At 66.7% G+C, this 42,307-nt stretch carries 37 protein-coding genes; 27 read left to right on the top strand and 10 right to left on the bottom strand.

Annotation, left to right across the window (positions count from 1 at the left end):
- Window positions 1–87: 87 nt before the first annotated feature.
- A complete protein-coding gene (locus ACTIL2_RS07810) occupies window positions 88–987 on the bottom strand; it encodes a dioxygenase family protein (RefSeq protein ID WP_442336890.1) in 900 nt (299 codons plus the stop codon).
- A 40-nt stretch (window positions 988–1,027) separates the two neighbouring features.
- Window positions 1,028–2,113 carry a maleylacetate reductase gene (locus ACTIL2_RS07805; RefSeq protein WP_442336889.1) on the bottom strand — a complete coding sequence of 362 codons (1,086 nt, stop codon included), beginning with the start codon at window positions 2,111–2,113 and terminating at the stop codon, window positions 1,028–1,030.
- 239 nt (window positions 2,114–2,352) lie between these two features.
- Here ACTIL2_RS07805 and ACTIL2_RS07800 point away from each other — a divergent pair, with 239 nt between their 5' ends.
- From ACTIL2_RS07800 to ACTIL2_RS07770, 7 genes are all read left to right on the top strand, one after another.
- Window positions 2,353–3,831 (top strand): IclR family transcriptional regulator, encoded by a 1,479-nt coding sequence (locus ACTIL2_RS07800; protein ID WP_442336888.1) that lies wholly within the window; start codon window positions 2,353–2,355, stop codon window positions 3,829–3,831.
- A gap of 218 nt (window positions 3,832–4,049) precedes the next feature.
- Entirely contained in the window at window positions 4,050–5,123 is a 1,074-nt protein-coding gene (locus ACTIL2_RS07795) for a Gfo/Idh/MocA family protein (RefSeq protein ID WP_442336887.1), read from the top strand.
- Between the two features lie 52 nt (window positions 5,124–5,175).
- Window positions 5,176–6,033, top strand: coding sequence for a sugar phosphate isomerase/epimerase family protein (locus tag ACTIL2_RS07790; protein WP_442336886.1), 858 nt, complete (start codon window positions 5,176–5,178; stop codon window positions 6,031–6,033).
- A gap of 56 nt (window positions 6,034–6,089) precedes the next feature.
- Window positions 6,090–7,112 carry an inositol 2-dehydrogenase gene (iolG, locus tag ACTIL2_RS07785; RefSeq protein WP_442336885.1) on the top strand — a complete coding sequence of 341 codons (1,023 nt, stop codon included), beginning with the start codon at window positions 6,090–6,092 and terminating at the stop codon, window positions 7,110–7,112.
- A 31-nt stretch (window positions 7,113–7,143) separates the two neighbouring features.
- Entirely contained in the window at window positions 7,144–8,241 is a 1,098-nt protein-coding gene (locus tag ACTIL2_RS07780; protein WP_442336884.1) for a Gfo/Idh/MocA family protein, read from the top strand.
- Window positions 8,238–8,954, top strand: coding sequence for an SDR family oxidoreductase (locus ACTIL2_RS07775; RefSeq protein ID WP_442336883.1), 717 nt, complete (start codon window positions 8,238–8,240; stop codon window positions 8,952–8,954). The genes ACTIL2_RS07780 and ACTIL2_RS07775 overlap by 4 nt, the downstream gene beginning before the upstream one ends.
- Before the next feature lie 94 nt (window positions 8,955–9,048).
- Window positions 9,049–9,381, top strand: coding sequence for a Gfo/Idh/MocA family protein (locus tag ACTIL2_RS07770; RefSeq protein ID WP_442336882.1), 333 nt, complete (start codon window positions 9,049–9,051; stop codon window positions 9,379–9,381).
- Between the two features lie 34 nt (window positions 9,382–9,415).
- On the opposite strand, the gene ACTIL2_RS07765 is transcribed toward ACTIL2_RS07770, so the two are convergent.
- On the bottom strand, window positions 9,416–10,687 hold the full coding sequence (locus ACTIL2_RS07765) for an acetyl-CoA C-acetyltransferase (RefSeq protein ID WP_442336881.1): 1,272 nt from the start codon (window positions 10,685–10,687) through the stop codon (window positions 9,416–9,418).
- Between the two features lie 15 nt (window positions 10,688–10,702).
- Entirely contained in the window at window positions 10,703–11,503 is an 801-nt protein-coding gene (locus tag ACTIL2_RS07760; protein ID WP_442336880.1) for an IclR family transcriptional regulator domain-containing protein, read from the bottom strand.
- A 73-nt stretch (window positions 11,504–11,576) separates the two neighbouring features.
- Here ACTIL2_RS07760 and ACTIL2_RS07755 point away from each other — a divergent pair, with 73 nt between their 5' ends.
- Together ACTIL2_RS07755 and ACTIL2_RS07750 are read left to right on the top strand one after the other, a co-directional pair.
- On the top strand, window positions 11,577–12,362 hold the full coding sequence (locus ACTIL2_RS07755) for a CoA transferase subunit A (protein WP_442336879.1): 786 nt from the start codon (window positions 11,577–11,579) through the stop codon (window positions 12,360–12,362).
- Between the two features lie 2 nt (window positions 12,363–12,364).
- Window positions 12,365–13,012, top strand: coding sequence for a 3-oxoacid CoA-transferase subunit B (locus ACTIL2_RS07750; protein WP_442336892.1), 648 nt, complete (start codon window positions 12,365–12,367; stop codon window positions 13,010–13,012).
- A gap of 256 nt (window positions 13,013–13,268) precedes the next feature.
- On the opposite strand, the gene purU is transcribed toward ACTIL2_RS07750, so the two are convergent.
- Together purU and ACTIL2_RS07740 are read right to left on the bottom strand one after the other, a co-directional pair.
- A complete protein-coding gene (gene purU, locus ACTIL2_RS07745) occupies window positions 13,269–14,144 on the bottom strand; it encodes a formyltetrahydrofolate deformylase (protein WP_442336878.1) in 876 nt (291 codons plus the stop codon).
- Between the two features lie 84 nt (window positions 14,145–14,228).
- On the bottom strand, window positions 14,229–15,101 hold the full coding sequence (locus tag ACTIL2_RS07740) for an alpha/beta fold hydrolase (RefSeq protein WP_442336877.1): 873 nt from the start codon (window positions 15,099–15,101) through the stop codon (window positions 14,229–14,231).
- Between the two features lie 168 nt (window positions 15,102–15,269).
- On the opposite strand from ACTIL2_RS07740, the gene clpX reads away from it, so the two are divergent.
- Window positions 15,270–16,553, top strand: a complete 1,284-nt coding sequence (clpX, locus tag ACTIL2_RS07735) for an ATP-dependent Clp protease ATP-binding subunit ClpX (RefSeq protein ID WP_442336876.1) — start codon at window positions 15,270–15,272, stop codon at window positions 16,551–16,553.
- Window positions 16,554–16,596: 43 nt separating this feature from the next.
- On the opposite strand, the gene ACTIL2_RS07730 is transcribed toward clpX, so the two are convergent.
- Complete coding sequence (locus tag ACTIL2_RS07730) at window positions 16,597–17,796, bottom strand: TetR family transcriptional regulator (protein WP_442336875.1); 1,200 nt, start codon at window positions 17,794–17,796, stop codon at window positions 16,597–16,599.
- A 331-nt stretch (window positions 17,797–18,127) separates the two neighbouring features.
- Here ACTIL2_RS07730 and ACTIL2_RS07725 point away from each other — a divergent pair, with 331 nt between their 5' ends.
- Window positions 18,128–19,132 carry a malate dehydrogenase gene (locus ACTIL2_RS07725; protein WP_442336874.1) on the top strand — a complete coding sequence of 335 codons (1,005 nt, stop codon included), beginning with the start codon at window positions 18,128–18,130 and terminating at the stop codon, window positions 19,130–19,132.
- 136 nt (window positions 19,133–19,268) lie between these two features.
- The gene (locus ACTIL2_RS07720; RefSeq protein ID WP_442336873.1) at window positions 19,269–20,339 is read left to right on the top strand and encodes an alpha/beta hydrolase; all 1,071 of its coding nucleotides are present in this window, start codon (window positions 19,269–19,271) and stop codon (window positions 20,337–20,339) included.
- Between the two features lie 29 nt (window positions 20,340–20,368).
- Here ACTIL2_RS07720 and ACTIL2_RS07715 read toward each other — a convergent pair whose 3' ends face one another.
- Window positions 20,369–22,321 (bottom strand): solute carrier family 23 protein, encoded by a 1,953-nt coding sequence (locus tag ACTIL2_RS07715; RefSeq protein ID WP_442336872.1) that lies wholly within the window; start codon window positions 22,319–22,321, stop codon window positions 20,369–20,371.
- Between the two features lie 847 nt (window positions 22,322–23,168).
- On the opposite strand from ACTIL2_RS07715, the gene ACTIL2_RS07710 reads away from it, so the two are divergent.
- From ACTIL2_RS07710 to ACTIL2_RS07690, 5 genes are all read left to right on the top strand, one after another.
- Window positions 23,169–23,516: a hypothetical protein gene (locus tag ACTIL2_RS07710; protein ID WP_442336871.1), complete on the top strand. Its 348-nt coding sequence runs from the start codon at window positions 23,169–23,171 to the stop codon at window positions 23,514–23,516.
- An 89-nt stretch (window positions 23,517–23,605) separates the two neighbouring features.
- The gene (locus tag ACTIL2_RS07705) at window positions 23,606–26,329 is read left to right on the top strand and encodes a valine--tRNA ligase (RefSeq protein WP_442336891.1); all 2,724 of its coding nucleotides are present in this window, start codon (window positions 23,606–23,608) and stop codon (window positions 26,327–26,329) included.
- On the top strand, window positions 26,330–27,892 hold the full coding sequence (folC, locus tag ACTIL2_RS07700; RefSeq protein ID WP_442336870.1) for a bifunctional tetrahydrofolate synthase/dihydrofolate synthase: 1,563 nt from the start codon (window positions 26,330–26,332) through the stop codon (window positions 27,890–27,892).
- The gene (locus ACTIL2_RS07695) at window positions 27,889–28,452 is read left to right on the top strand and encodes a TIGR00730 family Rossman fold protein (protein ID WP_442336869.1); all 564 of its coding nucleotides are present in this window, start codon (window positions 27,889–27,891) and stop codon (window positions 28,450–28,452) included. The genes folC and ACTIL2_RS07695 overlap by 4 nt, the downstream gene beginning before the upstream one ends.
- A complete protein-coding gene (locus tag ACTIL2_RS07690; RefSeq protein WP_442336868.1) occupies window positions 28,449–28,880 on the top strand; it encodes a DUF4233 domain-containing protein in 432 nt (143 codons plus the stop codon). The genes ACTIL2_RS07695 and ACTIL2_RS07690 overlap by 4 nt, the downstream gene beginning before the upstream one ends.
- Window positions 28,881–28,884: 4 nt before the next feature.
- Here ACTIL2_RS07690 and ACTIL2_RS07685 read toward each other — a convergent pair whose 3' ends face one another.
- Window positions 28,885–29,265 (bottom strand): GNAT family N-acetyltransferase, encoded by a 381-nt coding sequence (locus tag ACTIL2_RS07685; protein ID WP_442336867.1) that lies wholly within the window; start codon window positions 29,263–29,265, stop codon window positions 28,885–28,887.
- Between the two features lie 98 nt (window positions 29,266–29,363).
- On the opposite strand from ACTIL2_RS07685, the gene ACTIL2_RS07680 reads away from it, so the two are divergent.
- Together ACTIL2_RS07680 and ndk are read left to right on the top strand one after the other, a co-directional pair.
- Window positions 29,364–30,041, top strand: a complete 678-nt coding sequence (locus ACTIL2_RS07680) for a YoaK family protein (RefSeq protein WP_442336866.1) — start codon at window positions 29,364–29,366, stop codon at window positions 30,039–30,041.
- Between the two features lie 34 nt (window positions 30,042–30,075).
- Window positions 30,076–30,486, top strand: coding sequence for a nucleoside-diphosphate kinase (ndk, locus tag ACTIL2_RS07675; protein ID WP_442336865.1), 411 nt, complete (start codon window positions 30,076–30,078; stop codon window positions 30,484–30,486).
- Here ndk and ACTIL2_RS07670 read toward each other — a convergent pair.
- Window positions 30,476–31,273, bottom strand: coding sequence for a hypothetical protein (locus tag ACTIL2_RS07670; RefSeq protein ID WP_442336864.1), 798 nt, complete (start codon window positions 31,271–31,273; stop codon window positions 30,476–30,478). The genes ndk and ACTIL2_RS07670 overlap by 11 nt on opposite strands.
- A gap of 319 nt (window positions 31,274–31,592) precedes the next feature.
- On the opposite strand from ACTIL2_RS07670, the gene ACTIL2_RS07665 reads away from it, so the two are divergent.
- The 8 genes from ACTIL2_RS07665 to ACTIL2_RS07630 all read left to right on the top strand — a co-directional run bounded on the left by ACTIL2_RS07665 (window position 31,593) and on the right by ACTIL2_RS07630 (window position 42,250).
- Window positions 31,593–34,979 (top strand): translation initiation factor IF-2 N-terminal domain-containing protein, encoded by a 3,387-nt coding sequence (locus ACTIL2_RS07665; RefSeq protein ID WP_442336863.1) that lies wholly within the window; start codon window positions 31,593–31,595, stop codon window positions 34,977–34,979.
- Window positions 34,980–35,145: 166 nt separating this feature from the next.
- Window positions 35,146–35,730, top strand: coding sequence for an NADPH-dependent FMN reductase (locus ACTIL2_RS07660; protein WP_442336862.1), 585 nt, complete (start codon window positions 35,146–35,148; stop codon window positions 35,728–35,730).
- Window positions 35,731–36,042: 312 nt separating this feature from the next.
- Window positions 36,043–36,345 (top strand): 50S ribosomal protein L21, encoded by a 303-nt coding sequence (gene rplU / locus ACTIL2_RS07655; RefSeq protein WP_442336861.1) that lies wholly within the window; start codon window positions 36,043–36,045, stop codon window positions 36,343–36,345.
- Window positions 36,346–36,406: 61 nt separating this feature from the next.
- Window positions 36,407–36,673 carry a 50S ribosomal protein L27 gene (gene rpmA, locus ACTIL2_RS07650; protein ID WP_442336860.1) on the top strand — a complete coding sequence of 89 codons (267 nt, stop codon included), beginning with the start codon at window positions 36,407–36,409 and terminating at the stop codon, window positions 36,671–36,673.
- A 137-nt stretch (window positions 36,674–36,810) separates the two neighbouring features.
- Window positions 36,811–37,776 carry an ABC transporter substrate-binding protein gene (locus ACTIL2_RS07645; RefSeq protein WP_442336859.1) on the top strand — a complete coding sequence of 322 codons (966 nt, stop codon included), beginning with the start codon at window positions 36,811–36,813 and terminating at the stop codon, window positions 37,774–37,776.
- A 73-nt stretch (window positions 37,777–37,849) separates the two neighbouring features.
- Entirely contained in the window at window positions 37,850–39,355 is a 1,506-nt protein-coding gene (obgE, locus tag ACTIL2_RS07640; protein WP_442336858.1) for a GTPase ObgE, read from the top strand.
- Window positions 39,356–39,491: 136 nt separating this feature from the next.
- Entirely contained in the window at window positions 39,492–40,808 is a 1,317-nt protein-coding gene (gene proB, locus ACTIL2_RS07635) for a glutamate 5-kinase (protein ID WP_442336857.1), read from the top strand.
- 77 nt (window positions 40,809–40,885) lie between these two features.
- Entirely contained in the window at window positions 40,886–42,250 is a 1,365-nt protein-coding gene (locus ACTIL2_RS07630; RefSeq protein ID WP_442336856.1) for a glutamate-5-semialdehyde dehydrogenase, read from the top strand.
- Window positions 42,251–42,307 lie beyond the last annotated feature (57 nt).

Genomic DNA, 42,307 nt, shown 5'->3' with positions numbered 1-42,307 from the left:
TTAGAATCTGAAAAGATGACAATTTGTGAAAGAAACAACAACACGACACACCCCCACAGTGGGGGTGCACCGGGTTACGGGTCAGGCCTAGGAGTCCTCCGGGGCCAGCACGATGTCGAACCGTGCACGGGACCAGGTCTGGTCCCCGATGTCACGTCCGTCCGGGGTGGGGGTGTCTGTGGACTGTTCCTCGAAGTTCTTGATGAGGGACTTCTTGACCCCGAACACGGTGTCGCACTTCAGGAGGTCGTCGCCTTCGACGAAAATGTGCGTCACCAGGCGTCGGAGGTGCGGCGCCGTAACCATGAAGTGCAGGTGCGCCGCCCGCATCGGAGACCTGCCGGTGGCCTCGAGCAGCTTGCCGACAGGGCCGTCATGGGGGATCGGGTACGGGGTTGGGGTGAGACCCCAGAACCGGTAGTCCCCGTTCTCGTCGCTGTAGAGGTGGGCACGGCCACTGATGCGCTCATCTGTGTACTGGACGTCATAGAAGCCGTCCTCGTCCGCTTCCCACACCTCGATCCTGGCGTGGGGGACGGGATTTCCGTTGGTGTCCCTGACCGACCCCTCGACCCAGCATGGCTGGCCGACGGCCGGCCCCGCGATGTCGCCACCATTGGGGATCTCGGGGGAGTCCTCGACGAAGAACGGGCCGAACACGGTGGCCTCCGAGGCGTTCTCGTAGGCCTCGTTGTCGATGTTGATGGTCTGCATGGATGCGCCCAGGACATCGGAGAGGAGGATGAACTCCTGGCGGCGGTCATCCGTTATGTGTCCGACTGCGGTGAGGAACTCTATGGCGGCACCCCATTCCTCCTCGGTGAGACGTACGTCCCTCTGGAAGGCGTGGAGGTGGGACACCAGTGACTGCATGACCTCACGGAGGCGGGGGTTCTCGCATTCGTCGAAGGAACGGAGGACATTGCTGGTGAGCTTGTCCTCGACGGCCTTCTGTGCTTCGGTGACGGTCATTTCCTTCTGATCCATCGTGTTCTCCTTGGTGCTCACAGGTGGTCTCGTCTGTCTGTCAGTTGCTCGGTACCGGGTTCTCGGAAGGGGTCTCTCCAGCCCATGCGCGGATGAGCAGTCCCCGGACGTCCTCGTACGTCACGTTGCGTGGATTGCCGTAGGGCCTGCTGGTGACCTCCTCGGCAATGCGGTCCACGTCCTTCTGCTCCATTCCCAGCTCGGACAGTGACCTCGGGGCGCCGAGGTCGCCGGCGAGGTCCCACAGGGCGCGGGCAGGGTCGTCGGCTCCACCGAGGGCCCGGCCGAGCGCGCTGACCGTGTCCGGTACGGCCGGTTGGTTGAAGGCGAGGGCGTGGGGGAGGATCACGGTGTGAGTCGGTGCGTGGGGGAGATTGAGGCTTCCTCCCAGCGCATGACAGAGTTTGTGGTGCAGTGACATGGTGGTTGCACCGAGGCAGGCCCCGCACAGCCAGGAGCCGTACAGGGCTTCACTCCGGGCGTCGGTGTCTCCGGGGGAATCGACGATGGAAGGGAGCGCGGAGGTCAGCGCGCGAACCCCTTCCTCGGCCATCAGGGAGATGATGGGCGAGGCATCGGGGGCGTAGAGCGCCTCGACTGCGTGGGAGATCGCGTTTATCCCGCTGGTCACGGACATCGTCACCGGGAGGGTCGTCGAGAATTGCGGGTCGTAGACCACGCTTCGTGGAAGAACGACCGGGTCGCGACCAGTCTCCTTGCGGCCGTCGGTGGTCAAACCCCATACCGGGGTCATCTCGGAGCCGGCGTACGTTGTGGGGATTGCCACGATGGGGAGCCCGTGCTTGAGGGCGATGGCCTTGCCGAGCCCGATCGCCGAACCGCCACCGACGGTGACGCAGCCGTCGGCACCGAGTTTCTCCGCATTGTCGCTGGCCTCCTGTGCGACCTCGCTGGGCACGTGCATGACGGCGGAAGCCAGGACGCCCACGCATTTGTCGCCCAGGGCGTCGGCGACCTTCTGTCCGGTGTGCTCCTGCTCAGGGGAGCACAGGACGACCACCTTCCGGAGCCCGATCTGTTCGAGTTCCTCGGGGAGCGCGCTGAGGGCGTCCGTTCCGAACCGAACCCTCATGGGTAGTGCTTCGTAGAGGAAGTTGCGTGGCATGTGGTTGGCTCCTTCGTTGTACGCCGGGGGTGGAGATTCCTTGTTGGCAGTGTTCCCATTCATCGGACACTGTGTCCACAAGGTACTATGTGTTTGTACCGCAATGTGTTCTGCATTACAAGCCGCTTCCAGGCGGATGGGGCTCACATAGAGGCACAACAGGCTGATCTTCCCGACTGGGGAAGGCAGAGTTGCACTGTGCAGTACTGAGATGACGAGGAAAGAAGGTGAGGCAGTCGATGGGCACGATTCAGCTGCTCAACAAAGCCACCCTGCTGATCGACTATCTGGCTCGGGCGGGGGCGGGTACCCCCGCGGAGATTGCGAAGGAGATAGGTGAGCCCCGTCCGTCGGTGTACCGGTTGACCGCTGCTCTCTCGGACGCCGGGTACGTCCGGTCCGCCAGTGACGGGCAGTTGGAGCTTGGCCCTGTCCTCCTCCGCCTGGGCGATGCGGCCATCTCCGCGGTGGTCGACCGGCAGGCACTTCGCGCGGTACTGCAGAGGGTGGGTGAGCAACTCGGTATGGGGGCGTTCTTCGGTGTGCTCCGTGGTGACCAGGTCATCTGTCTCGACCAGGTAGATGGAACGGATGTGGACCTTCTCTACCTCGTTCCGGGCAAGCCCCTTCCGTCGTCCGGCGGCGCCGCCTCCGATGTCCTGCTGGAGAACGGCCATATGAGCGGTGACGGGTACTCCTATGATGACGGGCGTCTCGGCGTGGGCGTGGCCACCATGGCGGTTCCGGTCGTCACCGGGGACGGGGATGTCGTCGGAACGGTCGCGGTCGCGGGGCTCAGCGGAAATGTCGCGGCGCGTCGGGAGACATCACAGGAGGTGCTGGAGTCCGCGGCAAGGGAGATCTCCAGGATCGTTCCGGGTGATCTCCCTGCCAGGGAGCATGGATCCCGGGACGGTGGCAGTCCCGTGGTCGAACGGAGTTCCTCGGTGGTTGCGAAGGCGAGTGCACTCATGCAGCGGTTGGCGTCCCGTGGCACCGCGACGTCGGCACAGTTGTCTTCCGACCTCGGGGAACCGGTGAGCTCGGTGTACCGGATGCTCGGAACACTGATCGAGGTTGGCTGGGTCGAGCACGCGGGTGCCCGGGGTGGATTCCGGGTCGGTCTCACGATGCTCTCCCTGGCAGAGAAGCTCCTGCGCAGGCTGGATATCCGGAGGGTCGCCGCCCCCATCATGTCCGATATCCATGCAGCAACCGGGGAAACGACCTTCCTGTGTATCCGGCACGGCGGCCGTGCAGTGTGCATTGAACGACTCGACGGCATACGGGTCAACAGCCGGGTGCTCCAACTGGGTAAATCCCTTCCCCTCCACATGGGTGCCGCGCCCCGGGCGCTGCTGGCATTCGGTGGAAAACGGGGCTGGGAGGATTACGCAGCCGGCATTGACGGCAGTGGCGAGTCCTGGCAGGGCGTCGGCTCGCGCGCCGAACTGTTCTCCAGCCTGGAGGATGCCTGTGCCAAAGGGTACGTACTCAGTGATAACGATGTCACCTCCGGTATCGCGGCAGTCGGGGTCCCTGTCTTCGACCATCGAGGGGATGTTGTTGCGTCCCTGTCTGTCAGTGGCCTGCGGGAGGGGATCATGGCGGAAGGGGGTCATGGCGATTCGGACAACGATGAAGGTTCGGTCGTCAGTCTGGTGAGGGAGGGGGGACGTCGGTTGTCGGGGGCCCTGGGGGCACTCGTTGCCCCCTGACCGGGACTCGGGTGCGCAGGTCATATTCAGGTCACCCCGGGTAACTTTGTCGTGTCGGGGATCATAATTTGACCATGAAAGTGTTCCATGTCATTATTGGACATACTGTCCGGTAGGTAAAAATCTGCAGCAGGACACCCGAACTTCTTCACTGTCACCGGATGGCAGCCGTCACTTTTTCAACGCGGGTCCTCGCCCGCAGAACAGGAGCCAGAAGCGTGGAACCGATTGTTGTTGGACTCCTGGGGATCACCCATCCCCACGCCTCCGCACGTGTGCGGGCCCTTCGTGAGATCGAGGGAGTCGAGGTGGTCGCCGCGGCGGACACCGACCCCCGGCTCTCGTACTTCACCGAGAAGTACGACGTCGAACCCCGCACCATCGATGAGATCCTGAACGATGACCGGATTAACGCGGTCATGGTCCACTCGAAGAGCAAGGACATGGTCCCGCATGCCCTGAAGGCGCTTCAGGCGGGAAAATCCGTCGTCGTCGAGAAGCCCGGCGGTGGGACCGTGGAGGACCTGGAGCAGCTGGCGAAGGCTGAGGCGGAGACCGATCCTGCGCAGATCGTCCAGGTCGGGTACAACGTCCGTCTCGCGGAATCAGTCACCCGCACCAAGGAGCTCGTTGAGTCCGGCGTGATCGGCGAGGTCGTCAATGTGTCTGCCCGGGGTGCGGCCCTGGTTGGTGAGCATGTCACCGAACACCTGAACCAGCCTGCAGACATGGGGGGAGTCCTGTGGATCCTCGGTTGCCACATGCTCGATTCCCTCGTCTCCGTGTTCGGTGCGCCGGAATCCGTCAACGCACGGGTCCACAAGCATCCGGCACTGTCGGATGACAAGAGCCGGGAGGATTCAGCCGCGGTCCTGCTGAACTACCCCAACGTGTCCGCGACCTTCAGCTTCGATGGCCACGACAACCTCGAGTGGTTCGAGAGTTCAAGGATCTGGGTCTACGGAACGCACGGGATGATTGAGGCCGGGATTCTTCCGCAGCGCCTCGACGTTTACGTGGATGAAGACCGTCACGGATACTCCGCAGGCTGGACCAGGTGGACCCAGAGTCACTTCACGAAGCCCTTCGCGCGTACCGAGGTCAACAAGTTCTCCGAACTCCCCGAACTCGAGAACATCAGTAACTTCCATGCCGAGATGCGGGGATGGGTCGAGAGCATGCGGAACGGTGCGCCGAACGTCGCCCCGGTGTCGGACGCGCTGACGGTCGCCAGAATCGTGGACGCATGCTACCGCTCCGAGAAGGACCGCGGCGCCGGAATCGACATCTGACCAACTCGCCCCTGAAGGGGCAGGAGAACCTAGTGACACAAGGAGTTACAACGTGACAACAGACCCCCAGCTTCTCGCGACCTGCTGGATCAGCGCGGGCGATGCAGCCCCCGCCCGGGGTGACGAGCGCAGCCCCGTCCCGATCGAGGACCGTATCTCGCTGATCGCCGACACCGGCTGGAGCGGCATCGGCCTGCTGCACGCCGATCTTGTTGCAGCCAGGGACACCATTGGCTACCCGGCGCTGTCCAGGCTGATCCGTGACGCCGGCATCGACACGGTTGAAGTCGAGTTCCTCGAGGGCTGGTGGACGACCGGCCAGGAAAGGGTCGAGGCGGAAGCGAAGAAGGAGGTCCTCTTCGAGGCAGCCAAGGCGCTTGATGCGCGGCACATCAAGGTCGGTGCGGGTTTCAGGGAAGGATCGATTCCGCTCGACACCATGGCCAGGGCGTACTCCGACCTCGCTGTCGAAGCTGAGGGGGAGGGGCTCCGTCTCGCGCTGGAGGCCACCCCCTTCTCCTACCTCGAGAACACGCAGAACGCGATCGAGGTGGTGAGCCGTGCAGACAGCCCGTCGGCCGGCCTGCTCGTCGATATCTTCCACACGGCCAAGAACGGCATCCCCAACGACGAAGTGTGGCGGATGGTGCCGATGGAACGGGTTGCCGCCGTCGAGATCGACGATGGTTTCTTCGAGACCAAGGGCGGTTACTTCCTCGACGGAATCAACAACCGGGCCTACCCGGGTGAGGCGGAGTTCGATACCCGCACGTTCGTCGAGGGTGCCCTCAAGGCCGGATGGGACGGGCCGTGGGGCGTGGAGGTCATCTCCGAGGCCCACCGTCAGCTCCCCGTTCGCGAAGGCCTGGAGAAGGCCCGCGACACTGCCCTGAACTGCTTCCCTAAGTAACACCATCTGCTCTGTCTTCCCTCAACCCCTTCGTTTCGCTGAAAGGACACTGTCCCATGTCCCAAGAACGTCCCCTGCGCCTCGCCCTCTTCGGATCCGGCAGGATCGGCCAGGTCCATGCAACCAACATCGCCGCGAATCCCGGGCTGGAACTCGCGGTCATCGCCGACCCCTTTCCCGAGGGGGCACGGCGGCTTGCGGAGGGAACCGGTGCTGACGTCGTCACCGATCCCGATGAGGTCTTCGCACGCGATGACATCGACGGCATCATCATCGGCTCACCCACCAATACACATGTCGATCTGATCAGGAAGGGCGTTGACCGCGGTCTGGCCGTCCTGTGCGAGAAGCCGATCGACCTGGACATCGACACCGTGCTCGAGTGCAGGAAGGCGATAGCGGGTCGGGATGCATCGGTCATGCTCGGTTTCAACCGACGCTTCGACCCCTCCTTCGCGGCAGTCAACAAGCGGGTGACCGACGGGGAAGTGGGGCAGCTGGAGCAGCTGTCGATCATCAGCAGGGACCCGGCTCCCGCCCCCAGGGGATACATCGAGACCTCGGGCGGGATCTTCCGTGACATGACGATCCATGACCTGGACATGGCACGCTTCTTCGTCCCCGAGATCGTGGAGGTTACCGCGACCGCCTCCAATGTCTTCAGCGACGACATCGCCGAACTCGAGGACCACGACTCGGCAGTCGTGACGCTAAAGGGAAGGCGCGGCGAGATCATCACGATCACGAATTCACGGCATTGCACCTACGGATACGACCAGCGTCTCGAGGCGTTCGGCTCCGAGGCGATGCTGGCCGCCACGAACCTCACACCCACCACGGTGAAGAAGTACACCAGCACCGAAACGGAACAGTCCGACCCCTACATGAACTTCTTCCTCGAACGGTACATGGAGGCCTACGCCGCTGAGCTCGAGGAGTTCGCGACGTCCATCCGCACGGGACGTCCGTGTTCTCCGGGTTTCGATGACGGGGTCATGGCACTCGTTCTGGCCAATGCCGCCGTCGAGTCCGTGGCTACGGGCAGGGCCGTCGCAGTGGACGCCGACATGGTGTCCTGAACAATCCACCACACACAAGGAGGCACACACCATGAAGAAACTCACTCTGGGCCTGGTCGGGGTAGGACGCATCGGAAAGATGCACGCCACCAATCTTCTCGCTGTCAGGGACACAGTCGCTGACCGGGGAATTGAGCTCGACATCGTCCTGTCGGACGCCGTCGCTGACGCGGCACACGCCGTCGCCGGTGAACTGGGGGTGCGTGCCGCGGATTCCGTCGATGCCATGATCGCCGGCGGGATCGATGGCCTGATGATCGCCACGAGTACAGCGACACATCCCGACCTGATCCGTAAGGGGCTCGCGGCCGGGCTGCCGATGTTCTGCGAGAAGCCGGTCTCGTCCAGTGTCCCCGACGCGCTCCCGATCCTCCGGGAGATCGAGGAAGCGAACGGCACGGTCCAGATCGGTCACCAGCGCCGGTTCGATGCAGGCTACAACGAGGCGAAGCGCCGCCTGCAGAGCGGTGAACTCGGTTGGATTCACGGGCTGACGGCCATTTCCGGTGATGCATTTCCGCCGCCGGTGTCCTACTGCGCGACCTCAGGTGGGCTCTTCCGGGATGTCTCGGTCCATGACTTCGACATCATCCGCTGGCTGACCGGCCAGGACGTGGTGGAGGTGTACGCCCGTGGAAGCAACAACGGGGACCCGGAGATCGGCAATGTCGGCGATGTCGACACGTCGGTGGCCGTCCTGACACTCGCGGACGGCACCCTGGCCACTGTGCACGGGACCCGGTACAACGGTGCGGGGCATGACATCCGGCTCGACGTCATGGGGTCCGCAGCGTCGGCGATCGTTGGCCTGGACCAGAAGTCGGCGCTCTCCTCAGCTGAGCAGGGTGTGGATTTCCCCTCCGGAGAGCCGCACCCGACGTTCGCCGAGCGGTTCCTGGATGCGTACACCGCGGAGTTCGTGGCGTTCGTGGAACTGGTTCTGGGGGAGCGGGAGAACCCCTGCACGCCGTTCGACGCGGTTGCTGCCGCCGTGGTGTCGGATGCCGCCCAGCTTTCCCTGGTGACCGGTGAGCGGGTCCAGGTGCCCCCGCTGAGGGCGATCATCGATGGAGAGGTAGCTCCTCTCGAGGTCGTGGAACTGCAGCCGAAGGTGGCGGAGGCCCAATGACGTCGTTGAAGGGACAACGCGTCCTGGTGGTCGGCGGTGCGCGTGACATCGGGCTCGCCGTCGCCAGGGCGGCGGAAGACGCCGGTGCTACGGCGATCATCGGCGCCCGGGATTCAGCCAAGGCTGCCGGGGCGGCAGAGAGCCTGAATGCCGCCGAGTCCGTGTACATCGACATCACAGACGAAGCCAGCATCAAGGAGGCACTGACGCAGGCGGCGCCGGTGGACCACATTGTGGTCACCACCTCGGCGCATCACAATGTCTCCGTCCAGGAACTCGACCACACCAGTACGCAGGCGGCGTTCGAGGCGAAGATCATCGGCCCGCTGATGCTCGCCAAGCACGCGGCAGGAGTTCTCCCGCCGACAGGATCGATCATCCTGTTCTCCGGTTTCGCCGCCTGGAGTCCGGACACCGGGTACTCCATCATGGCCATCACCAACGGCGCGGTGAGCTTCGCTGTCACCCATCTGGCCAAGGAACTCTCACCTGTCCGCGTCAATGCCATATCCCCGGGTGTCATTGATTCCGGGAGCTGGGACTCCATGGGTGACGAGGCGAAACATGATTTCCTGCAGGGTGCGGCCGAGGCGACGTTCGTTGGGCGTTCGGGGACGAACAGCGACATCGCCGAGGGTGCGGTATGGCTGATGGGGGCAGGATTCGTCAGCGGTGAAACCATCCACATCGAGGGCGGGGCACGTCACGCATGACCCACTCGTGTGAAGGGCGTGCGCCGATCAGGATGGCAATCCTGGGCGCCGACCCTGACTTCACCATGACGGGCGCGATCAGGGAGGCGGCATTGTGTACGACCTCGGGACCCATTTGGTTTACCAGGCGGTACAGTTGTTCGGCCCCGTGTCCAGGGTGTACGCGGAGGTCGACCACCGGCTGTCCTCCACCAGTTCCGACGACGACGCTTTCCTTGCTCTACTGCACGAGAACGGTGTCCGGTCCCATCTCTGGATGAGCTCGGTAGACCTGGCCCCGCCCCGGCTCCGCGGTTCCACGTCACAGGAACTGCCGCTGGGTACACAAGCTGGCTACTGCGCTGCGGGAAACCGCCCCGTCCCCGTCGAACCCGCATCGGCGGTGGAGGTACTGGGTATCCTGGAGAAGGCATTCGACGGGAACTGAATTCCGGCTGCTGTCTCAGTGGCTGCGCGACCAGCTACTCGCTTTCGACTACGGCGGCGAGTCCCTGTCCGCCTCCGATGCACATGGTGGCCAGGCCGCGCAGGCGATGGGGATCACCGTCACCACTGGCTCGGCGTCGCAGCTCGTGGCACAGTGTCACCAGCATCCTGGCGCCGGTCGCGCCGACCGGATGGCCCAGTGAGATCCCGGAGCCATGCGGGTTGAGCCGGGGGTCATCGGGCTGCAGGCCCCACTCGTCCAGAACCGACAGGGCCTGGGCGGCGAATGCCTCGTTGAGTTCAATGACGTCGAGGTCGTCCAGGGTAATTCCAAGGCGGTCCATCACTCTGGCGGTGGCGGGGACCGGCCCGATTCCCATGGTTTCCGGCGGCACGCCGGCGACGGCCCATCCGGCCACCCGGGCAAGCGGTTCCAATCCGAGTTCCAAGGCCTTCGCGCGGGTGGTGACGATCATCGCCGCGGCCCCATCATTCTGCCCTGAGGCGTTCCCGGCGGTGACGGTGGCGTCCTCGTCCTGACGGCCCATGACCGGGCGGAGACTCGCGAGCTTCTCGTTCGTTGTTCCGGGCCGAGGGTGTTCATCGCGGTCGACGATGGTGTCCGGATCACGGCGGCGTCGGCCTGGGACGGTCACCGGGACGATCTCCTCATCGAAGGTTCCGTTCTCGATGGCGGCGACAGCGCGCGCATGGGACTGGACGGCCAACGCGTCCTGTGCCTCGCGGGTGACACCGTACTCACGCCGTAGATTCTCTGCGGTCTCGATCATCCCTCCGGGGATCGGATGGAGGCGTCCCCCCGCGGAACTGCGTCCTTCGGCCAGGCGGTCGTGGAGGACGAGATCGCCGCCTTTGACTCCCCAGCGGATCGATCCGTCGACCGAGTAGCCGGTACGGCTCATTGACTCTGCGCCGCCAGCGATGATGAGGTCAGCTGCACCGGTGGCCACGTGGGCGGCCGCGGTGACGATGGCCTGCAGCCCTGAGCCGCAGCGGCGGTCGAGCTGCATGCCGGGAACGGAGTCTCCGAGGCCAGCGTCAAGGGCGACGACCCTGCCGAGAGCGGGTGCGGCACCGTCGGGGGATGCCTGGCCGAGAATCACGTCGTCGATGTGTGCCGCAGTGAGCCCGGTTCGTTCGACGATCTCCGAGACCACAGTCGTCGCCAGCTGCTGGACGGGGACGTCGGTGAATGCGCCGCCGTACGCACCGACGGGTGTCCGCAGCGGGGAGCACAGGACGACGTCTGCCGGGTCAGCGGGGATGGCGGGTGAATTCTGGGACATTGTTTTCCTTTGCTGTCAGGCGTGGTGTGCTGCGAGATCGCCACTGATGGAGCGTGCGGTGGCGAGTAGCTCGGGCAGGATGTTGTTGTGCAGGTCGTTGAGGTCGTGGGCCTCGGTGCGGGTGGACACGTTCACCGCGGAGACCACGTGACCGTCCGGTCCGTGGACGGGGACGGCGACCGATCGCAGTCCCACCTCGAGTTCCTGGTCCACCAGGGCCCAACCCTTTTCACCGACGACCTCGAGTTCGCGGCGCAGTTCCGTTACCGAGGTGCAGGTCCGCGGAGTTACATCATTGAGATTCACCGACGTGAGGTAGTTGTCCAACGCCGCGGCGTCCAGGTCGGCGAGCAGGACGCGCCCCATGGAGGTGGCGTACGCGGGGAATCGTGTGCCGATCGTGATTGTCACCGCCATGATCCGGCGGACCGGTACCCGGCTGACGTAGACGATGTCGCCGCCGTCGAGGACCGACATCGAGCTCGACTCGCCGACCCGGTTCGACAGATCCTCGAGGCGGGGCTGGGCGATGTCGGGGAGTGTCAGCGACGACAGGTAGCTGTGGCCCAGTTCGAGGACCTGTGACGTCAGCCAGAACTCGGAGCCGTCACTGTTTGCGTAGTCGAGAGAGACAAGGGTGTGCAGGAAGCGGCGGGCGGTGGCGCGGGCCAGTCCGGTCCGTTCAGCGACCTGGGCGAGGGTGAGGCGGGGATGGTCCTGGTCGAAACTGCGGATGACCGAGAGTCCGCGTGCGAACGACTGGACCTGTCCCGTTTCGTGGTCCTTTTCATGTGCGGCGGACTGCGGCTGGGACACCGGTCAACTCCTGTCTGTGGTTCGCATAGTGAACAATTGTCCATTGAGTGAACGCCAGTGTACAGTCTTCCCTATGCTCGACAAAACTTTCAGTACTGCAGACGAGGCGGTGTCGGACCTCATGGACGGGGCATCGGTCGCCGTCGGTGGATTTGGACTGGTGGGAATCCCATCTATCCTGATCACCGCCATCCGCCGCCGCGGCGTCCGCGGCCTGACGATCATTTCCAACAACTGTGGAACCGATGGCTTCGGTCTCGGCACGTTGCTGGAGGATGGACTGGTCGCCAGGACAATCGGTTCCTACATCGGCTCGAATCGCATTTACGCCCGTCAGTACCTCAGTGGTGAACTCTCGGTGGAGTTCACCCCACAGGGCACATTGGCAGAACGGATGCGTGCCGGGGGTTCCGGGATTCCCGCGTTCTACACGAAAGCCGGAGTCGGCACGGAGCTGGCCACCGGTGGCCTGCCGGTTCGGTACAACCCCGACGGCTCCGTGGCCGAGTACTCGGAGCCGAAGGAGACGCGACAGTTCGGTGAGGAGGATTTCATCCTCGAGCACGCCCTCCGGGCGGACATCGGACTGGTCCACGCGCACAAGGGCGACAGGCAGGGCAACCTGGTGTTCCGGGAGACCGCCCAGAACTTCAATCCGGAAGCGGCCAAGTGCGCCGACCTCGCGGTGGCGCAGGTCGAGTACCTGGTTGATCATCTCGACCCGGATGAGGTTCATCTTCCGGGCATCTACGTCGACCGTGTGGTGCCGGTCGGGCCGCAGGAAACCGGAATCGAGAACAGGACGGTTCGGCCGTCAGGGAACCGTGGAAACAAGCACACCGGAAACCAGGAGGCATGACTATGGCGTGGAACCGTGAACAAATGGCAGCCAGGGTCGCCCGGGAACTCAGGGACGGTCAATACGTCAACCTCGGGATCGGAATGCCGACGTTGGTTCCCGGCTATCTTGACGAGGGTGTCGATGTTGTCCTGCACTCGGAGAACGGGGTTCTCGGCGTCGGCCCCTACCCCAGCGAGGATGAGGTCGATCCGGAACTGATCAACGCAGGGAAGGAGACCATCACCGTCAACGACGGGGCGTCGTTCTTCAGCTCGTTGGAGTCATTCGGGATGATCCGGTCCAGGTCGGTGGACGTTGCCGTACTCGGCGCCATGGAGATCTCGCGTTTCGGCGACCTGGCGAACTGGATGGTTCCCGGGAAACTCGTCCGGGGGATGGGAGGCGCGATGGATCTGGTCCATGGAGCACAGAAGGTCATCGTGATGACCGACCATGTCACCAAGAAGGGCGAGCCGAAGATTGTCGAGCAGTGTTCACTGCCGCTGACCGGAGCGAAGTGCGTGGACATGATCGTGTCGTCGCACGGGGTGTTCCAGGTTGATGCGGAGGAGGGGTTGACATTGGTGGAGTGTGCGGACGGAGTGACCGTGGCGGAGTTGCGTGAACTCACCGCGGCGCCGTTCAACGTTGCCGCCTCCGCACAGTGACAAACCGGCCCTGGGGAGGCGGGTCATCACAATCCGATGTGCCCCGACAGGGGATCGTTGGCCGTATCTGGCTCATGCGGGGGCAGCGAATGTTAGCCAGGGAAGTAGTTCTCGTCAGTGAGGGGCCCGGCCATGATCCCCACACTGTTGCTTTCCACGAGCGCCCTGTGTCCAGGATTGTTCTACGCCCGTGCACACTTCGACGCTCATCAGGGCCGCGAGCGTGCACGGGCGTAGAACTATTTCGGCCGGACCCCTAGAAAACGATCGTGTGGTTCCCGGTCTGGATCACCTTGTCCTGGGCGTGCCAGAGCACAGCCCGGGACAGGACGGACCGTTCGACTTCTGCACCCAGCCGCTGCAGGTCGGGGACGTGGTCCCTGTGGCTCACGCGCACCACGTCCTGCTCGATGATGGGCCCTTCATCCAGGTTCTCGGTCACGTAGTGGGCGGTGGCCCCGACGAGTTTCACCCCGCGCTCCTTCGCCTTGCGGTAGGGGGCGGCGCCGATGAACGCCGGCAGGAAGGAGTGGTGGATGTTGATCACGGGGACGCCGATCTGCTCCAGGAAGTCGCTGGAGATGATCTGCATGTAGCGGGCCAGGACGATGAAGTCCACGTTGCCCTTCAGCAGGCGCAGGATCGCCGCCTCGGATTCTCCCTTGTCCGGCCCGGCCTGCGAGGGGACGTGGAAGAACGGTACCCCGAACGAGCGGACGTCCTCGATGGTCTCGGTGTGGTTGGAGATCACCATCGGGATGGTGACGGGCAGGTCACCACGGCGCTGGCGCCACAGCAGGTCCAGGAGGCAGTGGTCGTCCTTGGACGCCAGCACCGCCATCCGCTTGGGTTGTGAGCGGTCGGACAGTGACCACGCCATGTCGTAGGGTTCGAGGGTCTCGGCGAGGTCGGCCCTGATGTCGTCCATGACGGTGACCAGGTTCTGGCGGTGGAACACGATGCGCTGGAAGAACCCGCCGTCCTCCGGATCGGAGGAGTGTTGGTCAAGGGAGATGATGTTGCCCTTGTTCCGGGTGATCAGCGCGGCGATGACGGAGACCAGACCGGGCTGGTCAGGTCCGTGGACCACCAGGCAGGCGTGGTCGGTCAGGGATGTGATGGACGGGGGCAAAGGGTTCTTCCTGGTCGTTCGGTCGGGTATGTGTCAGTGACAGCTGCTTCGGTGGCAGTGTACCCCGGCGGCCCCGCCGTACTTCTACAGCCCGATGTGCCCCGCCAGGAGATCGGCGACCGCATCGGGCTGCTGCACGGGCAGCAGATGTGCGCCTGGGTCCACGACCTCGTGCCGGACCACGCCGTCCGAGACGCCGTTGGACGCAACAGCCTCCGACATGGCCTTCAGTGTCTCCGGGGGACAGGTGGGGTCGGTCGCTCCGGCGACGGTCAACGTGGGTGCCGTGACCCCGGCAAGGTAACCGGTGCCGTCGAAGGTGGACAGCACCTCGCAGCACTGTGCGTAGCCCTCCGGGGCGGTCCGGGCGATCATGTCCACAATCGCCGCACCCGTGGCCGGATGGTCGGCCAGGTAACCGGGTGTCAGCCACCGCTGGACCGTCCCCTCCGCGAGTTCCTGCAGGGTGGTGCGTCCGTTCGCCCGGACACCGGTCGCCTTCGCCGTCCAGTCCTCCGGGGAGCCGAAGGATGGGCCGGTGCACATCAGTGTCAGGGAGCGGACGCGGTCGCGGGTCGCGGGTGAGCCGGCGATATGTTGCGCCACCGCCCCGCCGATGGACAGTCCCACCAGGTCGACCTGCTCCGGGCCCGAGTCGTCCAGCCCCAGCCTGTCGAGGGTCTCGGTCACGTCAGCGGCGAGGTCGGCGACGGTGGCCGGCGTCCTGTCGGTGCCGACCGGACCGTCCTGCCCGCCCGGCACGGTGGATGCGCCGTGACCCCGGTGGTCGATGGCGATGACGTGTGCGGGTGAGCGTCCCGATTCGCCGTGTCCGGCGACGCTGAGCCTGTCCTGCACGGCGGCCCACATGTCCACGCTGGAGCCCAGGGCCCCCAGCAGAACCACCGTGTGGCCGAGACCGCGCCGTCCTGTGATGCGTGTGTGGAGGAGTGTCATGGCACTACTCTACGGGGATCGGTGGTGACGGACAGCGCCTGAGCCGGTCGGTGACGGTCCGTGCGGACCGGTCCGTGTCGGCACTGCGTCATCACATCGCGCGGGGGTATGATGGGCCGAACGCGTTGCCGCTAGTGTCACCGAGTTCCACAGGAGAGTACGCCCAAGATGCCATCGATGCAGGAAAGCGCCGAACTGCTCAAGTGTTCGTTCTGCGGAAAGAGCCAGAAGCAGGTCCGGAAGCTCATCGCCGGACCGGGCGTCTACATCTGCGACGAGTGCATCGAGCTGTGCAACGAGATCATCGACGAGGAGCTCGCCGCTGGCCCGTCCACGTCGGAGTCCAGTGATCTGCCGCATCCCGCGGAGATCACCCGCTTCCTCGACGAGTACGTGATCGGGCAGGACGACGCGAAACGCACCCTCGCCGTCGCCGTCTACAACCACTACAAGCGCACCCGGTCGGAGTCCGACAATGCCACCGCGCGTCGCACGGATGACGAGGTCGAACTGACCAAGTCGAACATCCTGATGCTCGGGCCGACGGGTTCCGGCAAGACCTACCTGGCGCAGTCCCTGGCGCGCATGCTGGATGTGCCCTTCGCCATCGCGGACGCCACCAGCCTGACCGAAGCGGGCTACGTCGGCGAGGACGTCGAGAACATCCTGCTCAAGTTGTTGCAGTCCGCCGACTTCGACGTGGCGAAGGCGCAGCAGGGCATCATCTACGTCGACGAGGTCGACAAGATCTCCCGCAAGTCGGAGAACCCGTCGATCACCCGCGACGTCTCCGGCGAGGGTGTGCAGCAGGCGCTGCTGAAGATCCTGGAGGGTACGGTCGCCGCCGTGCCGCCGCAGGGGGGACGCAAGCACCCGAACCAGGAGTTCATCCAGTTCGACACGAAGAACGTCCTGTTCATCGTCTCCGGCGCCTTCGCCGGGCTGGAGAAGGTCATCTCCGAGCGCCGTGGACGCAAGGGCGTGGGCTTCGGCTCCGAGGTCCGCGGCAAATCGGACGAGGACCCGGATCCGTTCCGTTTCGTCGAACCGGAGGACATGGTCAAGTTCGGCCTGATCCCCGAGCTCATCGGACGCCTGCCCGTGATCACCCACGTCGGCCACCTCGACGAGGAGGCCCTGGTGCAGATCCTCACCGAGCCGAAGAACTCCCTGGTCCGCCAGTACCAGCGGTTGTTCGAGATGGACGGGGTGCAGCTCACCTTCGAGGATGAGGCACTGCGCGGCATCGCGGGCAAGGCACTGGCGCGTGAGACCGGTGCCCGTGGCCTGCGCTCCATCGTGGAGAACATCCTGCTGCCGGTGATGTTCTCGATCCCGGACGACAAGGACACCGGCGAGGTCATCATCACCGGTGCCAGCGTCGCCGGGGAGGCCGAGCCGGAACTGCTGACCCACGAGGAAGTCGCGGAGCGCGAGCAGCGCAGCGCCTAGCCTGGGCAAGGCCCCCGGTAGGGCCCGGGGCCGCCCGGCCGTCTCAGTCGTCGTAGAGGGCGGCGATGTGGTCGTCGGCGGTGTTCTCGTCGTCCGGGTCGGTGTCATCGTCGTACTCCGGGTAGCCCTGGAAACCCTGGTAGCTGGAGTAGCCGGCGGGGGATTCGGAATCCTCCACCAACCTCTCGAACTCGGTGAACTCGTCGGAGTCGGTGTAGACGGGGACGTCGTCATTGGCGGGGTCGTCCCGGACGGTGGGGATGTCCGTGGCGGAGGGCTCCGTCTGCCCCGAAAGCCCGGGTGCGTCCTGCCCACCGTCGCCACCGTCCCCGGCAGCCGCATCGCCGCTGTCGGTGTCGGCGGGGGAACTCTCCGCCACGTCCCCGGAACCGGGATCCCCGTCGTCCTCCGGCGTCACCCCGGCGAGACGCATCAGCTCTGCGGGGTCCTGTCCCTCCCCGGCGCGGAAGGTCACGACCTCCTCGACGCCGCCGCCGTCGCCGGCGGTGTACAGGGAGGCGGACACCGACGACGGTGTGGTCTTCGTCGGGACGGCATGGGTGTAGGAGCTGCCCTGGTTGGTGGGCATCGAGGTGGTCAGGAACGCCAGCACGGTATCGCAGACCAGCTTCTCCAGGCCGTCCACGGTCGAGGAGTGGTCCAGGTCGGTGCCGTAGTGGTTGTGGAACGTGGTTCCCTGCGACACCGGGAAGCAGCACAGAGAGGTGACCAGGACGTACACGTCCTCCGCGGAGATGCCCGGGCGGAATGCCCCGTAATCCTGCCCGCGCATCAGGACCCGGTCGATCTGCAGGACCACCGGCGAGGATTCCAGGACGTCGCTGCGTCCCCCCACGTGCCCGTGGCCGGCGATGTTCTCGGTGATGATCAGGCGCACCGCGTCCGGGTGGGCGCGGTGGCGCCGGTACGCGGTGCGCACCAGGGTGCGCACGGCCTCCGCCGGGACGAGCTGCTCGACGTCCATGTCCTCGGGACGCGGCCAGATCAGCCGGAACGCGTAGCGCAGTGCCTCGTCGTAGAGGACCTGCGTGTCCCGCAGCAGCGGATGGCTGGGCGAGATCCCCGCGCCGACGGCGATGTCGCCCGTGTCCGCGGACAGCCCGGACCGGACCAGCTCCGGAATGGCGGTGTCCAGAACCAGCCTGTAGTCCTCGGGCGAACATCCGTAGCGGCGGAATGTGCCGGGCAGGTTGTCGGGCGAGTGCGGGTGGTCGGTCGTCATGGGCAGTTCTCCTGGTGGAATCCGGCGGCCGCGAGAGGGGTGGAAGGGGGTGCACACCCGTCGGCGTTCCCGAACGTGGTCACCGTCGGTACCGGGGGTCGTCCGGAGGTCACGGTGTTCACAGTGGTCGTGTCACCCCAGGATATGCCTGTCACCGGCGGGACGCGGTGGAATCGGGCGCGGGTGCCCCCTTTTCGTGTGAAACCCCACCTATGAGGGTGCACCGGATCAGGGGCCCCCGCCCCGATTGCACTAGGTTGGGTGTCACGGAACCGACTGTGACGCCGCACACACGGCGTTGCGCCCCCTATCAGGAACGAGGTCGTCCACCATGGCAACTTCCACATCCGTCAACACGTCCACCAGCCCCGTCACCGTGACAGTCACCGGCGCCGCCGGCCAGATCGCCTACTCACTGCTCTTCCGCATCGGCGCCGGTGAGGTGTTCGGCGACCGCACCGTGAACCTCCGCCTGCTGGAGATCCCCGCCGCGGTGAAGTCCGCGGAAGGGGTGGCGATGGAGCTGCTGGACTCCGCCTTCCCCCACGTCGGCGACATCACCGTGACCGATGACCAGGAGGAGGGGTTCGCCGGCGCTGACGCGGTCTTCCTCGTTGGCGCCAAGCCGCGTGGGAAGGGTGAGGAACGCTCCGACCTGCTCGTCGGCAACGGTCCGATCTTCGGTCCGCAGGGTACGGCGATCGGAACGTCCGCGTCCGACGACGTGCGCGTCCTGGTGGTCGGCAACCCCGCGAACACCAATGCGGCGATCCTCGCCGCGCACGCCGGGCTCCCCGCCCGGCAGGTCACCGCGATGACACGGCTGGACCACAACCGTGCCCTGGCGCAGCTGGCGAAGAAGCTGGAGGTCGCCCCGTCGCGGCTGTCCCGGATGACGGTGTGGGGCAACCACTCCTCGTCCCAGTTCCCCGACGTGACCGAACTGGAGCTGGACGGTGAGCCGGTGGCGGACCGTCTCGACCCGGAGTGGGTCGAGGAGGAGTTCATCCCCCGCGTGGCGAACCGTGGTGCGGAGATCATCGACGTGCGCGGGTCGTCCTCGGCGGCGTCGGCGGCTTCCGCGGCCACCGACCACATGCGGGACTGGGTCTCGGGCACGCCGGAGGGGGACTGGGTGTCCGTCGCCCTGCCGTCCGACGGCTCCTACGGGGTTCCGGAGGGGATCGTCAGCAGTTTCCCCTGCCGCAGCGTGGACGGGCACTGGGAGATCGTCCAGGGTCTCGGTATCGGCGACCGGCAGCGCGAGGGCATCGACGCTAGCGTCGCTGAACTGCAGTCGGAGTTCACGACCGTGCAGGACGCCGGAATGGTCTGATTGCCAAACGAAATAAACTAGTGACACGGGACACATAGTGTGAGAACGTTGGCGCATGGCAATCTTGAATGACGTAGATCACACCCTAGTCACTGGGGCAGTCAATCCCGGAAACGGCCAGTTCACCCCCGGGGTGGTGGACAAGACCACGGCGTTCGGCGCCCGGCTCCTCTCGAGGATCCCCGTGCCCGTACTGCGTGTGCTCGGCAGGCGGAAGAACAGGGACCAGGACCTCCTCGACGCGGACGTCAAGGCCTCACTGCTGGCTCTGAAGGTCGTGAGCTCGCTCGACATCGTCGACGTCCCCCCGGTGCACTCCCGCCGCATCGTGGAGAAGGAGGCGCACCTCGCCGCCGGGACAGTGAAGGTCGCCGGGGTCCACGACACACAGATCGCCGGGGTGGGGGTGCGGGTCTACCTGAGTTCCCCGACCGCCGGGGACGGTGGTGACGGGGAACCGCGGCCCACCCTCGTCTACGCCCACGGAGGGGGCTGGGTCACCGGATCGCTGGACTCCCACGACTCCGCCTGCCGCAGCCTGTGCGCGGACGCCGGCGTCACCGTGGTGTCGGTGGACTACCGCCTGGCACCCGAGAACCCCTACCCGGCTCCGCTGGAGGACGTTGCCGCGGTGGTGACGGCGGTGCAGGAGGCGGGTCCGGAGACCGTGGAGGCCATCGGCGCCCCGATCGACACCGAGCACGTCATCGTCTCCGGTGATTCCGCCGGCGCCAACCTCGTCGCCGCCACCTGCCTGTGGTTGCGGGACAGGGGACGCCCGCAACCCGCCCTGCAGCTGCTGTTCGTTCCGGTGACCGACCTTGCCAACCGCACGGACAGCTACCGCGAGTTCGGGGACCAGGGTATGTACCTCACCGCCGAGCACATGGAGTGGTACGAGCACCACTACCTGGGCCGCGGCACCGACACAGGTGCGGTGACGGACCCGACCGACCCCCTGGTGTCCCCGCTGCTGGCCGAGGACCTCTCGGGACTCGCCCCGGCGTATGTCGCGGTCGCGGGCTTCGACCCGCTCAGGGACGAGGGGGAGGCCTACGCCCGCCGTCTGGAGGAGGCCGGGGTGCCGGTCACCCTGAACCGGCACCGTGGACTGGTGCACCCCTTCGTGAACTCGGTGGCGGTGTGGCGGGGTGCGCGCCGGGCGATGGACGCTGCGGTCAGCGCCGTGAGCACGGTGGTGCGCTGAGGCCCGTCACCGGCCCCCGGTCCAGGAACCTAGTCCAGGTGGTCGAACTTGCTCTCCCAGGCGGACGCCACCGGGTTGGCGTCGGCGATGAGGTGGTTGAAGCGGTCATTGGCGATCTCCACGACCTCGCCGAGCAGCTGCAGGTGCTCCTGCGCCGGCGAGTTCTCCAGGCGCCGGAGACCCTCGCTGATGATCTGTGAGCGGGAGTCCAGGCGACCCAGGCAAGTCACGAAGGGCAGTCCGAAACGCTCCTGGTAGCGGTCGGACAGCTCCTGAAGCTGTTCCTGCTCCACGTCGTCCATGGCGTCCAGGTCCTCCAGCGCCACTGACCCGGCGAAACCGGAGATCCGATCGGCGGCCTCCGGGTCCAACAGCAGTTCGGCCATCGACGGGTAGTCGGCGACCAGGGCACGCTGCTCGTCGCGTCCTGCGGTGAGGACGGCTTCCTGCACGGCGTCCCGGAGATCCTGCACCGTGTTGAAGGGGGCGGCGGCGTGGGCGCGTTCCAGCGGCCACGTGGTGTTGTTGAACAGTGGCGAGAAGGTCTCCACAAAGGTGGTGGAGTCCATGGAGTTGACGTCGTCGAGGGCGACGGTGCGTCCTGCAGAGTCACGGGTGACGTCCGGTGACCTGCGGCGTCCCACGTGGAAGAACAGCAGGTTCAGCAGGATCGCGGCGATCGAGCCGGTGGTCACACCGGAGGCGAAGAAGACCTGCGCCCACTCGGGGAAGAGCAGAGCGATGTCCGGCTTGAACGCGACGAGCATGCCCAGGCCGATGGAGATCGTCATCACCGCGGCATTGCGGTTGTCCGACAGGTCCGCCTTACCCAGGGTCTGGATGCCGACCAGGGCGACGTTGGCGAACAGGGCCAGGCTCGCCGCGCCGAGGACGGGGCCCGGGATCGCGGCGACCACCGCACCCGCCTTGGGGATCAGGCCGATGACGATCATGATCACGCCGGCGCCGGCGACGACCCAGCGTGAGCGCACGCGGGTCATCCGGACCAGCCCGACGTTCTGGGCGAAGCAGGTGTACGGGAAGGAGTTCAGGACGCCACCGAGGGTCGTCGACAGACCATCGGCGCGCAGGGCGGCGGCGATGTGGTCCTTCTTGATGCGTTTGCCCACGATCTCGCCGGCGGCGAAGACGTCGCCGGTGGTCTCGACCATGGTGATCAGCATGACGATGCACATCGAGATGATGCCGGTGAGCACGAACTCCGGGGCGCCGAAGTAGAACGGGGTGGTGAAACCGACCCAGTCCGAGCTGCCCACGTCATTGAAGCCTGCGTCGCCGAGGATGACGGCCACGGCGGTGCCGATGACCAGGCCCATCAGGATGGCGAGTGTGCCCAGGAAGCCCTTGAAGAAGCGCTGGGCGAACAGGATGACCGCCAGGGTCAGGGCGGCGTAGGACATGTCCCTGGCATCCGGGGTGCCCTCGGCGAAACTGGTGATGTCGTCCGCCGCGACGCCGAGCAGGGTGATGCCCATGGTCGTCAGGACGGTTCCGATGACCACCGGCGGGAAGAACCGGATAAATTTCGCGAAGTACGGCGCGGCGAAGAAGGTGAACAGTCCGGCGACGATGATCGAGCCGTAGATCGCCGGGAGTGCCTCGGTGCCACCCTCGCCGCCGGTGGTGGCCAGGCCGATCGCGATGATCGGGGAGATCGCGGTGGTGGTCACGCCCTGGATGATCGGCAGGCGCACACCGACCTTCCAGAAACCGACGGACTGGATCAGCGTGGCGATGCCGCAGGTGAACAGGTCCGCGTTGATCAGGTGGATGGTGGTTTCGGCGTCCAGGCCGAGACCGCTGGCGATGAGGAGCGGGACGACGACCGCACCGGCGTAGAAGGCCAGCACGTGCTGGGTGGACAGGACGGCCAGTTTGCCGGGGGCCGGGACCTGGTCGACGGGGTGCTTGGGCGTGTTGGCGCTCGCCGGCGTAGGCGGTGTGGCCTTGTTCGTGCTCATGGGGTTCTGGGGTCTCCGGGAACGTCAGGGGAGTGGTACCGGCTCAGCATATTCCTGATGTTTCCGGTGGGTGAAAGCGGTTCGCCGTGATTGTCCTCACCGGGCAGTCACGTCCTGCGACCTTCCGCTCCCACTCCCGTTTGCTCGGCCCTGTGGGGCTGGGGGATTCTGCGGTACGCGGATCTGTGCTTCGAGCTCATCCCCGGTGCGGTGGTCGACGAGATCGTGGATACGGCGCGGGCGTGACTCCCTACGCCCGCGCTTCGGCGCGGGCCAGGTAGACCATCTCTGCCAGGCGGAGACGTGCCTCTTCCTCTTCTCTTCTGCAGAACGCACTGCTTGATGGTCTGCTCGGGTTCCGAGTCGACATGTAAGAGGATAAGTCGTTGCACGGTATCGAAGATTGCGACTGGTGTGCCATGCGTGGCGAAGAATGTGGCGCGCGTGTCTTCTCCGTGGGGCTGCCTCCCGGTCTGCCACTACAGCTGGGAGATGAGCTCTGGCCACAGGTACCTCAGCGCACCGCATTGTCGGTGTCAACTGAAGTACGTCCAAGCAAAGCGGTGCGATCACGGACGTGAATCATTGGCGGTGTTCCGGAAACGAAAGCCGATGCTCCAGAAGTCACTGTGGAGTAGGTTTACAACCGTGGCCATCCTTTTAGCGGACCGGATGGGTGTAAGCCGCACGATTACTCGTCGGAGACGAGGCCTGCGGTCCGCGGTCTGTAGAGCTGGAGCCGGTGTGACCCCGGTACGTCTTACCTCATGGCGCACTCCACTACACGCTGATACGGTCCGCCACCCAGCCCCGGCACGAGGACTTCGGAAGAGGAGGTACAGGCAACATGGTCGCCCGCAGACCACTCTTCCGCGACTCCAAGGAATACGCTGTGCCTGACTCGCTGGAGCAGCTGCACGGCCCCGAGGACGGCATGTTCGACGTTCCGCTGTCGATCCACTGGGCGCGCCCCGGTGGAAGTACCGTCGACCTGGCGAGCAGGGGCGGACGCTCCATCGCCTACAGCGCCGCGCTCGCCGAGGGGACCATCGAGCAGGTGTGTTCGATCATCAACCGGGACCACCTGGTAGCCGACTGGCCCACGATTCCGAAAGCCATCCGGATCCGCCGGCTCTGGGAGGAGCGCTTCCCCGAACTGGCAGCCTGCGGCCCAGCCCACAACCCTCTCCACTGATATGTCCGCCCCCTGCACTAGACTGTTCAACCGTGACCGAGAAGACCAGCAGCAGCGCCGACACCAGTACCGCGAACCGGGCCGACCGCCTGCCGAAGCAGTGGACCCCGACCGACGTCGAAGCCGAGCTCTACCAGGGCTGGGTGGACGCGGGATACTTCCATGCGGACGCCACCAGCGACAAGCCGCCGTTCTCCATTGTCCTGCCGCCGCCGAACGTCACCGGCCAGCTGCACATGGGCCATGCCCTGGACCACACCCTGATGGACGCGATGGCCCGCCGCAAGCGCATGCAGGGCTACGAGGTGCTGTGGCTGCCCGGCTCAGACCACGCCGGCATCGCCACCCAGACCAAGGTCGCAGCGGAGCTCAAGGAGACTGAGGGCAGGGACCGTTTCGACTACGGCCGCGAGGAGTTCGTGGGCAAGGTCTGGGAGTGGAAGGAGAAGTACGGCGGCGTCATCCAGTCGCAGATGCGCGCCATCGGTGACTCCGTCGACTGGGACCGCGAACGTTTCACCCTGGACGACGGGCTCTCCCGCGCGGTGCAGACCATCTTCAAGGAGCTCTTCGACCGCGGCCTGATCTACCGCGCGAAGCGCATGGTCAACTGGTCGCCCGTGCTGCGCACCGCCATCTCCGATATCGAGGTCATCTACTCCGACGACGACGGTGAACTGGTCACCCTGCGCTACGGCGACCCGGAGGGCAAGGGGCCGCACGCGGACGTCGCGACGACCCGTGTCGAGACGATGCTCGGCGATGTCGCTGTCGCCGTCCACCCCGACGACGAGCGTTACCAGGACATCATCGGGAGCGAGCTGCCGCACCCGTTCATTGATGGCCACACCATGACGGTGATCGCCGATGACTACGTGGACCCCGAGTTCGGCACCGGCATGGTGAAGATCACCCCGGCGCACGACCCGAACGACTTCGAGATGGGCCGCCGCCACGACCTGGACATGCCCGAGGTCATCGACGAGGCCGGCCACATTGCCAACACCGGCACCCGTTTCGACGGCATGGACCGTTTCGAGGCCCGTGAGCAGATCCGCCTGGACCTGGAGGAGCAGGGACGCGTCATCAAGCGCATTCACCCCTACGTCCACTCCGTGGGGCATTCCGAGCGTTCCAAGGAGGCCATTGAGCCGCGCCTGTCCGAGCAGTGGTGGGTCAAGGTTGAGGAGCTCGCGACGATGTCGGGGGACGCGGTGCGCGAGGGCGACACCGTCATCCACCCCACCTCCCAGGAACCCCGCTGGTTCGAGTGGGTCGACGACATGCACGACTGGTGCATCTCCCGGCAGCTGTGGTGGGGCCACCGCATCCCCATCTGGTACGGCCCCGAGGGCGAGATCGTCTGCTGCGGCCCCGACGACGAGGCTCCGACCGGCGAGGGCTGGCACCGCGAGGAGGACGTGCTGGACACCTGGTTCAGCTCCGCCCTCTGGCCGTTCTCCACGATGGGCTGGCCGGACAACACCGACGAGCTCGCCAAGTTCTACCCCACGTCCGTGCTGGTCACCGGCTACGACATCCTGTTCTTCTGGGTCGCGCGCATGATGATGTTCGCCACCTTCGCCGACACCATCACGGGATCACACCTCGACGACGGGGAGCCCGGCACCACGAAGGACCAGCGGAACGGTCGTCCGCAGATCCCGTTCACGGACGTCTTCCTCCACGGCCTGGTCCGTGACGAGCACGGCCGCAAGATGTCGAAGTCACTGGGCAACGGCATCGACCCGATGGACTGGGTCCGTGACTACGGGGCGGACGCCCTACGCTTCACCCTGGCCCGCGGAGCCAACCCCGGCACCGACCTCCCCATCGGCGAGGATTCCGCGCAGTCGTCCCGCAACTTCGCCACGAAGCTGTTCAACGCCACGAAGTTCGCGCTGATGAACGGTGCACGGGTTGAACCCGGTACCTCCCCGGCCCGCGATGATCTCACGGACGCCGACCGCTGGATCCTCGACAAGCTCGAGGACCTGCGCGTCCTGGTGGACACCCACCTGGACCGCTATGAGTTCGCCGTCGCCAACGAAGCCCTGTACCGCTTCACCTGGAACGAGTTCTGCGACTGGTACCTGGAGATCGCCAAGGTCCAGATCCCGCGTGACTGGGACGCCGCAACGGAGGCTGACCGGGTTCGTGGTGAGAACACCCGTCTGGTGCTCGGCCGTGTGCTGGACACCGTCTTCCGCCTGCTGCACCCGGCGATGCCCTTCGTCACCGAGACCCTGTGGACCGTTCTGACCGGGGGCGTGGACGGTTACCCGGACAGTCTCGTCGTCGCCGACTGGCCCACCGCAGAGGACACGAACGGCGGTGTCGCCACCGACGGGGATGCCGTGCGCCGCCTGGCGGACGTGGAGAAGCTGGTCACCGAGATCCGCCGTTTCCGCGCTGACCAGGGGGTCAAGCCCTCGCAGAAGGTGCCGGGACGCTTCGACGCCGCGGCAGCCGACCTCACGGAACTGGAGGACGCCGTCCGCTCCATCGTCAAGGTCACCTCCCCGGAGGACGGCTTCACCCCGACCGCGAGCGTGGAGCTGCGCCTGGCCACCGCCACGATCACCGTGGAGCTGGACACCTCCGGCACCGTGGACGTCGCCGCGGAACGCAAGCGGCTGGAGAAGGACCTCGCCGAGGCGAACAAGGAACTCGAGCGGTCGGACAAGAAGCTCGGGAACGAGAACTTCCTGGCCAAGGCGCCGGAGAAGGTCGTCGCCGAGATCAAGGGCCGCCGCCAGGTGGCCGTCGAGGAGGTCGGGCGCATCACCGCCCGGCTGGAGAGCCTGAACTAGATGAGTCGTAACGAAGGCAAGGACGGGGACAACGAGGACCTGGTCGAGGAGGTCTACGGCGAAGCGACGCTCAGCGCGTCCGGCCTGGATCTGCCGATCGACCTGAACGCCCCGGAGAACGCCAAGGACTCGGACGAGTCCGTGGTCCACCGTCCCGTCACACCCGAGGACCTCGCCGCGCTGGCCGAGGTCGAGGCCGAGCTCAACGAGCGCTGGCCCGAGACGAAGATCGACCCGACGCTGGACCGTATCGAGTGGCTCATGGACCTGCTCGGCAATCCGCAGCGCAACTACCAGGCCGTCCACGTCGCCGGCACCAACGGCAAGACGTCGGTGGTGCGAATGGTCGAGTCCCTGCTGCGCGCCTTCCACCGCCGCACGGGACGGACCACCAGCCCGCACCTGCAGCTCGCCACCGAACGCATCGCGGTCGACGGCGTCCCGCTGCACCCGGCGGACTACGTGGCGACCTGGCGGGACATCCAGCCCTTCGTCGAGATGGTCGACGCGAAGTCCCTGGACCAGGGCGGCCCGCCGATGAGCAAGTTCGAGGTCCTCGTGGCAATGGCCTACTCCGCGTTCGCCGATGCGCCGGTGGACGTCGCCGTCGTCGAGGTCGGGATGGGTGGACGCTGGGACGCCACCAACGTCATCGACGCCGATGTCGCGGTGATCACCCCGATCGGCCTGGACCACACCGACTACCTCGGCGACACCCTCACCGAGATCGCCGGGGAGAAGGCCGGAATCATCAAGCCCCGCTGGGATGCTGATGACCTGCTCACTCCGCCGGACAACGTCACCATCGTCGCCGAACAGGACCCGGAGGCCCTGGAGGTCGTGCTCACGCAGGCCGTGGACTCCGACTCCGCGGTGGCCAGGGCGGGCAACGAGTACGGCGTGGTGGAATCCACCGTCGCCGTCGGAGGCCAGACCCTGTCGCTGCGCGGACTCGGCGGGGTGTACACCGACATCTTCCTGCCGCTGTCCGGCGAGCACCAGGCCCGTAACGCCGCGACCGCCCTGGCCGCCGTCGAGGCCTTCTTCGGTGCCGGGGCGGGACGCATGCTCGACGAGGACACCGTCCGGCGCGGCTTTGCCCAGGCGACGTCCCCGGGCCGCCTGGAGCGCGTCCGTGCCACCCCCAGTGTGTTCATCGACGCCTCCCACAACCCGCACGGGGCGAAGGCCCTGGCGGCGGCCATCGACCGTGACTTCTCCTTCCGCCGGCTCATCGGGGTGGTCGGGGTGCTGGGGGACAAGGACGCCCGCGGCATTCTCGCGGCCCTGGAACCCGTCCTCGACGAGATCGTGGTCACCCAGAACACCTCGCCGCGCGCGGTGGACGTCGAGACCCTCGCCGAGTACGCCCGCGACGCCTTCGGCGAGGAGCGGGTCCACGTCGGTGTGAACCTGCCCGGTGCCGTCGAGTTGGCCGTCGGTCTCGCGGAGGACGACGGCGGATTCGGTGAGGGACAGGTCTCCGGTGCCGGTGTGCTGGTCACCGGATCGGTCGTCACCGCCGGCGACGCGCGCACGCTGTTCGGAAAGGACCCGGCATGAGGGTGGCGCTCTACCTCGGCTCTGCGGTGGGGGACAGCCCCGCCTACCGGGAGATGACGGTGGACGTGGTGACCCAACTCGCCGCGTCCGGCCACTCGCTCGTCTACGGCGGCGGCTCCGTCGGGCTGATGGGCGTGGCGGCGGACACCGCATTGGACGCCGGGATGGAGGTCCACGGGGTGATCACCCGCCACTTGTACGACGGGGAGACCGGGCACCCGGGGCTGACCAGCCTCGACATCGTGGAGACCATGAACCAGCGCAAGAACCGGATGGCGGACCTGGCCGATGCCTTCGTCACCCTGCCCGGCGGGATCGGCACCCTCGAGGAATTCTTCGAGGTGTGGACCGCGCAGGTCCTGGGCGTGCACCGCAAGCCCGTCGCCCTGATGGACGTGGACGACTACTGGGGGCCGATGCTGGAGATGCTCGACCGCATGGTGGAGCGCGGCTTCCTCGCCGCCGAGCACCGGGACGGGCTGATCCACCTGCCGGACGCCGCGGAACTCAGCGCCGCATTGGACTGCTGGGCACCCGCTGCGGCAAAGTGGTCCGTATGAGTGAGAACACGACGCCGTTGGGCCCAGCACATGACGTGCAGGTGGATCCCTTCAAGGGTTTGAAGGGGATGATGGCCGGCATCATGCTGATGGAGGCCATCACCGTGCTCCTGGTGCTCCCCGTCGTCGGCGTCGTCGATGAGGGTGTCCACGCCACCCCGTTCAACATGGGCTATGTCGGGGTGCTCGGCGTGGTGCTGGTGGTGGCGTCGTTCCTGCAGTTCAGGCCGTGGGCGGACAGGATGAACATCGGACTGCAGGTCCTCGTGGTCCTCGGCGGATTCGTGCATGTCTCGATGCTGTTCGTCGCCGTCCTCTTCATTCTGGCGTGGTGGTACACCTACCACCTGCGTTCGAATGTGAGGAGCCGAATGGAGAAGGGGCTCCTGCCCGCGCAGCACTACTACGTCCAGGAGAACAGGGACTAGCCAGTCACGCCTCGCCGGCGTGCTCCAGGACGTAGTCCACGGTCTCCTGGGTGGGGGAACTGACCGGCCCGTCGTAGCCGTACTTCTCGATCCAGGCCGCCACGAACTGGCAGGACGGAACGACGGTCAGGCCCTGTGCCCTGGTGTCCGCCAGCGCCTCACCGACGAGAATGCTGCCGAGGCCGCGTCCGGCGTACTCGTCCCCGACGAGGGTGTGGTGGAAGATGCGGCTGTCCCCCCGGTCCACGAAGTAGGTGGCCCCGGCGTGGGAGTCGTCGTCCTGCCCCGCTGCGCCCTGTCCGTCGAGGTAGATGGCGTAGGCGTTGCCCTTCGGCGTCACCCGGACCGAGACGGCGGCACCGGTCTTGTCGGTGAGGTCACCCATGGTTGATCTCCTTAACGTCGGATGTGTGTGCTGCTTCCAGTGATTGTTGCACGTCCAAACGTTCCGGGGAAGCGAAATCGCCGGTACGATCACATTTGATGATCAACTACCGTCCCGGTGAACGGGCCCTCGCAATGTGTCTCGCCATCGTGGCCGGGTACGCCGACTCCATCGGCTTCATGTTCTACGGCGGGGTCTTCCTGTCGTTCATGTCAGGCAACAGCACCCGTCTGGCGGTGTCCTTCGTGGAGGACGACACGGACCTGATGTGGCTGGCCGGACGTTGCATAGCCCTGTTCATGGCCGGCGTGCTGGTCGGGGCGCTGGTGCACCGGCTCACCACCCGCCGGTGGGGCCGGTACCGTGCCCGTGAGGCTGTCCTGGCGATGGTGGCCGTGCTGTTCATCGCCAGCGCGTCCTGTCTGCTCACCGGGTACGAGGAGGCCTGCGTCCTCCTGCTGTCAGTGGGTATCGGGGCGGTGAACTCCGTCTTCGAGCGCGACGGGGAGGTCAGTATCGCGTTGACCTACGTGACGGGCACCCTGGTCAAGGCGGGGCAGCGGTTCGTGGACTCCTTCTTCGGTGGGCGCCATGCCGCCTGGGTGTACCCACTGCTGATCGCGGTGTTCCTCTCCGCCGGCGCGGTGGTCGGGGCCCTTGCGTTCTTCAACCTGGGCCTGCCGGCGATCTACCCGCTGTCGGGGTTCGTGGTGCTCCTGGCGGTGGGCAACCAACTGGTCCGGAACCGTCGGCGTCGAAAGGGACTGCCGCTTTAACTCCCGTTCATGTCGGTTCGGTAGGGTGACTCCCATGACTGAACGCACCCTCATCCTCATCAAGCCGGACGGTGTCTCACGCGGCATCATCGGCGAGATCATCGCCCGTATCGAGCGCAAGGGCCTGACCCTGTCCGCCCTGGACCTGCGCGTCGCCGACCGCGACACCGCGGAGAAGCACTACGCCGAGCACGCCGACAAGCCGTTCTTCGGCGACCTGGTCGACTTCGTCACCTCCGCACCGCTGGTCGCGGGCATCGTCGAGGGCGACCGTGCCATCGACGCCTGGCGCCAGATCGCGGGCGGCACGGACCCGGTGTCCAAGGCCGCCCCGGGCTCGATCCGCGGCGACTTCGCCACCTCGGTGGCCGAGAACGTGGTCCACGGTTCGGATTCCCCGGAGTCCGCCGAGCGCGAGATCGGTATCTGGTTCCCTAACCTCTGACCGCGCTGCCCACTCCACGCTGAACAGCCTCGCTGCCTTCCTCGGTGAGCGTGACCCATTTCAGGACGGTGTCCCTGTCCCTGCGGTCGCGGATCACGACAGCGAGGCTTTGTGCTGTCAGGGTGTCGATACCGGCTTTGACCTGTTCGCCATCGAGGCCGAGGGGCGTCACGGAGTCCAGCAGGACGTCCAGGCGAACCTGGCGTCCGGCGGGGACCGCCTGCATCGCGTAGAGGGTGGAGGCGACGGCGTCCGCGTCGTCGGCGGGGGTCCACCCGGGCTCGGTGGCGAAGACGTCGCGCAGGGGGACGTAGCCCACCGGGGCTGCGGCGTCGATGACGAGGATGCGCCACGTGGAGGCGAGCGTGATCAGGGTGATGAGCGCAGCCCATGTCCAGCCCGCGAATGCGGGGTCGATGGCGTCCCCGATCTGCGGGCCGAGGACCACGGTCGCGACGGTGAGGATTAACAGGCGTTGCTGCTGCTGCGGAGCTGTTCGGCCCTGAAGGGAGGGGAAGGGGCCGACGGTGCGTCCGTCGGTCTCGGAATCGGGCTTCATGGGCGCGTAGTCGTTGTGGTTCAGCCCCCGGGTCCTGATGCGGATGGTGGCGGGGATGACCAGGAGGAACATCACGCCGATCAGGGCGAACGGCATCCACGGCTGGGCGATCGGTGAGGAGATCAGGCCGACGATGACGCCGAACACCACGGAGAAGAGCACACGTACCGGTAGCGCGATGGCGAGGGAACGCTGAAGTTCCTGAAGATAGCGTAGAGAGTCGCTCATGATTACCAGCGTAGCGCCTTCGGCGTAATGGGACCCTCGTCACATCTGGGACGGTGGTGAACCTGAGGTCGCTCTCGTGTGCAACAATGAGGGGTGGAACGTGCTGCACCCGTCAGTGATGGAATCCTCAGCGATGACGTCATTGGGCCCGACAAGGCAGCGGATGTGCGCCGTAACCGTAACTTTATGAATTCAACCGTCACGGCACAGGTCAGCGGATACATCCGCAACCGGCAGGACGATGCGAGGCTGCGTGATCAACCACAGCGCCCGTCGTCGGACCGGGGGACTCTGGGCTGGGGCGCCATCAAGGAGAAATGTGGCGAATACAAGCCAGGAACTTGCGGCAGCAGCCGCCGGAGTAACAACTGAAGATCTGGGGGAGAAGGTCCGCGTCCATGCGCTGGCCAAGTTACTGGGGATTCCCAGTGCCGAGATGATCACGGTGCTGGGGGAGCACGGGATCGGGGACAAGCGGGCCACGTCCACCCTGCCCAGGGCAGAGGCGGAGCGGGTGCTCGGTGAGCTGACCACCGCCGGGGAACCGGCGGAGGCACCGGAGAAGAAGGCTCCGGAGAAGAAGGCACCCGCACAGCAGAAGCGTCGCCGTCGGGCGACGCGCAAGGCCGGGGCCCCGAGCCAGCCGGTCGAGCCGGTGGACGTCCAGGAGTCCCCGGCGGTCGTCCCGAGCACCGCGACGACCACGGCACAGCCCACGTCCGCGCAGAATGCGCTGGACGACTCGGCGGCGCAGAGCCCGCGCCGCCGTCGCCGGACCACACGCCGCAGCGGAGCCGTCGCGACCTCCACACAGGACACGGCCGATACGCCAGAGACCCCTGAGCCCACGCAGCCGGCAACGAAGAAGCAGTCCGCACCGGAGCCGGAGCCCGCCGGGGAAGACGGGGAAGCCAGGGAAAAGGACTCCGGGCGTCCCGTGGTGCGTCGGCGCGTCGTCCGGCGCGTCGGTTCCCGCAGTGCCGCGGCCGGTGCCGAGCAGCTGCGGCGTGAGAAGGAACTCGAGCGCCAGCAGGAGGCCGACGAATCCGGGGACCGGAACGGTTCCCGGGAGAACGGGGACAGCGGTAACGGGGACAACGGGTCGGCGTCCTCCCGCCGTCGCCGCGGGAGCCGCGGCCGCGGGCGGGGCCGTGGTGACCAGCAGCGTGGGGACCAGCAGGACGCCCCGGAGCAGGACACCCCGAAGCAGGACGCCCGGAACGACGGGAACACGGACAAGGCGGACAAGCCCGAGGTCGCCGTCGTCGACGAGCCCGTGAAGCTGAAGGGCTCCACACGCCTGGAGTCCAAGCGCCGGTGGCGCGAGGAGCAGGGCAACCAGAAGCACAAGTCCGTCACCCGCGCGGAGTTCATGGCCCGCCGCGAGAACATCTACCGCTCCATGGTCGTCCGCGACGCCAAGCGCAGTGACCACCCGGGCCGCGTCACCCAGGTCGGTGTCGTGGAGGACGGGCTGCTCGCCGAGCATTTCGTGACCAGCGAGACGCAGACCTCCACGATCGGCAACATCTACCTCGGTCGCGTGCAGAACGTCCTGGCCAGTATGGAGGCCGCCTTCGTCGACATCGGCACCGGACGCAACGCCGTCCTGTACGCCAGCGAGGTCGACTGGCGTTCGGAGCACATCCGTGGCCGCTCACGCCGGATCGAGTCTGCCCTGAAGCAGGGCGACCAGGTCCTGGTGCAGGTCATCAAGGATCCGCTGGGCCACAAGGGCGCCCGGCTGACCAACCGTGTCAGCTTCGCCGGCCGTTACCTGGTGTACGTCCCGGGTGGCAAGACGCAGGGGATCTCCCGCAAGCTCCCGGAGGCGGAGCGCAAGCGGTTGAAGGGCATCCTGCAGCGGGTCGTCCCGGAGAACGGCGGCACGATCATCCGCACCGCCGCCGAGGGCGTCAGCGAGGAGAAGATCGCCGAGGACGTCGACCGGCTGCACCGCCGCTGGCTCGACATCACCGGGCGTGAGGAGGCCCAGCGTGACAAGAAGGGTTCCACCCCGGTCGTGATGTACGAGGAGCCGAACCTCCTGGTGAAGGTGGTTCGCGACCTGTTCAACGAGGACTTCAACGAGCTCGTCGTCGACGGCGGGAAGTCGTGGGGCATGGTGCACGACTACGTCCACCGTATGGCCCCCGACCTCGAGGACAAGCTGGTCAAGTGGAACCGTGACGACCACGACGGCGAGGACGCGTTCGCCGCCTACGAGCTCGACGACCAGCTGAGCAACGCCAAGAGCAGGAAGGTGTGGCTGCCGTCCGGCGGCTACCTGGTCATCGACCGCACCGAGGCGATGATCGTGATCGACGTCAACACCGGCAGCTTCACCGGCTCGGGCGGCAACCTCGAGGAGACGGTCACCAAGAACAACCTCGAGGCGGCCGAGGAGATCGTCCGCCAGATGCGCCTGCGGGACATGGGCGGGATGATCGTCGTCGACTTCATCGACATGGTCCTGGAGGAGAACCGGGACCTGGTGCTGCGTCGGCTGACGGAGTTCCTGGCAAGCGACCGGACGCGGCACAAGATCTCCGAGGTCACGAGCCTCGGTCTCGTGCAGATGACCCGCAAGCGCCTGGGCGCCGGCCTGGTGGAGACCTACTCCACCGAGTGTGAGGCGTGTGCCGGACGCGGCATCATCGTCCACGAGGACCCCGTCGAGCACGACGAGCATGACGAGGACGACGACAAGTCCCACAAGTCGGGCAAGGGGCACCGCGGACGCCGCGGCTACCAGGGCCAGCAGGACGGGGCGGACCGTGACGGGCTGAAGCAGGCGCGCCACGAGCAGGAGATCCGCCGCCGCTACGAGCAGCACGCGGAGCCGCCGACCGCTGAGGTCGCGAAGGTGGTGCACTCGGCGGTCCAGGACACTGCGGAGTCCACGGAGTCCACGGAACCGGCGCAGTCCGGGGAACCGGCGCACAGCGGGTCTGCGGCGACCGGGGCGTCCACGGTGTCCGGTGGCGGACGGCGCGTCCGTCGTCGGATCGTGCGCCGGGCGGCCGACGAGGAGCAGGACGCATCGCGTGACGCGGGTGACGCCGGAGACGACATCTCCTCGATCGCGGCACACGCGGTCGCCCACGCCGGGGACGTCGACCCGGAGGAGCCCACGGGTGCGGACTACGTTGCCGATGAGCCGGACAGCGCTGCCGCCGTCGAGACACCGGACTCCGGTGACGAGGACACGGACGCTGGCGCCGACACGGACACGGGCGTGACGGTCCGTCGCAGCCGTGACCGTCGCGGACGCCGGGTCGTCCGGCGCGTCGTGGAAACCCCGGAGGCTGACCGGGCCCCGGAGGCAGCTGCCGCGACCGGGACCGACACGCCGACCGACACCGGACAGGAGTCCACCCCGGATCCCCGTGCCGAGTTCGAGAACGCACGCGCCGATTTCCAGCGCTCACCGCGCCGACGCCGCCGGGTTCGCGGGAATTCGCGGTCGGACGTTGCCCCGGCACCCGGGGACTTCGGGCTCCAGGCGTCGCAGGTTCCGGAGGAGGATCCTTCACCGGTCCAGCAGTCTGAGCAGGCTGTCACCGCCGAACCCGCCGGGACCCCCGCGCCGTCCACGGAGCAGTCATCCGGGGCCGGGGACGACCAGAAGTCCCGTCACCAGGAGAACCGGCGCCCGCGGTCGGGACGCCGCCGTCGCCGCAAGGTGGTCCGCAGCTCGTCCTAACGCCGAGTCCTATGGCATAGGCCAGTGCCCAGGCTGACTCCCGGTTCACGGAGGGCCCCGGGCGCTCGCCTCTTGCGGCGGCGGACGATGTGGGTGAGGTGGGATGTGACACATCCGGCGGGCCCGGTGTTGCCGGAACCGACCGGCCCGCGTACGTTTAGTGGACATGACAACTAATACCGTTCCCCGCATCGCGATCTTCGCCGGCACCGTCCGCGAAGGCCGCAATTCCATCAAGATCGCCACCTGGGCGAAGGAGGTCCTCGACGCCACCGTCGGCGCCGAGGGGGCCGTCGAATTCGAGGTCCTCGACCTTGCCGCGCAGACCCTCGGCAAGTTCACCTCCGCCACCCCGCCCCGCATGCACGAAGGTGCCTACGAGGAGGAGGAGCTCGCGGCCTGGTCCGAGGTCGTCGGCGGTTTCGATGGCTTCATCTTCGCCACCGGCGAGTACAACGGCTCGGTTCCCGGTGTCATGAAGAATGCCGTGGACGCGCTGTTCGTCGAGTGGACCGAGAAGCCCGTCGGGTTCATCGGTTGGGGCGGTACCGGGGCCGCCTCCGCCCTGGAGCACTGGCGCACCATCGTGACCTTCCTTGGTATGAACCACGTCGGCGGCGACGTCAAGCTGACTTTCGCCGACGTCTTCCCCGACTTCACCTTCACCCCCGGGCGGGCGCAGAACGACGAGCTCGTCGCGCTCGGGACCGCAGTCGCCGCGGCGGTGACCGAGACCGTCGCCGCGTCCTAGCCGCGTTCCCCGGGAGGCCGCGGCCGGGTGCCCCGACCGCACCCGGTGCCATTGGCACCGGAGGTGGTTTTGGTGTTCGGTGGGGCAACGGCTAGTATTGAGCAGTCGCTGTTCGACAGTAGGTTACGTGCGCCCGAGCGCACGCGCCCGCCCCGTGGGGTTGTGGTGCCGGATGTTGAACGCAGTGAAAGCACGTAAGTCCAGTCAGTTTGCCTTTCAGGCCGCATATTCGTCCCGGGATTGTCCCCGGGGACGGAACAGTGGTGGAGGGGCGGCCTGAGCCGAGTAGAGAAACAAAGGGGTAGCCCTTCCATGTACGCGATCGTCAAGACCGGCGGCAAGCAGTACAAGGTTGCCGAAGGTGACCTCGTCAAGGTCGAGAAGATCGAGGGAGAGCCGGGTTCGTCCGTGGCTCTCACCCCGGTTCTCCTCGTCGATGGCGCTGACGTCACCTCCGGTGACAAGCTCGCCGACAAGTCCGTTGCCGCCGAGATCGTCGACCAGACCAAGGGTAAGAAGATCAACGGCATGCACTACCGGAACAAGACCGGTTACAAGCGCCGTTACGGTCACCGTCAGCACCTGACCGTCCTCAAGGTCACCGGCATCAAGTAATCAACCCAGCGACCGCTGCCCTTCGCAGCGGTACATACTTTTCTCAAGGAGGGAAAAGACCATGGCACACAAGAAGGGTGCAGCAAGCTCCAGCAACGGTCGCGACTCCGAGTCCAAGCGCCTCGGCGTCAAGCGGTTCGGTGGTCAGCAGGTCAAGGCCGGCGAGATCCTGATCCGTCAGCGCGGAACGTCCTTCCACCCGGGTGAGAACGTCGGCCGTGGTGGCGACGACACCCTCTTCGCCCTCAAGGGCGGCGCCGTGCAGTTCAGCACCCGCCGTAACCGTCGACTGGTGAACATCGTCGAGGACGAGACCGTCGAGGCTTAACTGCCCCACGGCGAGTCCCCTCGCGTCGAACCCCCGGTAGCCTCGGCTGCCGGGGGTTCCTCCTGTGTGGCCCCGGAGCCGTCGGGGCTGCGCACCCGGGAAACGGGCGGATCAGAGAGTAGGGTAGCCTACTCTCCATGACTCTCCGACCCCCCACGTTGTCGCCACTGACCCGCCGCGCCTTCCTCGGTGGCACCCTCGGCCTCGGGGCGGCGGTCCTCGCTGCCTGTGGTTCCGGGGACGGTGACGGGGACAGTGGGGGTGCGGACGCCCAGCAGTCCGGAAGCCCCGCCCGCACGGCCGACGAACAGCAGCTGCGCGTCGTCGCGCTGAACACCGGGCAGTTCGAGACCTGTCTCGCGCTCGGTGTGCTGCCCGTCGGGGTCGCCTTCGCCGAATCGGTCGGGACTGCGTCGGAAGGAGTCCCCGACTTCGTCAAGGAACGCTTCGCCGACACCTTCGACCTCGACACCGTGGAATCCGTGGGTACCCGGCAGGACATCGACATCGAGAAGATCGCCACGCTCGAGCCGGACCTGGTCCTGTCCAACCAACGCGCCGACGAGGACCAGCTCGCCGAGCTGGGGAGGTTGGCCGACGTTGCCCTGTCGAACGGTGGCTCCGAGGAGTGGAAGGCCGATCTCGCCACCATCGGGGACGCACTCGGCAAGCGCGGGGAGGCGGACCGGTTGCTCGCCGACTACGAGGAGCGCGCGCAGGACTGGGCCACCGAGCGGGGCGACGGCGGCACCATCTCCCTGGTCCGTGCGAAGGGCGACGACTACCTGATGATGGGATCGCGTGCCCTGGCCAGTATCGTCGCGGCCGACGCCGGTTTCACCCGTCCGATGAACCAGGCCTTCGACGATTCACCCGGGCACGACCTGTCGATGGAGAACGCGGCGGATCTCGACGCGGACTGGCTGTTCTACGGATTCCCCGGTGCCGCCGCGGAGGTCACCGGGAAATCCAGCTGGAGAAGTGTTCCGGTCGTGGCCGACGGGCGGGCCTTCGAGGTCGACGTGGACCCGTGGTTCCTCAATGCCTCCGTCGTCGCTGCGGACCACGTGCTCACCGACATGATTGACTTCATCGACGGGTGATAGGATCATCGGGATCCCCTCCGACCACGTCACTCCTCTTCACCAACCCCTTGAACAGGGAGGCCGCTCAATCATGTCACGCTTCGTGGACCGAGTCGTCCTGCATCTGCAGGCCGGCGACGGCGGCAACGGCTGCGCCTCAGTGCGCCGAGAGAAGTTCGTGCCCCTCGGTGGACCCGACGGTGGCAACGGCGGGCACGGCGGTGACGTCGTGCTCGAGGTCGACCCGCAGGTCCACACCCTGCTGGACTTCCACTTCCACCCGCACATCAAGTCCGAGCGCGGGGCGGCCGGCGCCGGCGACCACCGCCACGGCGCCCGCGGCAAGGACCTGGTGCTGCCCGTCCCGGCGGGCACGGTGATCCTCGACAGCAGGGGCGAGGTCCTGGCGGACCTGACCACCGCGGGGCAGCGGTTCATCGCCGCCGCCGGCGGCCACGGCGGACTCGGCAACGCCTCGCTGGTCTCGAAGGCCCGCAAGGCGCCCGGTTTCGCCCTCCTCGGCGAACCGGGGGAGGCCCGGGACCTCACCATCGAGCTGAAGTCCATGGCGGACGTCGGCCTGGTCGGTTTCCCCTCCGCGGGTAAGTCGTCACTGGTCAGCGTCCTGAGCGCGGCCAAGCCGAAGATCGCCGACTACCCGTTCACCACCCTGCAGCCGAACCTCGGTGTGGTCAACGTCGCCCACGAGGTCTTCACCATCGCCGACGTTCCCGGGCTGATCCCGGGGGCGAGCCAGGGCAAGGGCCTCGGGCTGGACTTCCTGCGCCACATCGAGCGCACGGCCGTCCTCGCGCACGTGGTCGACTGCGCCGCGCTGGAGTCCGAGCGCAACCCGCTGGACGACATCCGTGCCCTGGAGGCGGAGCTGGCGTCCTACCAGTCCGAGCTGTCGGTGGACGCAGGTCTCGGCGACCTCGGTGACCGCCCGCGCGTGGTCATCCTCAACAAGATCGACGTGCCCGACGCCCGCGAGATGGCCGAGCTGATGCGTCCCGAACTCGAGGAGGAGTTCGGCTGGCCGGTGTTCGAGATCTCCACCGCGTCCCACGAGGGCCTCGACCAGCTGCGCTACGCGCTGATGGGGATCGTCACCGAACACCGCGCCGCTCACCCGGTGGAGGAGGTCGCCCCCCAGGTCATCGTGCCCAAGCACAAGCGGCGCAAGGGTGAGGTCGACTTCGAGGTCACCGAGGACCCGCAGTTCGAGGACGCCTTCATCGTCACCGGCGAGAAGCTGGAGCGCTGGATCCGGCAGACCGACTTCGAGAACGACGAGGCGGTGGGCTACCTCGCCGACCGCTTCGCCAAGGCGGGGGTCGAGGACGCGCTGTACATGGCTGGCGCCGTGGAGGGCTGCGAAGTGACCATCGGGCCCATCACCTTCGAGTGGGAGCCGCAGACGGCCGCAGGCGTCGACCTGATGCCCTCAGGACGCGGTACGGACCGCCGGCTGGACCGCACCGACCGTTCCACCTCGGACGAGCGCAAGCGTGCCTCACAGGCCCGCCGCGGCCTTATCGACGAGTACGACTACGGCGACGGGGAAGAGGCCTCCCGGGAGCGCTGGGAAGGGTAGCCCCGGCGTGTCGGGTGTGTTGGGTGGTTGATCTGCAGGTGAGCCGCCGACGGACGCCCGGTGGGGACGTCCAAGGGGGCGTAGGTGAGGCCATCCTCATGGCGGCACCGGGGCTCGCTGGGTAATAATGATGTTCATGTCTGACACCACTGATGCATCCGACATTGCTGGAGACTCCGATACCCCCTCGGTGTTCGAGTACCCGGCTCCGCTGGAATTCGGCACGGATGCGGTGCATCAGCCCGGTCCCGTCATCCCCGCGACCACCAAGCAGTTCCCCGACCCGGAGGTCACGGAGGGGGACCCCGCCTACGGCCACCGCTCGGACGTCCGGGGAACCATCAAGGAAGCCAAGCGTGTGGTGGTCAAGATCGGTTCGTCCAGCCTGACCGACGACAACGGCCTGGTCAGCCCGGAACGCATCGACGTCATCGCCGACGCCCTCGAGGCCCGCATGGACCGCGACACCGATGTCATCGTGGTGTCCTCGGGTGCGGTGGCGTGCGGCATGGGGCCGCTGGGCCTCACGCAGAAGCCCACCGACCTGGCCACCAAGCAGGCGGCCGCCGCGGCCGGACAGGTGCTGCTCGCCCAGGAGTGGGCCCGCAGCTTCGCCCGCTACGGCCGCTCGGTCGGCCAGGTGCTGCTGACCGCGTCGGACGCGGCGCGCCGCGACCGGGCCCGCAACACCCAGCGCACCGTGGACCGTCTGCGCCAACTCAAGGCGGTGCCGATCGTCAACGAGAATGACACGGTCGCCACCTCGGAGATGCGCTTCGGCGACAATGACCGGCTGGCGTCGCTGGTGTCCCACCTGGCCTACGCGGATGCGCTGGTGCTGCTGTCGGACGTCGCCGGTCTCTACGACCGCAACCCGGCCGAGCCGGGCGCCCGCTTCATCGCCGAGGTGAAGAACGCCAAGGACCTGCGCGGCGTCGTCGCCGGGGACGGCGGACGCCTGGGCACCGGCGGCATGGCGGCGAAGGTCTCGGCGGCGCGGCTCGCGTCACGCGCGGGCATCCCGGTGCTGCTGACGTCGACGGAGAACATCGGTGCGGCACTGGACCAGGCGAAGGTCGGGACGTGCTTCTGGCCGCGCGAGGACCGCCTGTCTGCATGGAAGTTCTGGGTGCTCTACGCCGCGGACTCCGCCGGAACCCTGCATCTGGACGCTGGTGCGGTGAAGGCCATGGAGCGGCACAGCTCGCTGCTTGCGGTGGGTGTCACGAAGGTGGACGGCGGCTTCAGCTCCGGCGAGGTGCTCGACGTCGTCGGGCCGGACGGTGTGCTCATCGGGCGCGGCGAGGTCAACTACGACTCCGCGACCCTGGAGGGCATGATCGGCAAGACCACCACCGAGCTTCCGGAGTTCGCCCAGCGTCCGGTGATCCACGTGGACTACATGGCCACCTACTCCAACCGTCAGTCCAGGGTGTACGGGGCGACGAGCTAGTCCGGGAACCGCCCCCCGCAGGAATTGTTGAACAATCCGGCTGATATTGGGCGGCGGGTCACGTATCCTTGGGCACCATGACCGACGTGACGACGACAGCACCCACCGCAACTCCCGGACCGGCTGGTTCCGCCAGCACCAACTCAACCGTCAGTGACACCGCCGGACTGACCCCCACCCGCGCCGCCGAGCGCGACGAGGTCCTGGCCAAGGCCGCGAAGGCCCGCGAGGTCTCCCAGCGTCCCGCACTGACCACCACGGAGAAGAACGACCTGCTCATCGATGCCGCCGACCGGCTCGTGGCGGAGACGTCCTCCATCCTGGAAGCCAACGAGGCCGACATCGCCGCCGGACGCGAGCGCGGCATGTCGGAGTCCCTGATCGACCGTCTCTCACTGGACGCCGCCCGCATCGAGGGCATCGCCGGCGGCCTGCGCCAGGTCGCCGACCTCGCCGACCCGGTGGGGGACGTGGTCCGCGGCTCCCGGCGTCCCAACGGGCTGGAGATGCGGCAGGTCCGCGTCCCGCTCGGGGTGATGGGCATGGTCTACGAGGCACGTCCCAACGTGACCGTCGACGCCTTCGGCCTGGCAGTGAAATCCGGCAATGTGCCGCTGCTCCGCGGCTCCAAGTCGGCGCAGAACTCCAACACCCGCCTCGTGGAGATCCTGCAGGACGTCTGCGAGCAGCACGGTCTGCCGCGCGAGACCGTGCAGCTGCTGCCCTGCGAGACCCACGACTCGGTCCAGGACCTGATCACCGCCCGCGGCCTCGTCGACATCGTCATCCCCCGTGGTGGCGCCGGCCTGATCAACGCCGTGGTCACCGGGGCGACGGTGCCCGCGATCGAGACCGGCACCGGCAACTGCCACTTCTACGTCGACGGATCCGCCGACGTCGACGAGGCCACGGAACTGGTCATCAACGGCAAGACCCGCCGCTGCTCGGTGTGCAACGCGACCGAGGTCGTGCTGCTGGACGCCGCCCTGCCGGACGCCGACAAGAAGCGCGTCCTGACCGCGCTGCAGGACGCCGGGGTGACCGTGCACGGTGAGGTCGACCAGCTGTCCGCCCTCGGCGTGAGCGGCGTGGTGCAGGCGGAGGAGAAGGACTGGGTCGAGGAGTACGGCTCCTTCGACATCGCCGCCGCGATCGTCGACGGGGTGGAGGCCGCGGTCGCCCACATCACGCAGTACACCACCGGCCACACCGAGGCCATCAGCGCGACCGACTACAAGGCGACGAAGTTCTTCGAGCAGAACGTGGACGCCGCCGCGGTGATGATCAACACCTCGACTGCCTGGACCGACGGCGAAATGTTCGGTTTCGGTGCGGAGATCGGCATCTCCACCCAGAAGCTGCACGCACGCGGGCCCATGGGCCTGCCCGAGCTGACCAGCACCAAGTGGATCATCAACGGGGAGGGCCAGGCCCGCCCGTAGCGGAGGAGGGGCCGCATCCGGCCGTCGGGGCGTCCTGTTGACTTTCACACCTCTCGA

The sequence above is a fragment of the Corynebacterium sp. genome (genome assembly GCF_052107835.1).
Classification (GTDB): Bacteria; Actinomycetota; Actinomycetes; order Mycobacteriales; family Mycobacteriaceae; genus Corynebacterium.
Note: the sequence above shows the minus strand (reverse complement) of the source record. Positions and strands in the feature narration are given on the sequence as shown.

Coding starts and splice junctions, on each gene's coding strand:
- obgE (WP_442336858.1), top strand. CDS start 37,850: ATGTCACGCTTCGTGGACCGAGTCGTCCTGCATCTGCAGGCCGGCGAC.
- ACTIL2_RS07725 (WP_442336874.1), top strand. CDS start 18,128: ATGGCAACTTCCACATCCGTCAACACGTCCACCAGCCCCGTCACCGTG.
- ACTIL2_RS07670 (WP_442336864.1), bottom strand. CDS start 31,273: ATGAGCGACTCTCTACGCTATCTTCAGGAACTTCAGCGTTCCCTCGCC.
- ACTIL2_RS07695 (WP_442336869.1), top strand. CDS start 27,889: ATGAGGGTGGCGCTCTACCTCGGCTCTGCGGTGGGGGACAGCCCCGCC.
- ACTIL2_RS07780 (WP_442336884.1), top strand. CDS start 7,144: ATGAAGAAACTCACTCTGGGCCTGGTCGGGGTAGGACGCATCGGAAAG.
- ACTIL2_RS07630 (WP_442336856.1), top strand. CDS start 40,886: ATGACCGACGTGACGACGACAGCACCCACCGCAACTCCCGGACCGGCT.
- ACTIL2_RS07715 (WP_442336872.1), bottom strand. CDS start 22,321: ATGAGCACGAACAAGGCCACACCGCCTACGCCGGCGAGCGCCAACACG.
- ndk (WP_442336865.1), top strand. CDS start 30,076: ATGACTGAACGCACCCTCATCCTCATCAAGCCGGACGGTGTCTCACGC.
- ACTIL2_RS07660 (WP_442336862.1), top strand. CDS start 35,146: ATGACAACTAATACCGTTCCCCGCATCGCGATCTTCGCCGGCACCGTC.
- folC (WP_442336870.1), top strand. CDS start 26,330: ATGAGTCGTAACGAAGGCAAGGACGGGGACAACGAGGACCTGGTCGAG.
- proB (WP_442336857.1), top strand. CDS start 39,492: ATGTCTGACACCACTGATGCATCCGACATTGCTGGAGACTCCGATACC.
- ACTIL2_RS07800 (WP_442336888.1), top strand. CDS start 2,353: ATGGGCACGATTCAGCTGCTCAACAAAGCCACCCTGCTGATCGACTAT.
- ACTIL2_RS07680 (WP_442336866.1), top strand. CDS start 29,364: ATGATCAACTACCGTCCCGGTGAACGGGCCCTCGCAATGTGTCTCGCC.
- ACTIL2_RS07765 (WP_442336881.1), bottom strand. CDS start 10,687: ATGTCCCAGAATTCACCCGCCATCCCCGCTGACCCGGCAGACGTCGTC.
- ACTIL2_RS07690 (WP_442336868.1), top strand. CDS start 28,449: ATGAGTGAGAACACGACGCCGTTGGGCCCAGCACATGACGTGCAGGTG.
- rplU (WP_442336861.1), top strand. CDS start 36,043: ATGTACGCGATCGTCAAGACCGGCGGCAAGCAGTACAAGGTTGCCGAA.
- ACTIL2_RS07755 (WP_442336879.1), top strand. CDS start 11,577: ATGCTCGACAAAACTTTCAGTACTGCAGACGAGGCGGTGTCGGACCTC.
- ACTIL2_RS07750 (WP_442336892.1), top strand. CDS start 12,365: ATGGCGTGGAACCGTGAACAAATGGCAGCCAGGGTCGCCCGGGAACTC.
- ACTIL2_RS07730 (WP_442336875.1), bottom strand. CDS start 17,796: ATGACGACCGACCACCCGCACTCGCCCGACAACCTGCCCGGCACATTC.
- ACTIL2_RS07805 (WP_442336889.1), bottom strand. CDS start 2,113: ATGCCACGCAACTTCCTCTACGAAGCACTACCCATGAGGGTTCGGTTC.
- ACTIL2_RS07810 (WP_442336890.1), bottom strand. CDS start 987: ATGGATCAGAAGGAAATGACCGTCACCGAAGCACAGAAGGCCGTCGAG.
- rpmA (WP_442336860.1), top strand. CDS start 36,407: ATGGCACACAAGAAGGGTGCAGCAAGCTCCAGCAACGGTCGCGACTCC.
- ACTIL2_RS07645 (WP_442336859.1), top strand. CDS start 36,811: ATGACTCTCCGACCCCCCACGTTGTCGCCACTGACCCGCCGCGCCTTC.
- ACTIL2_RS07685 (WP_442336867.1), bottom strand. CDS start 29,265: ATGGGTGACCTCACCGACAAGACCGGTGCCGCCGTCTCGGTCCGGGTG.
- iolG (WP_442336885.1), top strand. CDS start 6,090: ATGTCCCAAGAACGTCCCCTGCGCCTCGCCCTCTTCGGATCCGGCAGG.
- ACTIL2_RS07740 (WP_442336877.1), bottom strand. CDS start 15,101: ATGACACTCCTCCACACACGCATCACAGGACGGCGCGGTCTCGGCCAC.
- ACTIL2_RS07710 (WP_442336871.1), top strand. CDS start 23,169: ATGGTCGCCCGCAGACCACTCTTCCGCGACTCCAAGGAATACGCTGTG.
- ACTIL2_RS07775 (WP_442336883.1), top strand. CDS start 8,238: ATGACGTCGTTGAAGGGACAACGCGTCCTGGTGGTCGGCGGTGCGCGT.
- clpX (WP_442336876.1), top strand. CDS start 15,270: ATGCCATCGATGCAGGAAAGCGCCGAACTGCTCAAGTGTTCGTTCTGC.